We start from the raw sequence: 57,671 nt of genomic DNA, 5'->3' as shown, positions 1-57,671 counted from the left end.
CATGTCCGAGACCGTCGAGTACAGATCGTCGCGCAAGGCCGCCCGTGCCAGCGCCTGCCACCTGTCCTGCCTCGGCAGGCTGCTGATCCGTTCAAGCAGGGAATCAGCGTGGAAGCGGTTGAATACGGTGTAGTAAACGGACGCAATCTCCTCAACGGGGTCCTTACGGACCTGGGCGATCTTGGCTATGTCCAGCAGCACGAAACTTTCAAACAGTTCAGCCCAGCGCAGAGCCAGGCCTTCTGGCAGTTTCCACTCCCGCGCTTCCTTAAGCCACGCGGCCACCCGCTCGCGGTCGTCGCCCCGAACGTAGTCAAGGAGGCGGGCGCGCATCGGATCCATGACGGGCTTGAATTCGGCGACGACGTCAGCGATGGGCCGGTTGGCTCCGCTTTGGCCCACGAGCCAGCGCACGGCGCGGTCCAGGAGCCGCCGGATGTCCAGGTGGACGGTGCTCCAGTGCTCCGTGGGGAACGAGGCGGGGAGACTGTTGAGCTCATCCACCATGACATCGAGTTCGTAGATCTCACGGAGAGCAACGAACGCTTTCGCGACAGCCACCTCGGTGGCCGATGTCTCCTCAATGGTCCGGAACGCGAAGGTGATGCCGCCCATGTTGATCATGTCGTTGGCAACAATCGTGGCAATGATCTCCCGCCGCAGCGGATGGGTGTCGAGCTCGGCATCAAACCGTTCCCGCAACTGCTGCGGGAAGTAGGCGCGGAGGGTCTGCCGGAACCACGGGTCGTCGGCGAGGTCGCTGTCCCGGAGGGCAGAGGTCAGCTCGATCTTCGCATACGCCGCAAGCACGGACAGTTCCGGGGACGTCAGGCCCTGGCCTTGGCCGAGCCTTTCCCGCAGGGTCTCCGTAGTAGGCAAGGCTTCAAGATCGCGTTTGAGGTCAGCTGATTTTTCCAGCCAGTCCATCATCCGTTCGTAGCTGGGGCTCCACTCGGCAACGCGCATGCGGTCGTTGAGGAGCAGGATGTTTTGGTCCACATTGTCCTGCAGCACCAGCCGGCCCACCTCGTCGGTCATCGACGAGAGGAACCCGGAGCGTTCCTCTGCGGAGAGTTTGCCGGCAGCCACCATCCGGTCCACGAAGATTTTGATGTTGACCTCGTGGTCAGAGCAGTCCACGCCTGCCGAGTTGTCGATGGCGTCCGTATTGAGGATCACTCCCTGCAGTGCTGCCTCGATGCGCCCGCGCTGGGTCATCCCGAGGTTGCCGCCTTCACCGACCACCTTGACCCGTAGGTCACGGCCGTCCACGCGGATGGTGTCATTGGCCTTGTCCCCCACGGACGTGTTCGACTCGGCGCTTGCCTTGACGTATGTTCCGATCCCGCCGTTGTACAGCAGGTCGGCGGGGGCCAGCAGAATCGCCCGGAGAAGCTCCGGCGGGCTCAGCTGGGTTGTCGTTTCCGGCAGCCCCAGGGCCGCACGGATCTGCTCCGAAACGGGGACCGTCTTGGCCTGCCTGGCGAAAACGCCGCCGCCCTCGCTGATGAGGGATTTGTCGTAGTCATCCCACGAGGAGCGGGGCAGCTCGAACAGCCGCTGGCGCTCCGCAAAGGACGATTCCTCGTTTGGATTGGGGTCGAGGAAAATGTGGCGGTGGTCGAAGGCCGCGAGCAGGCGGATGTGGCGCGACAGCAGCATCCCGTTGCCGAACACGTCGCCGGACATGTCGCCAACGCCGACGACGGTGAACGGCTGGGTCTGGGTGTCCAGGTCAAGTTCGCTGAAGTGCCGTTTGACAGATTCCCAGGCACCGCGGGCGGTGATGCCCATGGCTTTGTGGTCGTAGCCCACGGAACCGCCCGAAGCGAAGGCATCACCGAGCCAGAAGCCGTACTCGGCGGCCAGGCCGTTGGCGATGTCGGAGAACGTGGCCGTGCCCTTGTCCGCGGCGACCACCAGGTAGGAATCGTCGTCGTCGTGCCGCACCACGTCCGACGGCGGCACCAGGTTTTCGCCGTCGGGCAGGGTTACCAGGTTATCCGTGATGTCCAGCAGGCCGCGGATGAACGTCTTGTAGCTTTCAATGCCTTCCGCCATCCAGGCAGCGCGGTCTGCCGCCGGATCCGGGAGCTGCTTGGCGAAGAAACCGCCCTTGGCGCCGGTGGGGACAATGACCGCATTCTTGACGGTCTGTGCCTTCACGAGGCCCAGGACCTCGGTGCGGAAGTCTTCGCGCCGGTCGGACCAGCGAAGCCCGCCGCGTGCCACCTTGCCGAAACGCAGGTGTACGCCCTCCACCCGCGGTGAATACACCCAGATCTCGAACTTCGGCCGCGGGAAGGGCAGCCCGTCGATGTTGGTCGGATCCAACTTGAAGCTCAGGTGCTGCTTGTACTGGTAGAAGTTGGTGCGCAGTGTGGATTCGATCAGGTTCATAAACGTACGAAGGACGCGGTCGGCGTCGAGGGTTGCGACCTGGTCGATCGATTCGTGCAGTCCCGCCCGGACGGCGTCCTGGGTGGCGGCACGCTGGTCCTCGTCAACTGAGGGATCGAACCGGGCCGCGAAGAGTGCGCTGAGCCCCTTGGTAACTTCAGGGTTGGCAAGCAACGTGTCGGCGATGAAACCGAACGAATTGGTGTTTCCCATCTGGCGCATGTAGCGCGCGTAGGCCCGCAGAACAGTAATCTGGCGCCAGTGCATTCCCTCACGGAGCACGAGCCGGTCGAAACTGTCGGATTCAATGGCACCGGACACCGCAGCCCCGAAGGACTCGGCGAGCAGCTGGCCGGTGGCTACCGGATCTACTCCGGCCGGGTACTTAAGCCCCAGGTCATAAAGGAAAAAATCACGCCGGTCAGCGGTCTCGATCTCGAAGGGCCGCTCGTCCAGTACCTCAAGCCCAATGTTGTGGAAGTAGGGCAGGATCTGGCTGAGGCTTTTCGGCTCCAGCATGTAGAGCTTGACGCGGGCATCTTCCTCCAGCGTGGCCCCTGCGCCTTCCGGGAGATATACATGAACACCGGGACGTTCCTGCTTTGCCCCGGCTGTACGCTCCGCTTCGGCTCCGTACTTCTCGAAGCGGGAGATATCCTCCAGGGCCTCCTCAACTTCATAGTCCACGCGGTAGCTCGCCGGGAACGCTTCTGACCAGATTGCTGCCAGTTCCTTGGCGTGATCGTCCTCACCGCTCCCCCGCAGGACCTCTGAGATCCCTTCGCTCCAGGACCGAGCGGCCCTGACCAGACGCTTTTCAAGGTCTTCGGCGTCAACGTGGCTGACGTCAGCGCCTTTGGGGAGACGGATACGGAAGAACAGCCGGGCCAGCGCGGACTCTGTCATCCGGGCCTCGTAGTCGATCGTGACGGCCTGGAACGTTTCCCGCAGCTCATCCTCAATGCGGAGCCTGACGTTGGTGGTGTACCGGTCGCGCGGGAGGTATACGACGGCGGACATGAACCGGCCGTAGATATCCGGGCGCAGGAACAAACGGGTCCGGCGGCGCTCCTGCAGCCGCTGGATTCCCAATGCGGTGGACGCAAGGTCCGGGATCTCAATCTGGAACAGTTCGTCGCGCGGATAGGTCTCCAGGATTCCCAGCAGGTCCTTCCCGGAGTGCGAGTCAGGCGGGAACCCGGCATTCCGCAGCACGGCGTCCACTTTCTCCCTGACGATCGGGATGTTCCGGACAGACCCGGCATAGGCGCTGGTGGCAAACAGTCCGATGAAGCGACGCTCCCCGTTGACGTTCCCGGCGGCGTCAAAGCTTTTCACGCCAATGTAGTCGAGGTACGCGGGACGGTGCACGGTGGACCGCGAGTTGGCCTTCGTGATCACAAGGGCGCGCTTCTCCCGGGCCTTCTTCCGGCCTGCGTCGGTCAGGTGCTGGACATGGTGGGAATCCACTGCTGCCCTCAGGAGCCCGAGCCCGCTGTTGTCCCGGAGTTCAAGGACATCTTCGCCATCGACGTTAATGAGGTCGTATTCGCGGTAACCCAGGAAGGTGAAGTTTCCATCATCGAGCCAGCGGAGCAGGTCCTGGGCCTGGCGCAGCTCTGCAATCTGGGCCGGGTGGGCCACCTTGTCCAGGCTTTCCGCGATCTGCCGGGCCTTGTTCCGCATTTTCGGCCAGTCCTCGACTGCGGCCCTCACGTCACCCAGGACCCGTTCCAGGCCGGCAAGCAGTGCCGCCCTGGCGTCATCGGTGGTGCGGTCGATCTCCACAGCGATCCACGACTCCATGTGGGAGGTGTTATCCCCCTGGGCGATGAGGTGCGACATGCTGGGCATTGCCGCGGTGTCGCCGCTGGAAATTCCGAACTGGGACGGAACGCGGTCCACTTTGACCAGCTGCCCCGATTCGCGGTGCCGGGTGACCACAAAAAGAGGGTGGTTTACCAGGTGGATGGCCGCGTTCTGCCGGACCAGCTCGGCGTTGACAGAGTCAACGAGGAAGGGCATGTCATCCGTGACGACATAAACTACGCTGCTGTCCGCCTCCGTGCCAATGGATATTTTAGCCTGGCCAGGCAGCCGCACGCCGGCGACCTCACGGTGCGTCTCGGCCCTGGCCGCCAGCACATCCTGCGAATAGCTGTGCGCGTCCTCCTCGGCTAGATGCTGATAGTAGTCCCCCAGGAAACCTTCGCGGTCTCCAATAGCAAGGGGTTGATCCTCCACACTGGATCCAGACGACATCGACAAACGCCTCCATCACAAGATTGATGCTGCACCTTTGCAGCTCTTATGGTGAGCCTAACCCTTTAGGCGACGCCTCGCTGTGGAAGAGAATACAGAGGATCTGCGTTTTTGCTGGACAGATGCACAGACCAATTCGGCGATCGCGGCCCTGAGCTTCGACTCCGGTGCAACTTCGAGGAGCAATGAGCCTCCCAGCAGCGCCGAATCGGCAGCGGGACCGTCGGCCGGCAGAAACGCGCTGATTTCTGCGGCCGGACCATACCGGTCCCATGCATCCCGCAACTGGCGTTCGGGCGCCCTGCCCACGGCGCCGGCGCGGACCTTGTTCATCACCACCACCGGAGAGACATTCGGCACCGCAAGCTCAAGTTCGGCCAGCCCGCGGACCAGCCGCGGGACTCCGACCGGATCCGCCGAACCCACGGCATAGACGGTGTCCGCCAATTCCAGCGTCCGCAGGGTCGCCGCGTTGCGTCGCGGGGCCATCGTGTCAAAGCTGATTTCTTCATCCGCCTCGAGGCAGAATCCGGTATCGACGACCACCACATCCGCGATTTCCCGGGCGCGCTCCAGCACCAGCGACAGGGCTGCCGCCCGGAGTTCCGTCCACCGGTCCGCGCGGGTAATGCCGGTGAGGACCCGGAATGTGCCGAGCCTGGTTGCTACCGCAGCCGCAATCCTGAGCAGGGCATCGGCGTCGAGCATGCCCTGGTCAGCAAGCCGGCAGGCTTGCGCCAGCCCGGCCGATTCATCCAGCAGGCCAAGGACTGCCGCGATGCTGGCCCCATAGCTGTCGGCATCAACCAGGAGGACGGATTTTCCCTCAGCAGCCAGTTCCCCCGCCATGTTCGCCGCGACCAGGGTCCGTCCGGGCGATCCCGCCGGACCCCAGACCGCTATGATGCGGCCCGTGCCGGAAGCCGCCGGGACATCTTCCGACGCCGCGGGCACGGGCCTGAGCGCGGCGGCGGGATCGGCCAGGCCGGCTGCGGGATGACCAGGCTGCCTGCCCACCAACTGGGCCACGGCCTCGGATATCCTTGCCGCCAAGGTCGCAGCCTCGACACCCAACACAGCCGACGGTACGCCGATCCCCCGGAGCCGGGATGCCTCGTCCGGATTATCGGTGAGGGCTATGATCGCCACGCCGACCGCACCCAGCCGGTCGACGAGTGAAGCCGTCAATTCCTCACACCCGTCAGCGACCACGGCAGCGCGGGCAAGCCCGCTCTGGCACGCTGCCAGCAACTCGGCCAGCTCGGCGCACCTCCGAACCACAGTCACAGGGCCGTGCAACCGCTCAAGGCCGCCCACAATATCTTCCTGGGCCTGGCCGACGGTGACTACCGGGATGCTCACGAAGCGGCCCCGCCAGGATTCCAGACCACTGATATCTTGGCCTGATTGGCCTGTGCTCCCAGCAACTCAGGCATTTGCCTGTCGGACACGAGGACCATCAGCACGGTGCTTCGTGATGAACCCAGCGCTGTGGACCCGGAGGTGATCTCCGCAACTTCCGCGCCGGGAAGAAGGAGCTTCGGCTCGCTGAATCCGTTTTTCGCATCCGGCAAGGCAACCCACACGTCCACCCGGGTCCCGGCTATCGCCTGGGACGGGAGCGCCTCCTGAACCGTCACTGCGACTGGCTTGCGGTCCAAGGCATCCACAGCGCCAAGACTTTGACGCGGGACCAGCTGGTCCTTGCCGATTCGCTGGACAGCCACTACCCCCTCAGGCAGGCCGCCTTCCACGGTGATATATTGCTGCTCCGTGTCACCCAGCCGGACTTTGGCGCGGACCACGTTGTCCTCCGTCAGCATTTCGCCCACTGCGATGGCGTCCCGCGCCGCGTAGACCTCGGTGGTCGTGTCAGCGCTGCCGACAAGCGAGATAACCCCGGCCACGGACGCAAGAACGAGCAGTATTCCAACGAGCAGCCGGGGATCTTTCCACGACGGCCGCTTCAGCCTTGCGGCCGCAGTTGCATCAACAGTTGTCACGCGCAGTCTCCCCCTCGCTCCGCACCGGGCCTCAGGCGGCCGGACACCCTCATTGTTACGTCATGGAAGCCTGAACGGGAAGTCAAAAAGACAAACAGCATCAAACTGTGGATAAACGCATCAAATGGTCCCTGAAGTGGCAAAATAGGAGCATGCCCCGATTCCTCACCCTCGCAGACGTCGCAGAGCAGCTGCAGATCAACTCGCCGGCGGCGTACGCACTGGTCCGCAGCGGAGAACTCAAGGCCATCCAGGTCGGCGGCCGCGGCCAGTGGCGCGTTGAAGAGAAAATGCTGGAGCAGTACATCGAAGAGCGCTACGCCGAGGCGAGCCGGATAATCCAGGAATCCAGGTCAAAGTCCGTCTGAGCGGGGCCCTGACCGCCGTACGGCCTCAAGCGGCTATAAGTCTCCGGTGAATACTGACCTGATGGCGGCAAGTGCGGAAAATGGAACCGTACAGACGTGGCCGACATGCGGGGCGCGGCGGGCTTCCCCGGGCCTGAGGGCAGCCAGGTCAAGGTAGTCGCGGCCGACCTTGTCGATGACACCGGCCATGCCGGAGTCCTGCGCACTCCCGCTTCTCAACAGAACCGTCAGCTCCGACCGGTCCCGGGCCAGTCCACGAAGGGCATTCGACAGCCCGATACTCCTCCGCACAGCAGATGGCTCGCTGACGGAAAACCGCCCCAGTCCCGCATAACTCTCAACGGCAAGGTGCGGAACCAATACCTGATGGCGTTTGTCGTTCAGGACAAAGGCGTCGACCCCCGCATACACGAGGGTCCCTTCAAAAACCGCACCGGACACGAGGCGTACTTTCACGTGCGTTCCCAAGGAACCCCGCAGCCGGTCGGCCAGGCTTAGTCCGGCCGCGTCCACTCTTGCACGTTCCGAAATCTCGGCTTCCATCGACAGCCTGCCGCCTTCGGCAAACTGTGCCTCCATGTCACTAAACAGGGCATCCCAACGCATTCGGCCAGCGTAGGACGCGCGTTCCTCACCGTCAATTCACAACCAACTTCCCTCCAACGTCTGGACAAAATTCGATCAGGTAGGGCAAACTGATTTTACTTGCATCAAACTGCATCAAACAACATCAAACGCGATGGAGATGGCAATGACAGCGCATGGGAAGCACAGCGTTAGGTCCGACGCCGCGATGGCCGCAGCCATCCTGTTGTTGGGCGGCCTCCTGTGGATCTCGGGCCTGCCATTCGCGGATCGCTGGATCCTCAGCGGCGCAGGCCGGAGGGCACTGGATTTCGACCAGCTTTTGGGCACGGCCGCAACTGCAGCGGGATTGGCAATCGCCGCGTGGTGGGTGCTTTCCATACTGTCGGCCTTTACAGCGGCAGTCCTGGAACGAACCGGACGGAAACGCGCGGCCGCCACGGCGGGTAAATTGTGTCCGGCATTTATGCGCCGGCTGGCGCTGGCGGTGCTTTCCGTCCAGCTTGTTTCCGCTCCGCTGGCCCATGCTGAAACGCCCTCCGGTCCGGTTTGGCTGCCTACGCAGGGTGCCGCGGCTCCGGCTGCCTGGGAGCCCACGGGCGGCAGCGCCGCCATGGCGTTTGTGGCCGCGGCTAGTTCGGCGCCGGAGGAACAGGGCTCCGCGTCGGAGCTTCAACCGGACTGGCGACCCACTGCCCCGGTGCCTGATCCTGGCCTCACTGTTGCCAGGCCCTTACGGGCAGGGCAAGCGCCACCATCATCGCGGACTGAGGTCACGGTGCTTGCCGGCGACACCCTCTGGGACATTGCGGCCCGGGAACTGGGGCCCGCAGCCTCGGATGTCGAGGTGGCACTGCACTGGCCCCGCTGGTACCAGGCCAACAAGGCCGAAATTGGCGAAAACCCGGACGTCCTGCTCCCGGGCCAAATCCTGAAACCACCCGCCGGGGCCTAGCCGACAGATCGACGGACAGCATTAACTACCAAGGGGGAAACCATGAGTGCCTTTACACCTATCCGCCCCGCAGCGCCCATTCCGAACCGGCCTGCAGCCGGACGGCAGGCTCTGGATGGGGTGGGGCCTACTGCCCGTCCACTCCGGGCCGTCGACGAGAAGACCGAGGTCATCGCCATCACCCGAGCCACAGTCCAGGCCGCGATGGAAGTCCTGGCAGGCATCCGGCCGGTCCATCAGCTTGCCCGGCGGCTGGATCCCCGCTGCCTGGCAACGCTGCAGCACCGCGCGTCGTTGATCCGGCGTGAACTTGCCCGCTCGTCGTCACCGTCGCTGGCACGTCTGCACAAGAACTCCGTAGTGCGGTCGGTCCGGCTGTGCGAGGTCGCTCCCGGTGTCTATGAGGCCAGTGCCGTCGTGGTTGATGACGTGCGCGCAAGGGCCGTGGCAGTCCGGTTGGAACGAAGCAAGGAGGTGTGGCGCGTTACGGAGCTCGTGGTCGGCTGATCCCCCGTCCAGCCGGTCACAGAAAGGGCCCGGAACCTAGGTTCCGGGCCCTTTCCTTGTGGTTCATGTACCTGGTATCAGCGGCGTTTCTTCTTGGCAGGCTTCTTGGGGCCGTCCTGCGCTGCCGCCTTGGCGGGGTTGCCCGAACGCGCGGAAGACCGGCTTTCCACACGCGTCTGGCTGGCGCCGTCTTCGCCCGGTGCCGTGTACTGAAGCTGCGCAGGCTTCTCGGGCGCCTCCAGGCCGGCCGCGTGGATCTGTGGTTCAACGTGCTCGGTGTGTCCGCCGGCGGCATCGGCCACCACAACATCCTGGGCCGGGGTCACCTCGACCTCAAGGTTGAACAGGAAGCCTACGCTTTCCTCCCGGATGGCTTCCATCATGCTCTGGAACATGGTGAAACCCTCGCGCTGGTATTCCACGAGCGGGTCACGCTGGGCCATGGCGCGCAGGCCGATGCCTTCCTTCAGGTAGTCCATCTCATAAAGGTGTTCCTGCCATTTGCGCCCGATAACTGACAGCACAACACGTCGTTCCAGTTCCCTCATACTGTCAGAGCCGATGGCCTCTTCACGTGCCTGGTAGACCAGCCTGGCGTCGGAAAGTAGCTCTTCCTTCAGGAATTCGACGGTGAGCCGGGATTTGCCGCCCGCCTCATCAATGATTTCATCGGCGGTAACGCTGACCGGGTACAGGGTTTTCAGGTTGGTCCACAGCTGGTTGTAGTCCCAGTCGTCGCCGTTACCTTCCGCGGTTGCGGCGTCGATGAGCGCCGTGATGGTGTCCTCGACAAAGAACTGCACTTTTTCGTGCAGGTCGTCACCCTCGAGGATTCGCCGCCGGTCGCCGTAAATGGCTTCGCGCTGGCGGTTCAGGACGTCGTCGTACTTGAGGACGTTCTTGCGCTGTTCAGCGTTGCGGCCCTCAACCTGCCCCTGGGCGGAAGCAATGGCGCGGGACACGAGCTTGGATTCCAGTGCAACGTCGTCCGGCACCGAACTGTTCATCAGGCGTTCGGCCGCCCCTGAGTTGAAGAGCCGCATCAGGTCATCGGTCAGGGAGAGGTAGAACCGCGATTCACCCGGATCGCCCTGGCGGCCGGAACGGCCCCTGAGCTGGTTGTCAATGCGGCGGGACTCGTGCCGTTCGGTTCCAAGGACATAAAGCCCGCCAAGGCTCAGTACTTCCTCGTGTTCGTCCTTGACCGACTGCTTGGCTGCCTCGAAGGCAGCGGGCCACGCGGCCTCGTACTCCTCGGAATTCTCCTCAGGATCCAGTCCCTGCCTGGCGAGCTCAGCGACGGCGGTGAATTCCGCGTTGCCGCCGAGCATAATGTCAGTTCCGCGGCCGGCCATGTTCGTCGCCACAGTGACGGCACCCTTCCGGCCGGCCTGGGCGACGATGGCTGCCTCACGGGCATGGTTCTTGGCGTTCAGGACTTCGTGCCTGATGCCCTCCTTGGCCAGCAGCCGGGAGAGGTATTCACTCTTCTCGACGCTGGTGGTGCCCACCAGGACCGGCTGGCCCTTTTCGTGGCGTTCGGCAATGTCTGTCACCACGGCGTCGAACTTGACGGCTTCGTTCTTGTACACGAGGTCGGACTGGTCGATGCGCTGCATGTCCCGGTTGGTGGGAATGGCGACAACGCCGAGTTTGTAGGTGCCCATGAACTCGGCGGCCTCCGTCTCGGCCGTGCCTGTCATGCCCGCGAGCTTGCCATACATACGGAAGTAGTTCTGGAGCGTCACCGTGGCCAGGGTCTGGTTTTCAGCCTTGATCTCGACGCCTTCCTTGGCCTCGATCGCCTGGTGCATGCCTTCGTTGTAGCGCCGGCCGGCAAGGATACGGCCGGTATGTTCGTCAACGATGAGGACTTCGCCGTCCAGGATGACGTAGTCCTTGTCGCGCTTGAACAGTTCCTTGGCCTTGATGGCATTGTTCAGGAAGCCGATGAGCGGCGTGTTGGCGGACTCGTAAAGGTTCTGGATGCCGAGGTAGTCCTCGACCTTCTCGATACCGCTTTCCAGGACACCGACGGTGCGCTTCTTCTCGTCGACCTCGTAGTCGTGCTCGGGCTGGAGGCGAAGAACAACCTTGGCGAATTCGCTGTACCAGCGGTTCGTATCGCCCTGCGCCGGCCCTGAAATGATCAGCGGGGTGCGTGCCTCGTCAATCAGGATGGAGTCAACCTCATCCACGATCGCGAAGTGGTGGCCACGCTGGACAAGCTCTGAACTGTCCCACGCCATGTTGTCGCGGAGGTAATCAAAGCCGAATTCGTTGTTGGTGCCGTACGTGATGTCGGCGGCGTACTGCTCCCGGCGGACCGACGGGTCCTGGTTGGACAGGATGCAGCCGCTGGTCAGGCCAAGGAAGCGGTAGACGCGGCCCATCAGGTCCGACTGGTATTCGGCCAGGTAGTCGTTCACGGTAATGACGTGGACGCCGTTTCCGGCGAGGGCGTTGAGGTAAGCCGGAGCAGTGGCCACCAGGGTCTTTCCTTCACCGGTCTTCATTTCGGCGATGTTGCCCAGGTGAAGGGCGGCGCCGCCCATCATCTGGACATCGAAGTGGCGCATGCCCAGGGTGCGTGATGAGGCCTCCCGCACGGCGGCGAAAGCTTCGGGCAGCAGGTCGTCCAGCTTCTCGCCGTCCTGGTGGCGTGCCCGGAGACGGTCGGTTTCTTCCCGGAGTTCGGCATCCGTGAACGTCTTGAACGAGTCTTCGAGGGCATTGATGGAGTCGGCATAGTTCCGCAGTTGCCGCAGGGTTTTTTTGTCACCCGTACGGAGAAGTTTTTCAATAAGTGATGCCACGTGAAGATGCTCCCAGTCTCTGCCGCCGAATTCTGGCGTTTTTAGTCTACGGGAGAGACACAGGCCACGATGCCGGTGTTCCCTGAGAGCGGATAGCACTTCCGCCCGCTCCGACCGCCGCTGCGAGGTCCCCGGCCAGTTCTCCCACCGGGCTCACCACAACGTCCCCCAGGCCCAGCCATTCAGCCATCAGTTCAAGCTCTGCTGCAAGTTCGACGGCGGTCCGCGGCGGAGCGCCCGGCTCGCCATAGGCGGACCGGACCAGCAGCTTTCCGGCGGCGCGGTCCGCTTTGAGGTCCACCCGCGCCACGATGGCCTCGCCCAGGAGGAACGGCAGGACGTAGTAGCCGAAGCGCCGCCTGTGCTCAGGCGTGTAAATCTCAATCCGGTAGTGGAACCCAAATAGTTCCTCAAGCCTGCGCCGCTCGAAGACCAATGAATCGAAGGGACTCAGCAGGGCCCGCCCCACCGCCCTGCGGGGCATCCTGGCGTCAGCGTGGCGGAAGACCACGCGGTCCCAGCCGGCCACGGTCACGGGCTCCAGCCTGCCGGTGGCCACGAGGTGGTCCACTGCGGCTGCTGCGGGCTTGATGGGCACACGGAAATAGTCGGCGAAACACCGCACGGTGCCGATACCGTGGGCCTGCGCCGCAGCATCGATCAGCCGGTGCATGGATTCGGCGGGGTCCCGCGGATGCCCTGCCGGGTCCAGCCGGTCCGGCAGGACCCGAGGGGTCAGCGTATACCTGCGCTCGAACTGCTCGGTGCGCGACGCTGCGGAAATGAGTCCAGCTTCGAACAGGTGCTCCAGTACTCTTTTGACCGCGTTCCAGTTCCATCCCCAGTTGTCGTCCCGGCGGTCTTCCACGTGCCCTATTTCCACCGTCAGTTCGGCGGCGGTCATGGCCCGTCCGCGGGCAAGGACGTCGAGGATCTTTCCGGCCACTGATTCGCGCAGCTCCGGATCCATGGCGGCGGCCCCGACCCATTTACGCTTTTGCCACTGCACCAGGTCATGGAAATGCTCCGGCCGGATGTAGCTGGCTTCATGGGCCCAGTACTCCATCATGCGCCGCGGGTGGGTGCCGGACATGCGCTTCAGAATGTTGCGGTCGTAGTTGCCCAGGCGCGAGAAGAACGGAAGGTAATGGCTCCGCGAGACCACATTGACGGAATCGATCTGGACCAGCTGCAGCCGGGCAAAGGTACGGCCCACCGTCCGTGAAGTCACGGGGCCGGAGGGCCGTCCTTTGTCCAGGCCTTGGGCTGCCAGTGCGATCCGCCGCGCCTGTTGAAGGCTCAGCGTCGCCGCCACATCAGTCCTTTCGATGGATGGTTTTCACCACCCTAGACCCTGGCAGCCTCATCGTCGGAGCGGTAGGCGAGGATCTTTTCTTCAACAACTGTTTCCCCGGGTTCGCACTCATGGTCCAGGGTGATGACGCCATAGGTCCAGCCACGGCGGCGGTACACGACAGACGGCGTGTTGGTTGCCTTGTCCACGAACAGGTAGAAATCGTGGCCCACCAACTCCATGTTGTCCACGGCGTCGTCAAGGGAGAGAGATGCTGCAGGGAAGACCTTGCGCCTGATCAGCACGGGTGAGTCCCCGGCCGGAATGTCGTTGTCAACGTCGTACGGTGATTTTTCCGGTGCCACGGCCACGGGTTCGCTACGGTGGCTTGCCTCGACGTAAATGGGCTCATGGGCACTTGCGGGCTCCAGTGACGCGGTGGCTTCGCGGACCGCCTTGGGCGTGTGGCGGCCGTGATGGACCTTCTTGCGGTCTTTCGCACGGCGAAGCCGTTCAAGCAGCTTGTTATAGGCAAGATCGAATGCAGCGAATTTGTCTGCGGCGCTGGCTTCAGCGCGGATCACGGGCCCTCGTCCCAGGACAGTCACTTCAACGGTGAGCTGGTCGCCGGCCTGGCGGGCGTTGGTTTCCTTCGAGACCTTCGCGTCCACCCGCTGGACCTTGTCGCCAAGTGATTCGATCTTCGAGATCTTCTCACCGGCATATTCGCGGAACCGGTCAGAGACCGTCAGATTTCGTCCGCTGATCATAAACTCCATGGTGCCCTCCAAATGACTTCGGTGACACGACGGCGGCACTTCCTAGGGCCGATCTGCTTGACAGTCGAGCCCCTTTCCGAGCCGCTATCGACAGGTACATCTGTTCTTGGTACCCACAACCGACGTTAGTTCATCGCCACACGTTATTCATCCTTTCTTGGTTTATTTTTTTCTAAGTCAGGCCCCTTTCCGCCAGCTTCCGCGGATACGGTTCCGCCGCCAGCTGAATCGGGCGGGCGTGTCACGGCGAGCACCACCGCACCGGCCACTACGGCCCCGCTTTCGTGCAGTGCACGGGCCGCTTCGGCGAGCGTCGCACCGGTGGTCAGGACGTCGTCGACGATGACGCACCGGCGGCCGGCCACGCCGTCGAGCTTCCGCAGCGGAACCCGCATCGACCCCCGGACCCGGCTGGCACGGGCACCGCGTCCGAGGCCCTTCTGACCGCCGGGGAGGCCGCCCGCTCCTTGCCGCCGATGCGACTTCCGCAGCACATCAAGCACCGGCGCGCCCGCCAGCAGGCTCCCCGCGGCGGAAGAGCCGAGCAGGAGGTGCACCGGGCTGAAGCCCCGCCGCACGAATGCGCCGGTGCTGCTGGGGACGGGTACCAGGCAGATGCCGGGGTTGTTGGGCACCGCAGCGTGGACCGCACGGGCCAGTGCCCGTGCCAGGACCCGCCTCAGCTGGTACTGGCCGTGGCTCTTGAACGACAGGACAGCCTGCGCAAGCTCGTCCCGGTAGACCCCTGCCGCGACAACGGGAAGTATCACGCCGCCGCCGACATCCATGAGGGCCGGCGCCTGCGCTTCAGCCCTGAACGGATGCTGCGTCAGTTGCCTGACCCGCCGTTCGCAGGATACGCAGAGGGCCAGGTCCTCCACGCCGCAGCAGACGCAGTCAACGGGCACCGCCAGCGCCAGCAGCTCAGCGGCGGCCGCTGCCACGTGGTCGGCCGCACGCAGGAGCCGCCGGTGATGCACTCCCCTGTGCTTTGCAGGCTGCAGCGGCGCCGGCCGGAGGTCGGGGTCGCCGGCCAATAGGTCAACGGGGCCGCCATGGTCCTGGGGAGGCGCTGCAGCAGTCACCCGCTCATCCTCCCGCCCCGCGTACGGCCGGCGAAGGCCCGGGGTCGGCTATGTGGAAAAGTCCGGCACCCGGGGCTAGCCCGGAAACGAGGGGTCGACCGGTCCCTTGAGCTGCGGCGACCAGCCGTTGCCCAGCCGCTGGAAAATGCCGTCGGAGGATTGGCCGTAGATCTCCTCGGCCCCGTTGCCTGCACTGAGCGCAACGAGACCGGGCCACGGTGCCAGCTGCTGCGGCTGCCCGGAGGTCAGGGACAGCAGCTCGGGTGTCACATTCGCTGCTGCCGAGCCCTTCATGACCGCTACAACGGTGTCGCTGACCCAGACACCCTGGTCCGGGTCGGTCCCGGTTGCGAGCGTGACCGGCGTCGTCAGTTCCTTGGGTGTGCCGTCGGCGCCGCGGATGATGCCGGCGACCTGGACCCGGGTCTTTCCGTTCTGCTCGGAGATCACCAGCACGCGTACACCCTCACGGGAGACCCTCAGGTCCTTCACCGTCCTGCCGGCAAGCCACGACGGCGCCAGGGTCACCGTGGGAACCGCCGCGCCTTCCGCCACGCCCACGGGCCGGTAGGCCACAATTTCCGTGCCACCGGCAGCTCCCGGACCGGCAGTCCAGACCCAGTCCTGGAGGCTGAAGGTCGGATGCGTGAGTGTGCTGCGCGTGGTGAGCGCCCGTGCGGGCTGCCCGGGAACCATGCTGTAGAGCGTGGTCCGGCTTTCATTAAGGAACGCCACGGTCTGTGACACCGGAGATTCAGCCGGGTAGCGCGGTCCAAGGGCGGACACTGGCTGCATGTCCGGCAGCGGGGAAATACGGTTGTTCTCGTAGCGCACCAGCTCGTTGCCGCTGATCGCGATCTGCCGTGCGGGGACGCCTTTGTCCTGGACAGGCGGCAGCACCGAACCGTTGTCCTCGACCCGGACCAGGTCCTGGTTGGCACGCAGCTCAACGTTCACCACGTCCGGCTGGCTGCGGAACGTCAGCGCCAGCTGGGTCTGCATCCGGAGCCTGTCCTCCGTGGAGGCTTCCGACAGCTCCTTCGCAGTGAGGTCCACCTGCGCAGCGCCGGACACCACGGGGACGGATTCCCTGGCGAGTTTGATGCCCGACGGGAAGGCACTGGCCACGGCGCCCCGGAGGTAGGGGGCCGGCCCGGCGAGAAGGGCGCTGGTCATTGCCTTGACGGTTTTGTTCTTGATGAACCAGCGGACGTCGGGAACGGCGTAGGTGAAACTCGGATCGTAGAAGTAGATCGGATACGCGCCGTAGATGACCTTGAAGGTTTCTTCCGGGATGGCTGTCCCGTCCGGAATGGCCGAGATCCGCCATTCACCGTCCACGTGGGTTAACGTGGCCGGGATATTCTCGGTGGTGCCTTCGGGCGCCTGCGTGGCGATCCCGTCGGCGTCGACCGTATAGGCAACATCCAGCTCGTAGTTGTAGACGTTTTCGACGGCGGTGCCCACCACGCGTGCCTCGCGGTAGACCAGGGCGCGCTGGTCAGGCTTCCAGGCCACAGAGGACGCCTGCGTCAGGTATTCGCGGGCTACAGCGTAGTCGTCCTCATAGCCGCTGCCGGCACGGTAGAAGTCCTCAATGATCGTCTCGGGGGCTGCGCCGGGCTGGGGCGCGGCCGGCAGGAAAACGGGTGCATTGAGGTTCCCGGCACTTTCGTCGGTGCTCTTGCCGACGGGCCCGGCCGTTGGGATCCGTGCACAGCCGGAGACCACCAGTACCAGCAGCACCAGCAGCACGGCTGCCCTTTGGCGCCAGCGTTGCTGCTGTCCTGTCATGAGGGCTCCTTGGGCGGCACGTGCACCGCGGTCTTCGATGATGGGGACACGTCGCTGCGGGTTGTTCCGGCCGTGGCGGGCCGGGCGGCAGGGCCCGGACCAAGGACCATGACGTTCCGGTCTTCCGGTACGCCCGGCAGCACGATGTCCTCCGGTTCAAGCTGGACCGGAGACCTGTCGATCTCGTCGCCCTGGCGGAGGGGGACGGTCAGCCGGAAGTTGGCTCCGCTCCCCTTGTTTCCCCACGCCTGCAGCCAGCCGTTGTGAAGTTTGGTGTCCTCCATGGCAATGGACAACCCCAGGCCGCTGCCGCCCGTGGTCCGCGCACGGGCGGGGTCGGCGCGCCAGAACCTGTCGAATACACGCGCGGCTTCCGCCGGCGTCATGCCGATGCCCTGGTCCCTGACAGCAACGCCGACGGCGGTCTGGTTGGCGGCCACCGTAATGGTCACCGGTTTTCCCTCCCCGTGTTCCACGGCATTGAGGATCAGGTTACGCAGGATCCTGTCGATCCGGCGGGAATCCATCTCCACCACAATCCCGCTGGCCGGTCCCCGCAGGATGATCTCTGACCCGTATTCGGCGGCCACGGGAGCCGCGCCTTCGATGACGTGGGCGATAACCTGCAGGATGTCCTCCGGCTCCGCATCGAGCATGGCAACTCCGGCATCAAAGCGGGAAATCTCCAGGAGGTCGGACAGCAGGGACTGGAACCGCTCCACCTGGTTGTATAGAAGTTCAGCGGAGCGCTTGTTGATGGGATCAAAGTCGTGGCGTGCGTCGAACAGCACTTCGGCGGCCATCCGGACGGTGGTCAGCGGCGTCCGCAGTTCGTGGGAAACGTCCGAGACGAACCGTTGCTGCATCTGGGACAGGGTGGCCAGCTGCGTGATCTGCTCCTGCAGGCTGGCTGCCATATGGTTGAAGGACGCGCCGAGGCGTGCCACCTCGTCCTCACCCTTAACCACCATGCGCTCCTGCAGCTGGCCCGCGGCCAGTTTTTCGGAGACGACGGCGGCATGGCTGACCGGGCTGACAACGTTGCGGGTGACGTACCAGGCAATGGCGCCGATCATCAGGACCAGGACGGCGCCGCCGGCCCAGAGCACACTTTGGATTTCGTCGAGGGTCTGCTGCGCGGTGTTCAGGTCGTAGATCAGGTAGAGCTCGTACACCGTTCCGTTGAAGGTCACCTTGTTGCCGACGGCGATGCCCGGCCGGTCTTCGGTTCCCACCGGAATGACCGTTGAGGCCCAGTACTGGTCCTTGCCGGATTCCTGGACAGCTTTGCGCAGGTCCGGCGGGATGACACTGACGGTCAGTTGGTCGGACGCCCGGGATTCCACCCAGCGGTTGCGGGGTTTCGTCTGCTGCGGCATGGCCTCAAAAACATACCGCCGCTGGATCACCGATCCCCGGCCCTCCACGGCGTTGAGGGTGTCGTAGACCAGGGTGATGACGCTGGACTGGTCCGTGACCTGGGCGCCGTCGAAGGTATCCTGCACCTGCTTGACGTTGTAGCGGGTCTCGGACTCGGCCTGGGTCAGGCGTTCCTGGAACAGGTTGTTGGCAATCTGGTTCGAGAGGTATGCGCCCACCACGGCGAACGACGTCACCGCAAGCAGCAGGGTTGTCAGTACCGTCCGGAACTGCAGCGACCGGCGCCACCGGCGGTGAAGCGATTGCGCGATGTAGCGCAGTGCGGGGAAAAACCTGCGGACTCCGGTGCTGACCAGGCGTGCAACACGCAGGCTGACAATAACTGCCCTGCGCTTCCAGATGCGGGCCCGGAAGGGCAGCTGCTCGAGGCTCGCTGCCAGGGCGTCCGTATGCTCCGGGGCAACGTGATGTTCCTCCGGACGTGCAGCGTGTTCCGCTGCGGTTCCGTCCGGAGCACGCCCGCCGTCTGCTCCTGAGGGGTCAGGAACCTGCTTTGTAGCCGACACCACGAACCGTCAATACTACTTCCGGGGCTTCCGGGTCCCGCTCGATCTTGGACCGGAGGCGCTGCACATGGACGTTCACGAGCCTCGTGTCCGCCGCGTGGCGGTAGCCCCAGACCTGCTCAAGCAGCAGTTCGCGGGTAAATACCTGCCACGGTTTCCGCGCAAGGGCAACGAGGAGGTCGAACTCCAGCGGGGTCAGGGAGATGCGTTCGTTTCCGCGGCTCACAGTGTGGCCGGCCACGTCAATGGTGACATCGGCGATCCGGAGCGTTTCCGGCGCCTTCTGGTCGCCCGGCCTCAGCCGCGCCCGGACCCGCGCCACCAGCTCGGCCGGCTTAAACGGTTTGGGGACGTAATCGTCGGCGCCGGACTCAAGCCCGCGGACGACGTCGGACGTGTCCGACTTGGCGGTGAGCATCACGATGGGAACGTCCGATTCGGAACGGATCTGCCGGCAGACTTCAATGCCATCCACGCCGGGAAGCATCAGGTCGAGCAGCACGAGGTCCGGCTTCGATGAACGGAACACATCCAGCGCCTGGCCGCCGTCTGCGCAGAAGACCGGCTCGAAGCCGTCATTGCGCAGCACAATTCCGATCATTTCGGCCAGCGCTTCGTCATCGTCAACTACCAGAATGCGTGCCTTCATAGTTATATATTCCCTTATTGCCCACCCTTTGTCCTGTTGATCGCCGCCACGGCATGGCGCAACGCTATGACGCCCGACGCCTGAACTATAGGCTGGGAGCGTGCCGGCCTTGCCCGGCGCCCTCGCCGCTGAACTGCGGCAACGGCGCCCGACTGCAAGCGTCCGGTTCCATCCGGGGGAAGGAACAGGTTGTCACAACAGGATCCGAACATGCAGCGGCCGCTACAGCCCGGCGGGCCGCCATGGCAGCCCCAGCCTGGTTCCGGCCAGCCCCAGTGGGGCGGCCAGCCTGTGTGGGGTCCGCCTGCCGGCCCGGCGCATCAGCCGCAGTGGGGACAGCCGCCCTACAACCCCTACGGCGGTCCGCCGCCCTACCGGCAGCCGCAGTACGTTGCCCCGCCCAAGCCCGGCATCATTCCGTTGCGGCCGCTGATGTTCGGCGAAATCATCGACGGCTCCTTCCAGACCATCAGGCGCAACGCCCGGGCAATGTTGGGAGCGGCGCTGCTGGCGCAGTCCCTGGCAGTGGTCCTCACAGCCGTCCTCACCGCAGGTTCCGTCGCCTCGGCGGCTTCCCTGGAAACCTGGATCAAAAGCCTCAACGAGCAGGACATGGTCTCCATGGGCTTCACCGTCCTTGCAGCAGTCCTTCTGGTGGCGGTCCTGACCGTGTTCCTCGCGGCAGTCCTGCAGGGCGCCATGGTGGTGCCGGTGGCCCGTTCGGTCCTGAACCGCACCACAGGCTTCCGGCAGATGTGGGCGCTGGCCCGGTCCCGTGCAGGTGCCCTGATCAGGCTGGCCTGCCTGATGGTCCTGGGCTGGCTCGTGGGCGCGGCCCTGTTTGTGGGCCTGATGGTCCTCGTGATCGCTGCGCTGGGCGGAGTCGGCGCCCTGATCCTGATCCCGCTCGGCTTTGGCGGCATCGCCCTGTCGGTCTGGATCTACATCAAGATCCTCGTGGCGCCCGCCGCGGTGGTGATCGAGGAGCTGGGCGCCGTGGACGGACTCCGCAGGTCGTGGCAGCTGACCCGGGGCAACTGGTGGCGGATCCTGGGAATCACCCTGGTGGTTTCAATCATGGTCGCCTTCATCGCGCAGGTGGTGACCATCCCCGTGAGCCTGCTTCCGGCGTACTATACGTCCGTGGTTTCACCCCACGGCGGCCCCGACGAGGCAATCGCGGCAGGAGTGGCCATCGCCCTCGCAACCGCGGTCATCAGCGCCCTTGTCGGCGCCGTCGGTTATGCCTTCCAGACAGCAGTGATGGCACTGCTCTACCTGGACCTGCGGATGCGGAAGGACGGTCTGGACATCGCGCTCCTGCGCCTGATGGAATCCGGAACCGACCCCGACGGGGTTCCCGGCCGGGGCATCCCGGTATACGGCGCGGCTGCACAGGGCGGCCCGGACCTCAGCGCCGGCCCCGCTTACCGTGCCTGGCCCGATGTCCGCTGAACCTCCTGTCCTGCCCGACGCCGACGAAGCCCGCCGCTGGGCCGCCGAAGAACTGGCCAAGCCCGAGTACCGAAGCGCCGAACCTGGCTGGGTGGATGAACTCTGGCGCGGCTTCCTGGACTGGCTGGCCTCACTGGAGGGCCCGTCCGGTGTGGAAGGAAATGTGGCGGCGCCGCTGACCGGGGTGGTCATCGCCGTGCTGATCGCCGCCGCGATCATCGTGGCGCGCCCCCGCTTGAACGCCCGGATTAAGAATGCGGCAGAGGTGTTCGACGACGACACGTCCGTGAGTGCCTCGGACTACCGGGGAAGCGCCGCAGCCGCGGCGGACCGGCGAGACTGGGGTACCGCCGTCGTGCACTGCTTCCGCGCGCTGGTCCGCGCGGCCGAGGACCGGAGCATCCTGGACGTCCGGCCGGGCAGGACTGCGGATGAAGTGGCACGCGAACTTGCCGGCGTTTTTGTTCCCGAGGCCCGGCGGCTGGACCAGGCCGCCAGGACGTTCGACCGGATCCGCTACGGGCACGGCACGGCCGCTCGCGCCGACTACGACGCCATGACGGCTCTCGATGCTTCGCTGCAGTCCCTTAAACCCGGCAGCGCCCCGGCCTACCCAGCGGTTGCCCCATGACTGCGGACCCCGGTGCCGGCACCGCAGCCGCGTCCGGTGCTGCGCCCGGTGATGCGCCCAACGCGCCACTGCCCGCCAGGCCGTTGGGCTGGCTCCGCCGCCACCGCGGCCCGGCAGTGGCGGCAGCGGTGTTCGCCGTCGCCCTGGCGATCACCATCTTTACCCAACTGGCCCCTCAAGGTGATTCGGTTCCGCTGTCCGTCCGCAATGCAGGGCCCGAGGGCGGCAGGGCGGCGAGCGAGATCCTGGGCCGGCACGGGGTGAAGGTGGCCAGCGCCGATTCGTTTGGTGCCGCACTTGCTGCCCTCCAGGCCAGCCCCGATTCAACGCTGCTGCTGTACGACCGGAACGGCTTCCTCGACGCGTCCCAGCTGGAACGGTTGGCCGTCGAGGCGACACGTGTAGTGCTGGTCACGCCGCGGCTCAACACCCTGAGGGCACTGGATGCAGGCATCAGCCAGGCAGGCGTGGTGCCGCAGACGTCCCCAACCCTGGAGCCCGGCTGTTGGAACAACGATGCCGAAACAGCCGGAACAGTTTCCGGGGAGTCCGGATTCCTGTACGGCGACGAGGGCGGGGGCACTGTATGCTACCGGCCGCCGGGTTCAGAAGCCGGCCTGCTTGCGTCCACCGAAGACGGCACACTGACAGTCCTGGGAAGCACCGCATTGATCAGCAACGCCGGACTCGGCGAGCACGGACATTCAGCCCTTGCGCTCCGGACATTGGGCGGTTCCGGGGACCTGGTCTGGTACCTGCCCGGCCTCGGCGACGTGAATGGTGCCGGGTCCCCGCAAACGCTCAGCGAACTCGCTCCCGGCTGGGTGCCGTTCCTCGGACCGTGGCTGGTGTTCGTCGCCGTCCTGGCCATGGTCTGGCGCGGCCGCCGCTTTGGCCCGCTGGTCTTTGAACCGCTGCCCGTGGTGGTCAAGGCCGCGGAAACGGCCGAGGGCCGGGCGCGGCTCTACCACGATTCGCACGCGGTGGACCGTGCCAGGGAGAACCTCCGGGCAGGCACCCTGGTCAGGCTGGCGAAGGAACTCAGGCTGGGACCTGACGCATCGGCCGACGACGTTGCCCGGGCCGTGGCGCGCCTTGTGAACCGGCCGGAGGACAGCCTCCGGGAACTGATCAATGAACGGCCCCCGAACGAAGCCAGGCTGGTGCGATGGTCCCAGGAGCTGGACGAACTAGAGAATGAGGTAAGGACCCGATGAACGAACAGCTCCGCGGCCCGCAGATCCTGGAACCCATGCAGCACGATCCCGCACGGCAGGCTCTCCTCGATGTCCGGAACGAAGTGGCCAAGGCCGTGGTTGGCCAGGACGCCACCGTCACCGGGATGCTGATAGCCCTGCTCGCCCAGGGACATGTGCTGCTCGAGGGTGTGCCGGGCGTGGCCAAGACGCTGCTGGTGCGTGCCCTCTCCGCGTCGCTGAGCCTGGACACCAAACGGGTGCAGTTCACGCCTGACCTGATGCCCGGCGATGTCACCGGATCGCTGGTGTATGACTCGCACACCTCCGGGTTCAGCTTCCGCGAAGGGCCGGTCTTTACCAATATCCTGCTCGCGGACGAAATCAACCGCACACCCCCCAAAACGCAGGCGTCGCTGCTGGAAGCCATGGAAGAGCGGCAGGTCTCGGTGGACGGAGTGTCACGGCCACTGCCTGAGCCCTTCCTCGTGGCGGCCACACAGAATCCGGTGGAATACGAGGGAACATACCCGCTCCCCGAAGCCCAGCTGGACCGCTTCCTGCTCAAGCTCACCATGCCCCTTCCGAACCGGACGGAGGAGATGGAGGTCATACGCCGGCACGCAACAGGGTTCAGCCCCCGGGACCTGGCCGGCGCCGGTGTCCGGGCAGTCGCCGGCGCGCAGGACCTTGAGCGCGCGCGCCAGGCCGTCGCCAACGTTGCCGTCGAACCCGAAATCATCGGCTACATTGTGGACCTCGTCCGTGCCACCAGGTCTGCGCCTTCATTCCAACTCGGCGTATCCCCCCGCGGCGCCACAGCCCTCCTCAACACCTCGCGGGCCTGGGCCTGGCTCTCCGGCCGGAGCTTCATCACCCCGGACGACGTCAAGGCACTGGCGTTGCCCTGCCTGCGGCACCGGGTGGCACTGCATCCTGAAGCCCAGATGGACGGCGTCCGGGCGGATGACGTCCTGACCAGCATCCTGGCCTCAGTGCCCGTCCCCCGCTGACCGGGATGGCACTGTCCGGGCGTTTTGTGGTCCTGGCCCTGCTGGGGCTGGTGCCGGTGCTGCTGCTGCCCGGGTGGTGGACAGTACTGGGCGTCATTGCCGTGCTGGCCGCGCTTCTAGGCCTTGAACTCGGCCTGGCGGCATCCCTGCGCACCATCGATGTCCAGCGCGCGGATCCCGGCCATGTGGCCCTCAACGGCACAGCCCACTCGGTCCTGACGGTCAGCAACCAGGGCGGGCGCCGGCTTCGCGGGCTGATCCGGGATGCCTGGCAGCCCTCGGCCGGGGCGCAGAACGCTGTCCGGCCGTTGGACATCCCGGCCGGCGAGCGCCGCCGCGCGGACGTGACACTCCGCCCTGTCCGGCGGGGCGACCTGAAGGCCCCGCACGTCACGCTCCGTTCCTATGGGCCGTTGCGGCTTGCGGCCCGCCAGCGTACGGTGCCGTGCCCGGGCACCCTGCGCGTCCTGCCCCCGTTCCACTCCCGCCGGCACCTGCCGTCCAAACTGCGGAAACTGCGGGAACTCGACGGCAAAGCGGCCGTACAGATCCGGGGCGCAGGCACCGAGTTCGATTCGCTCCGGGACTATGTACGCGGTGACGACGTCCGCTCGATTGACTGGCGGGCAACCGCCCGGCGTTCCGCCGTCGTGGTCCGGACCTGGCGGCCGGAACGCGACCGGCGCGTGGTCATTGTGCTGGATACTTCTCGTACCTCGGCGGCGCGGATCGATGACGAGCCACGCCTGGACACCGGGATGGAGGCCGCCCTGCTGCTGGCCGTCCTGGCCGAACGCGGCGGTGACCGGGTTGATTTCCTGGCCTTCGACCGGCGCCCCCGGGCGCGGGCGGGATCGGCGGCGTCGGGGAACCTCCTGGGCCAGCTGGTGCAGGCGATGGCCCCCCTCGAAGCCGAACTGATCGAGATGGACTGGCAGGGCATCCCGGGCCAGGTCAGGGCGGTCTCGGCGCACCGGTCGCTGGTGGTCCTGCTGACGTCCCTCGACGGCGGCGCCCCGGAGGAAGGGCTTATCCCCGTAGCCACCCGGCTGGCCAGCCAGCACGTTGTGGTGGTGGCAGCCGTGCGTGATCCGCTGCTGGGACAAATGCTCGCGGAACGTGACACCGCCGCGGGAGTATTCCGGGCCGCTGCCGCCGAACGGGCCCTGCTGGAGCGCGAAGCCGTCAGCGTCCAGCTCCGCCAGCACGGCGTGGAAGTGGTGGACGCGGAACCGCTGCAGCTGCCGCCGCGGCTGGCGGACATGTACATCCGGCTGAAGGCTGCAGGTAGATTATGAGATCACGGACAGCGCCGGCGCCCGTCCAGCCATCAGGAGGTCAGGATGAATGTTCCCATCTACCGGCAGGCCCTGGGTGCGGATTTCGAACGGCTGCAGCCTGAACTCCAGGACTACTTTTCCCTGCTGCCCGCGTCTGGGCAGTACGGCATCGGAGAAGGTGTGTTCGACGTCGTCGGCTGCAGGCAGCGCTGGCTGCAGCCACTGCTGAAACTGACTTCCCGGGAGGAAGCGTTCTTCCCCGAATACGGCGAGCGCATTCCGTTCCGGATCGAAAACCATGCCCACGAGGATCCCTTCGGGCGCTCCAGCCTGACGGCCCGGCGCGAGATCCGGTTCCCCGGAAGGACCCGGATCTTCCAGGACACCACCAGCGTGGCCGATACAACGGACGGCCCCCGGCTGGTGGACTACGTGGGCAGGTTCCGCAGGCTGGTGACCGACCTGAACCTCAGCGTCACGCCGGAGGGCAGGCTCAGGGGTGTCTCCGAAGCCTCCCGGCTGTTCCTCGGCGGGCTCCGGATCCCGCTTCCCCAGGCACTCGACGCCAAGGCGTACGCCGAACAGTGGTGGGACCCGGCCGGCGGGGAACACGGCAAACACCGGATCCAGGTGAAAGTCATCCAGCCGCAGATCGGCCTGGTCCTGGTGTACGCGGGCAGCTTCGACTACCGGCTGCGCCCCTACTCAGGCGGCAGCTCCGCCCGGAGCTTCCTGCCGCGCTACGCTCACCCTGAGCGCTGGGAAGCCCGGACCTGACAGGCTGGCCGCCCGGCAGGCGCCGGCCTGGCTCCTAGCCCAGCGCCAGCTGGTTCAGCCCGTCGGCCACCTGGGTGAGGCGGGTGAGCACGGCGGTGGCAGACGCCGGTGATTGTCCGGCGAGGCCGGTGGATGGTGTGACCCGCAAGGTGCGCAAGGACGACGCCGGCAGGCCCAGCTGGTGCCACGGCCTTGAGACGGATTCGACGACGTCGGCAACTCTGGGCAGGGTGCCCGGCCTGGTGTCCAGGGCGCCGGCCCAAAGTCGTTTGCCGCCCTCAACGGCGCCGGCGAGCTGTTCCCACTGGCGCGTCGTCAGGGCTTTGAGCGGCACGGCAATGCCGTCCGCACCGGCGGCGAGGATCCGGTCGAACGGGGCCTCAATCTCCGGTACGGCAACAATGATTTCCGCGGCACCGGCTTCCCGAAGGGCAGAAACCACCAGGCCCCACGACTCCGTGGCCTCCTGCCCGGCCACTGCACGCAGGGTGCGGTACCCGCTGGACGTCGGAATGGTGCCGGCCAGCACGGCAGCGATGTCGGGCTCGTCGAGCTGGACCACCAGCCGGGCCCCGGGCACGGCCGCGGAAACCCGTGACAGGTAGCTTCCCACCCCGGCGGCAAGGGAGGCTGCCACATCGCGGCGGGCACCGTAGTCAAGGAGTGCGCGTTCGCCGTTATGCAGGTGGATGCCTGCTGCGAGCGTCATCGGCCCCACCAGCTGTACCTTCAGTTCACCGGCCGGGGTGTCTTCAGCCCCGGCAACGTCCGCAAGGATATTGATGTCGGTGGACAGCGCTGACGCGGCCCGCCGGAAGTCCTTGCCGGGCCGGTCCACCAGCCGCCAGCCGAAGGGCTGGACATCCACGGCCATCTCCACCAGGAGCGAGGCCGTCCGCCCCAGCGCATCGGAGCCCACCCCGCGGTCCGGGAGTTCGGCGAGGAACGGCAGGTGCGGGCTGCCGAGTTCCCCGCGGATGATGCGCGCGGCCTCGGCAGGGTCCTCCCCCGGCCAGGCACCCATCCCGGTAGCCGTGACCTCCAGCGGTCCGGCGTCCGCGGGTGTCGGATCCGGTTCGTTCGGACTTGGTTCCTGCCGGCTGGTTACCCTCACGCTACGACGGAAGCCTGGGGCCCGGACGGAATGCCGGCCTGACGGGAGGCCTGAGGTGCCGGGTCGGCTCCCTGGTTAACGGCGGCCGCCTGGTGGTCCTCGGCGATGGCTTCGTGGTGGCGGATGACTTCGCCGATGATGAAGTTCAGGAACTTCTCTGCGAAGGCCGGATCGAGGTGGGCGTCCTCGGCCAGGCGCCGCAGCCGGGAAATCTGGGCCGTTTCCCGGCCGGGATCGCCTGCGGGCAGGCGGTGGGCGGCCTTCAGGAAGCCAACTTTCTGGGTGGCCTTGAACCGCTCCGCGAGCAGGTAGACCAGGGTGGCATCGATGTTGTCGATGCTGGAGCGGATGGACAGCAGTTCCGCCATCACCGAGTTGTCCACCTGTCCGGCCAGCGAGCTGGCGGCGGCGTCGTAGGTTTCGGAATCAGGAACGTCGTGGTTGTGCTGCGTCATGGTCCAAGTCTATGGGCAGGCGCGGAAAACCCTTGCGGTGTTAAGCACCCGCGGCAACCATCCCGCCGTCGGCCTTCCGTGCGGCGGACGGTGCCCCGCGGACGGACACCCCAGCATTCCCCCAGGCCGGGTGTCCGTCCGCGTCGGCGGACTGTCAGATTCCCAGCAGTGCCCGGTGTTCTTCCCGGCGCCGGGCCTGTTCGTCCGGATCAGGGACCGGGAGGGAGGCGATGAGCCGTTTGGTGTAATCGTGCTGTGGCGCCCCCATGATCTGGCTGCCGATCCCCTGTTCCACAAGTTTGCCCTTGTACAGGACACCCACCCAATGGGACAGGATGTCCACCACGGCAAGATCGTGGCTGATGAAGAGCGCCGCGAAGCCGAATTCCGCCTGGATTTCCTTGAACAGTTCCAGGACCTTGGCCTGCACCGAGACGTCCAGGGCCGACGTCGGTTCGTCCGCGATCAGCAGCTTCGGGTTCAGGATCAGCGCCCGCGCGAGGGAGGCCCGCTGGCGCTGGCCGCCGGACAGCTCATGCGGGTACCTTGCCGCGTACGACGCCGGCAACTGGACGGATTCGAGCAGCTCAGCCACGCGTTTGCGCGCCTGCGCCGGGCTCGGGCTGGTGTGGATGATCATCGGTTCCGCCACGCAGTCGCCGATGGTCAACTGGGGGTTGAAGGACGCGGCAGGGTCCTGGAAAACGAAGCCGATATCCTTCCGCAGCGGCTTGAACGTCCGCTCCTTCAGATTCAGCATTTCGTAGCCCAGCACCTTCAGGCTGCCGCCCGTGGTCCGGTTCAGCCCCGCAATGGCCCGGCCGATGGTGGTTTTTCCGGAACCCGACTCCCCCACAAGCCCGAAAACCTCGCCTTCGGACACGGTAAAGCTGACGCCGTCAACGGCTTTGAAGGCGGGGGTCCCCAGCCGGCCCGGGTACTCGATGGTCAGGTCCTTCGCCTCCACCAGTATCTTGGCCTTTTGGTGGGCGCGTTCCGTCATGCCTTCCGACGCGGAGTTGCGTCCCAGGTGGGGCACCGCCGCCAGCAACTTCCTGGTGTAATCCTGCTTGGGCTCGGCAAACAGCACGCGGGCCGGGGCCTCCTCCACAACGTCACCCTGGTACATCACCACGACGCGGTCGGCCAGGTCAGCCACCACACCCATGTTGTGCGTGATCAGCACAATGGAGGTCCCGTACTTGTCCCTCAGGTCCCGCAGCAACTGCAGGATCTCAGCCTGGACGGTAACGTCCAGGGCAGTGGTGGGTTCGTCGGCCACAATCAGCCCCGGGTTCAGTGCCAGGGCGGCGGCGATCACAACGCGTTGCTTCTGGCCGCCGGAGAACTGGTGGGGGTAGTAGTTCACCCTGTGTTCAGGATCCGGGATCCCCACTTTGCGCAGCGCCTCGATGGCACGGGCCTTCGCCTCTTTGCCGGAGACGCGCTTCCCGCCGTGCCCGCCGGCATGGGCACGGATGCCCTCGGCAATCTGCCAGCCCACGGTGAACACGGGGTTCAGTGCCGTCGACGGCTCCTGGAACACCATGGCGACATCGCGGCCCCGGATCTGCCGCAGTTTGGCTGCGCTGACGCTGATGACATTGTTGCCGTTGATCAGCACGGCGCCGCCGCTGGTGGCAGTTTCGGGGAGCAGTCCAAGAATGGTTTTCGCGGTCACCGTCTTGCCGGAGCCGGATTCACCGACGATGGCCAGCACTTCGCCGGCCTTTACTTGCAGGCTGACGTCCTTGACCGCGTGGACGTCGCCCCCGTCCGTGGCGAAGGTTACTTTGAGATGGTCTATTTCCAGGACGGGGCGGCCAGCCGGGCTGTGCCTGTCCCCTACGGAACCAAGATTGATGGTCAAAATCCTCTCACTTCCACTTCGATGGCGGCCTGCGCACCTGGGGCCGGATCCGGGCTGCCCTTGCCGCCGGCGGCTTTGCGTCCGCGAAGGCGCGGATCGTTCAAGTCATTGATGCTTTCTCCCACGAGCGTGAGGCCAACCACGGTCAAGACAATGGCCAGGCCGGGGAAGACGCCGGTCCACCAAATGCCGGAGGAGGCATCGGACATCGCCTTGTTCAGGTCAAAACCCCATTCAGCGGCGGAGCTCGGCTCAATACCAAAGCCGAGGAAGCCCAGTCCTGCCAGTGTGAGGATAGCCTCGGAGGCGTTGAGGGTGAAGATCAGAGGCAACGTGCGGGTTGCGTTGGAAAAGATGTGCCGGCTGATAATCCTGGCGCTGGAGGCACCAACAACCTGGGCTGATTCAACAAACGGTTCAGCCTTGAGCCGGATGGTTTCAGCACGGATCACCCGAAAGTACTGGGGTACAAACACTGCCGTGATGGCGAACCCGCAAGCGAGGATTCCTCCCCAGAATCCCGACTGCCCCTTGTTGATCGCAATCGACATGACAATAGCCACGAGGAGTGTCGGGAAAGCGTAGATTGCGTCCGCAATCACCACCAGCACACGGTCCAGCCAGCCACCGAAGTAGCCGCTCACCAGTCCGAGGAACACCCCCAGGAAGATGGACATCACCACGGCAGCAACGATGACTGCCAGGGCTGTCTGCGATCCCCAGACCACCCGTGACAGGACGTCATAGCCGCCAACGGTTGTCCCAAGCAGATGCTTGCCCCCAGGTTCGGCCTGGGCCGGGAACGAACCCGCGTCATCGGAAATCTGGGAGTAGCCGTAGGGTGCCAGCAGCGGTGCGAAGACCGCGGCCAGCACAAATACTCCACAAAGCACCACGCCGATGAGCAGCATGGTCCGTTGCAGGCCCACGCTTTGGCGGATGTGGGACGAGACCGGAAGGCGGTCCAGCAAGGATTTCTTTCTCGGTTCTATCGCAGTAGCGCTCATCAGTACCTCACCCGCGGATCAATCAGGGCCGCAGCGATATCCACCGCGAAGTTTGTGATCGCCACAATGACGGCCAGCAGCATCACGATGCCCTGGACGGCCACAAAGTCACGCGCAGTGAGGTATTGGGCCAGCTGATAGCCCAGGCCCTTCCATTCGAAGGTCGTTTCAGTCAGCACCGCACCGCCGAGAAGCAGCGCAATCTGCAATCCCATGACCGTGATGATGGGGATCAGTGCCGGCTTGTAGGCGTGCTTTGTTACCAGGCGGTACTCGCTGACGCCACGGGACCGGCCGGCTTCAACATAGTCCTTGCCCAGGGTACCGATCACGTTCGTGCGGACGAGGCGGAGGAACACCCCGGCGGTCAGCAGGCCGAGCGCGACAGCCGGAAGGACGGCGTGGTGGACGATATCGGAAAAGGCCGCCAGATCGCCGCTGCGCAGGGCGTCCAGCCAGTAGATGCCGGTGGGCGCCGCCAACCTCGACATCGCCAATTCGGTTGTGGTGGAAGCGCGGCCGGCTACCGGGAACCAGCCCAGGCCCACGGAAAAAGTCAGCTTCAGCAGCAGGCCCGCAAAGAAGACGGGGGTGGCGTAGCACAGGATGGCGAACATCCGCAGGAAAGCGTCCGAGACTTTGTCCCGTTTGTGGGCGGCGAACATTCCGAGCGGTATTCCTACGAGCAACGCCACCACGACGGCATTGATGCTTAGTTCCAGTGTGGCGGCGCCAAATTTAACGAGCATTTCGGCGACGGACCTGCCGTCGGAGATAGTGCGGCCGAAGTTGCCCGTGGCGATGTTGCCGAGGTACTCAATGTACTGAATGAAGAGGTTCCGGTCGTAGCCGGCCTGGTGAACCAGCGCGTCGATCTGTTCCTGCGGCAGGCGTCCGCCCTGGGCCGCGGTGATGGGATCGCCGGTGATCCGCATCAGGAAGAAAACCAGGGTGACGAGGATGAAAATCGTCGGGAAGATGAGCAGGAAGCGAATCAGGATGTACTTCCCGAGGCCACCTCCCGCGGATTTGGATTTGGGGGGCGCCACCGTTGGCGGCGGCGCATCAATCATTGTGGCCATGCTGTCCCTGCTTGGTTTAGATCTAGGAATTGTGGAGCCAACACGTAGGAGGCAGGGCCATCCGGCCCCACCTCCTCACGCGGGTTGGTTCGGTTTTACTTGGAAACCGTGCCGAGCCGGAACTTGAACGACGCGTCCAAAGTGGATTCCACGCCCTTGACGCTGGTCCCCGAAACAGCCACCTGGGCGCCTTGCAGCAAGGGCAGGGTGGAGATGTCCTTGGCCAGCAGGTTCTGGACGTCCTGGATGGCTTTCTCACGCTCTGCCTTGTCAGCGGTGACCAGCTGCTTGGCAATCAAGGATTCGACTTCTGCGTTTTTGTAGTGGTTGTTCATGAAGCCACCGCCCACGAAGAAGGGGGTGAGGTAGTTGTCCGCATCGCTGAAGTCAGGGAACCAACCGAGCTGGAAGACCGGGTAGCTGTCCTTCTTCGACGCCGAGTTGTAAGTCACCCATTCGGTGGACTGGAGGTCCACCTTGAAAAGGCCGCTCTTCTCCAGCTGGTCCTTGACCATGGCGTATTCGTCACCGGAGGACTTGCCATAGTGGTCGGGGTTGTACTGCAGCTTAATGGTCACCGGGCTGGTGATTCCGGCATCGGCCATGACCTTCTTGGCCTTGTCGAGGCTGGGCTTGCCGGCGCCGTCCCCATAGGCCTGCTTGAATGATTCGTTGGCTCCGGCGAAACCGGACGGGACGTTGGACCACATGGGCAGGTATGTGCCCTTGTAGACCTGGTCCGAAATGGCCTGGCGGTCGATCAGATCGGCAGCGGCCTGGCGGACGGCAAGCGCCTTCTTGGGGTCCACTTCCGAGGTCTTGGCGCCGTATGGCATGGTGTCGAAGTTGAAGACGATGTACCGCATCTCGCCGCCTGGTCCGACGTGGACCTTGACGTTAGAATCCTTCTTCAGGTCATCGATGTCCGTCGCGCTGAAGCTTCGGTTGGCAACATCGATCTGGCCGCCCTTGATCTCCAGCTTCATGTTGGTCTGGTCGGTGTAGTACTTGATTGTGGCCCCGGCGTTGACCGGTTTGCCCAGGACGCCCTTATAGTCCGGCCAGGCCTTCAGGCTCACCAGAGTGTTCTTGTTGAACGAGTCGACCGTGTACTGGCCGTAGAAGGCGTTCGCTTTGACAATTTCCTCGTCAGTGAGGAGCTTGTCTGCCGGGAAGACTTCATCGTCGACGATCGGTGCGGCCGGGCTGGTCAGGATCTGCGCGAATGTTTGGTCGTTGGCCTGCTTGAGCGTGAACACCACGGTGCTGGCATCAGGCGTGGCAATGGACTCGATGTTGGTCAACAGCGAAGCAGGGCCGTTGGGATCCTTGATCTTGGTCTGGCGGTCAAACGAGAATTTGACGTCCTTGGAATCCAGCACGTGTCCGTTGGCCCATTTGAGGTCGCTCTTCAGCTTGACGGTGAATTCTGTGGGCTTGGTGAACGAAGCCGATTCGGCCAGGTCCGGCACGGGCTCGGCGCCACCGGGCTTGGAGTTCAGCAAGAACGAGTAAATCTGGTTCATCACCATGAACGAACCGTTGTCGTACGAACCCGCCGGGTCCAGGGACGTGACCTTGTCCGTGGTGCCGTACGCAATGACGCTGCTTGCGTTCCCCGACGCTGTGCTGCCGCCGCCGCCACCTGACGGGCCCGTGCAGGCAGTCAGTGCGAAGGCGGAGATGCCTGCCAGCGCGATGGCGCCGTGCAGGGTTTTGGTGCTCTTAGTCATCTGTGAACTTTCTGTTCGATGAGTACGCGCCTGCCGCCCGCTAAGGGGTGTATTGGCTCGAGCGGGCAGCGCGCTGTCCTGATGCCTCGATTCAATCAGACCAAAATACGGTGAATCGTTTCATCCTGTGAGTTGAGACACAAAATTTACCTGATTGGGTTGCTGCTCTCACTTTTGTCCCGCGGCCGAAGGACAGGGCCACACAAAAACAGCGCGAGCGTACAGTTGCGGCCCCAACCGACGGGGGGCGGTTTCTAGGGGTCGTCGCAACACCTGTTGGTTAGGTGGTTAGTAGTAAAGCACGTATTCGCTCGGCTGGGGTTTCCCAGCCGAGCGTTTTGCGTGGGCGGCCGTTGAGTTCTTGGGCGACGAGTTCGAGCTCTTCGGGACCGTAGATGGACAGGTCGGTGCTTTTGGGGAAGTACTGGCGCAGCAGCCCGTTGGTGTTTTCGTTGGAGCCGCGCTGCCAGGGGCTGGCGGGGTCGCAGAAGTAGACGTTCATGTCCGTGGCGATGCTGAAGGAGCGGTGGGCTGCCATTTCTGATCCCTGGTCCCAGGTCAGGGACCCGCGCAGGTGCGCCGGCAGCGTGGCCATGGCCGCGACGAGTCCGTCCCTGACGGCTTCGGCGCCGTGGTCTCCCGGGAGGTGGACGAGCATCACGTACCGGGTGGTCCGTTCGACCAGGGTGGCGATCGCGGACTGGTTCAGCGTCCCGGTGATCAGGTCGCCTTCCCAATGCCCGGGGAGGGCACGGTCTTCTATTTCGGGTGGGCGTTCGGAGATCATGACCATGGGATCGGCGAACCGGTGACGGCGTTCTGCAGGGTTGCTGTGAGGTTTGCGGCGGGCGCGGCCGGTCCGCAGGGCAGCCTGGATTTCGCGTTTGAGTCCGCCCCTGGCCTGGACGTAGAGGGCCTGATAAATGGTCTCGGGGCTCACGCGCATCTCCTGGTCATCGGGGTGTTCCGTGACCAGCCTGTGCGATATCTGCTCCGGTGACCACTTCCGGACCAGCCCGTCCTGCACGTACTTCCGAAGATCCGATTCGCCAGCCAACTTCGCTGTTTTGGGACGTGCGCGGCGGGTCGCGGCTTTCCGGTCCGCTCCGTGGGGCAGGTAACCCAGCCGGGGATCGGCGTTGCGGCGCAGTTCCCGGCTGATCGTCGAAGGTGAACGGTCCAGAGCCAACGCTATGGACCTCAACGAGGAACCGGCCCCCGTCAGGTCCCGGATTCTTTCACGTTCATGCAGGGACAGGAACCGCCCGACGGCTGTGCCGGCGCCGATAGCCCCGGGCTCAGGGGCTGAGGCCGAGGGTGAGTGGAATGTGGTCACTCCCTGTTTGTAGTCGATCACGCGCCCGTCCGGGTAGACCCGCACGCGGCCTGACCTGCGGACTCCGCGGTCCCAGTCCTGTGCCGTGCGGATGTTCACGCCCACGGCGCTGGCCGCTTCCCGGCGGCTGGTCCCGGCTTGGCGGAGCTCGAGGAACTCCTCCCGCCCCGCGTGGGGACCGTTCCCGCCCCGCCCCCGGGCCTTCAGACCAGCCTTCCTGACCCACGCGGCGCAGGTGGCAGGGTTCAGCCCAAGCTCCCTCGCAGAAGCCATTGTGTTGCCCAGACGGTCAAACACCACGAAGAAGGCATCCTTCGCGTCCTGCCCGTACCAGCCGGATCCCGATGAGTCCTCGATAGAACGAACCATGGTCGTTGCAACTCCCAAAAAGTCTGGGTGTTGCAACGACCACTAGAACTCAAGAGAGCCCCAACTGTACGTTCGCGCCTCCCCAAGGGCCTCAACTGTACGTTCGCGCTGTCTGCAGGGTACCTGGGACGGGCTGGTTAGAGCTCCGCGCGCTGCAGGGAACGGGCAGCGTCTATGGTGGCCTGGCCAAGCACACGGCTGCCCTGGTACAGGACCACGGTCTGGCCCGGGGCGACGCCGCGGAGCGGGTCGGTCAGCGTCACCACCAACTGGCCGGCAGCACCATCCGCCGACGGGCTTTCCATCCGTGCCGTCGCGGGGACGGGGTCACCGTGCGCGCGGACCTGGGCGTAGCAGTCGAAGTCCTCGCCCGTGGCGATCTCGGCGATGGGAAGGCCGGCCCACGACACCTTGATGCCGCGGATTTCGTCAATGGCCAGCAGGGCCTCGGGGCCCACCACCACTTTGTTTTCCTTCGGCCGGATTTCCAGCACAAAGCGGGGCTTTCCATCCGCCGCGGGGGTGCCCAGCTTCAGGCCCCTGCGCTGTCCCACTGTGAACGCGTTGGCGCCGGGGTGCTCCCCGACCTTGGTGCCGGTCTCGTCGACAATGTCGCCTGTGGTCATATCGATCTTTTCGGCCAGCCAGCCTGCGGTGTCGCCGTCCGGGATGAAGCAGATGTCATGGCTGTCCGGCTTGTTGGCCACGGACAGCCCGCGACGTTCGGCTTCCGCACGGACTTCGGCTTTCGAAGGGGTATCGGCCAGCGGGAACATGGAGTGCTTGAGCTGTTCGTGCGTGAGGACACCCAGCACGTAGCTCTGGTCCTTCGCCCAGTCCGCGGCACGGTGAAGTTCGGGGTTGCCCTCGGCGTCCGTGATCACCTTGGCGTAGTGCCCGGTGCAGACGGCGTCAAAGCCCAGCGCGATGGCCTTCTCCAGCAATGCCGCGAACTTGATGCGCTCGTTGCAGCGCATGCACGGATTAGGTGTGCGGCCGGCAGCGTACTCGTCAATGAAGTCCTGGACCACGTCCTCCTTGAAGCGCTCGGAGAAGTCCCACACGTAGTACGGGATTCCGAGGACGTCGCACGCACGCCAGGCGTCGCGGGAGTCTTCGATGGTGCAGCAGCCGCGGCTGCCTGTCCGCAGCGTGCCGGGCATCCGGGACAGCGCCAGGTGGACGCCGACGACGTCGTGTCCCGCCTCGACGGCACGTGCTGCGGCAACGGCGGAATCGACTCCGCCGCTCATGGCTGCTAGAACTCGCATGCTGGCTTTCCGTTAGTGAAAGAGTGGATTGGGGGCTGTGGGCCCTATCTATTCTAAAGCCTGCCGCGTTCGGCCATAGTTGAGCTACGGATCCCAGGAGGCGCAGGCATTATGGCGGCAGGACAGATTGCAGGAAGCATCGTGATCGTAGGGGCAGGCCTTGCCGGTGCCACTGCTGCGCGGACGCTCCGGTCAGAGGGCTACACCGGCCCCGTCATCCTGATTGGCAGCGAGCGCCACAACCCCTACATTCGCCCGCCCCTCTCGAAGGACTACCTGCTGGGCAGGGAAGGCGAAGACAAAGCCGCGGTGGTGCCGCCGGGCTGGTACGCAGAGAACGACGTCGACCTCCGCCTTGGCGTGTCAGTCACCGGCATACGGCCGGACGCAGGCACGGCGCTGCTGAACGACGGATCGTCACTGCCGTACCAGTCGCTTCTCCTCGCCACCGGCGCGGTCCCCCGGACCATTCCGCTGCCGGGGAGCGAGTTGTCAGGGGTCACCACGTTCCGCACCCTCGATGACAGCCGCCGGCTGCGGAAGTCCCTGGAGCACGGCGGAAAGAACGTGGTGATGATCGGCTCCGGCTGGATAGGCATGGAACTGGCAGCGGCCGCGGCGACTTACCGCAACAACGTCACGTTGCTCGGCCTGGAAGACGTTCCGCTGGCCGCCGCGATCGGCCCGGAACTGGGCCACTTCTTCCGCTCGCTGCACGAAGCCCACGGCGTGGACTTCAGGCTACCGGCGTCGGCCCACGAACTCACCGGCACCGACGGTGCCGTCTCGGCAGTGGTCACCGACAGCGGGGAAGTCCTCCCGGCCGATGTTGTGGTGATTGCGGTGGGAGTTGAACCCGCCGTCGGCCTCGCACACACCGCGGGACTGAACGTGGACAATGGCATCCTCACTGACGCGTCCCTGCGGACCAGCGTTCCGGGGATCTTCGCCGCAGGAGACGTCGCCAACGCTCTGCACCCGTTCACCGGCAAGCACTACCGCAGCGAGCATTGGTCCAACGCCCTTAATGGGGGCAAGGTCGCAGCCAAGGCGATGCTTGGCCAGGACGCTACCCTCAGCACCATCCCCTATTTCTACACCGACCAGTTCGACGTCAGCATGGAGTACTCGGGGTTCCCCGATTTGGCGGCCGGGACGGAACCGGTGATCCGCGGTTCGCTGGAGCGCAAGGAGTTCATTGCCTTCTGGCAGCGCGACTCCCGGGTGGTGGCCGGCATGAGCGTCAATTGGCCGCACCAGGCCCGGCCCGGGGCGCAGAAAGTTATCAAGGCCTTGATTTCTGGCCGGACTCCGGTCAGCCCGGACCGCCTCGCCGACGGGTCAGCCGGGCTTGATCAGCTCCTGCCGGAGGCCTGACGCGCCACCGTTCCGGCGGTCTGGATGGAGGATTCGTGCCCGGCCATCCCGGCAGCGCGTGCCCTGGAGTACGCACCAGGGAGGGCAGCGAGGAGGGCGTCGACGTCGGCTTCGGTTGACGTGTGCCCGAGGCTGAAGCGCTGGGCACCGCGCGCGGTTTCCTCGTCCAGGCCCATGGCAAGGAGCACGTGCGAAGGCCGGGGCACGCCGGCAGTGCACGCAGAACCGGTGGATGACTCAACCCCGGCGAGGTCCAGCAGGAACAGCAGGGAGTCGCCTTCGCAGCCGGGGAAGGTGAAGTGCGCGCTGCCGGGGAGGCGTCCTGCGCCGGGGGCTCCACGGAGTACGGCCTCCGGGATGGCCTGCCGCACGCCGTCGACCAGCCGGTCCCGGAGGGCTGAGATCCTGGCTGACTCGGCGGGAAGGCTTGCCGTGACTGCCCCGGCCGCCGCGGCAAAGCCGGCGATGGAAGCCGTATCCAGGGTTCCGGACCGGACGTCCCGTTCCTGGCCGCCGCCGTGCTGAACGGGGGTCAGCTTCACCGCGCGGCCCAGCAACAGCGCCCCGACTCCCACCGGACCGCCGATCTTGTGTCCGGATACGCTCATCGCGTCCAGTCCGGAGGCCTTGAAGTTAATGGGCAGCGAGCCGAAGGCCTGGACCGCGTCTGAATGCACCGGCACGCCGGCGGCGTGGGCCAGCTGAACAATTTCGGGGATGGGCTGGATGCTGCCCACCTCGTTGTTGGCCCACATCACACTCACCAGGGCGATGGTTGCCGGGGACCGCGCAAGTTCGGCCTCCAGGACCGTGAGGTCAACGACGCCTTCGCTGTCTACCGGAAGCCAGGTGACCTCGGCACCTTCGTGCCGCTCCAGCCATTCCACGGTGTCCAGCACTGCATGGTGCTCGACGGCGGAGCAGAGGATGCGGCGCCGGGCAGGGTTCCCGGCGGCCCGGGACCAGAACAGGCCCTTCACGGCCAGGTTGTCAGCTTCCGTGCCGCCGGACGTAAAAATGACTTCGGAGGGGTGCGCCCCGGCTGCGGCCGCAATCGTTTCGCGTGCGTCCTCCACCGAGCGGCGGGCCCGGCGGCCGGAACCGTGCAGGGACGACGGGTTGCCGGTGCGAACCAGCTCGCGGGTCAGGGCAGCCAGCGCCTCGGCTGAGAGGGGCGTGGTTGCTGCATGATCCAGGTAAACAGGCACCCAACAATTCTAGCCGCCGGCGATGGTATAGGTTCGAGCGGTGAAAGCCTCCCTCTACCTGGTGCTGGCCACCCTTTTCTGGTCCGGAAATTTTGTGGTGGGACAGGCAGCCGTGGCGTCGATGACTCCCGTCGAGCTGACGTTCTGGCGCTGGGCCATCGCGGCGCTGCCGCTGCTGGCCCTGGCCCAACTGGTGGACCGGCCGGATTGGCGGGCCGTCCTGCGCTCCTGGCCCACGCTGCTGCTCCTCAGTTTCCTGGGCATGGGTGGCTACACCCTGCTCCTGTACACCGCCCTCCAGCACACATCCGCACTGAACGCCTCGCTCATCACGGCGGCCAACCCTGCGCTGATCGTTGTCCTCGCCATAGCGATGCTGGGTGACCGGCCAGGCGCCCTCGGCTGGGCAGGAATCGCGCTGGGGCTTTCCGGGGTCCTGATGGTCCTCACCGGCGGGGACTTCCAGCGGTTGCTGAGGTTTTCCTTCAACCTCGGCGAACTCCTGATGCTGGCTGCCATTGCCGTCTGGAGCCTCTACACCATCATCGCCCGCCGCCTGGCAGTCCCTGCCATCACGGCCACGGCGGTTCAGGTTGTTATGGCCACGGTGGTCCTCATTCCGGTGGCGGTGGCCACGGGAGCGCACCTGCCTCAGACAGCGGCGGGCAGTTGGTCGCTGGCCTACATCGTGGTGTTTCCGTCCCTGGGTGCGTACCTGCTGTGGAACCTGGCGCTCAAAACAACCGCACCGGGGACCGCGGGCAATTACCTGAACCTCATGGTGGTCTTTACAGCCGTCATAACCTTCCTGCTGGGGACGCCGATCAGTGTGCCCCAGATCCTGGGCGGGCTGCTGGTGGTGGGTGGTGTCCTGCTCACCAGCGTGCGCGGGGCCGGGAAATCCTCTGGCATCACAGCACCGGAAAAGAGCGTGCTCAGGCCGAGGGCGGAACGATGATCAGGCGCTCAGCCACGTCCTGCCGCGCCGCAGCGAGGGTGGCCGGATCCGGGCACGAGACGGTGATGTAGATGGACGATGCGGGAACGCTGAACAGGCGGGCCATCACAGCCGTCGACCTGGCTCCCGCCGGGGAAGCCTGTTCCAGTACCAGCACCTCCACACGCGGGCCAGGCTTGTCAGCGCTTCCGCCCCAACGCAGGGTTTCCGTCTTGAGGTATTTGGGGAGGATGGTGGGGTCGAGGTAGGTAAAGAGTCCCACTGTGGAGGCGTGGTCGTCAGCAAGGGCCAGCGGCGTCTGGTTGGTCCGGGCTTTGGTGGCCACGAGGCAGCCGTCGGTCTTCACGTACTGGTTCTCGCCAGCCACGTTTTCCTTGACCGGCTTCCAGCCCGGCGCTTCCTTCAGCCCGTCGGAAATACCCACCGGAACTCCCGGCGCAAGGGCGCCCCCGGCGGTGAACGGCAGGTCCTTGGCCGCCACCGCCTCTGCGTCATGGCCGGGCGTGATGGTGGGTGTAGCCAGCCCTGGTGCGGACTGTTCCACAATGGGGGCCGAAGGGTCCGGCACGTCGATGCTGCAGCCTGCCAGCAGGCCGGCACCAATCAGTATTCCAGTGAGCAGCGTCCCGGACGTTGCCCCACTCCCCCGTAATTTCATTCCACCCCAATGCCTTGCCGGCTGCCCGGCGCCACTGGCCAGGGTTCCGCCCGGCCCATCAAAGAGTCTAGACGCCCCATGCCCGACGGCGGGTCCCGGACTTGGTCCTACGCCAGGATGCGCACGGCGCCGGGTACAACATCCACCGTGAGCGGCAGCGGCCCGATCCTCTCGCCGTCGGCATACGCCACGACGTTGCGCGCGGACAGCCGCACCTTCCGTACGCGGCGGATCTCAACTGCCGGATGCCCGGTATGCCGTCCGGAGAACACCTTGGGGAAAACGGCCAGGAAGCGGATCCTGGGCAACGGCCTGACAATAAAGAGGTCAAGCAGTCCGTCATCCGGCAGGGCGTCCGGCGTAATCCGCATCCCGCCTCCAATTGACTGCCCGTTTGCTACCGAAATGAGCATTGCCCCCTGATGCCAGGTGTCGCCGTCGTCCGTTTCCGTATAGTCCGTCACCGTGTACTCAATGGACCGAAACACCACCAGTTCCCTGAGCATCGCCAGGTTGTAGCGGGCCTTGCCGCGCGGCCAGCGCCACGCGTTCGCACGGTCGTTGACGGCGGCGTCGAACCCGGCCGACAGCACCCCGGCGAACCAGCGGCAGCCACCGTCCGCCGTGATCCGGCCCAGGTCAACGGGACGCCCTCCTGAAGCGATGCCGCCGGTGATCCGCCTGCAGGCGGCCGCCACGTCGTTCAGCGGCAGTCCCAGGGTCCGGGCAAAGTCGTTTCCGGTCCCGTTGGGCACGATTCCCAGCGGGACTGTGGACGCCGTCCCTGCGGAGCCCGCCAGCGCGTTCACGCCGAGGTGCACCATGCCGTCTCCACCCACCACAACAAGGGCATCCACGCCATCAGCAAGCGCGCGCTCCACGGCTGACGCCAGCTCGGCGAAGCCCGCCTCCCGCAACTCCACAATGTCCCCTCCCGCAGCCCGGAAGTAGTCCACCGTCTGCGCGCCGGCGTATGTCCGGGATCCAAAGGACGCACGGGGATTGATGGCGACGGCGATCCTCATGGGCTGAATTATGCCAGCCGCGGGAACCCCGGCCGCCGGCACGCACGTTGTCAGAATGGGCCGTTAAGCTTGGCCTACCTGGCTATGGGCCCTCCCTGCCGCCGTGGACGGGCCACACTAACGAAAAGGACAAGTGCTTGACCGAGAGCAGCAACTCCCATTACCAGGTGCTCCGTGTCGCCGTGACGGCCACCGAGAAGGAGATCAAAGTTGCTTACCGCCGCGCCGCCCGCCAGGCGCACCCTGACCATGGCGGGGACGCGGCCGCATTCCGGCGCGTAACGGCAGCCTACGAGACGCTCATCGATCCCAAGCGCAGAAGCGCCTACGACCGCTCCTACGCTGCCGGCACAGGGGGCAGTGCCGGCAACGGCGATGCCGGTCCGCACTTTGACGCGCCCGCTGCCGGTAGCCACGCGTCCGCCACGGTGCACCGCCCCAACACTCCACGCAACACCGCCGGCGACCCTCCGGTCTACGATCCGCCCTATGACCTGGCTGCATTCGAGGCGGCCGGCGTGGTGCCGTTGATCCCGCTTTCCCAGGCCAGCCAACAGGTCCACGGCATGCCCCGGAAACGCGGCATTTTCGGGGCCGAGGCGCGCATCCAGCGCGAAATGCGGACGGTGCAGCTGGTCAGCAGGCAGATCCTGCCGGCCATTCCGGCCGCGCGGCTGATTAACGGGCTGCAGTCACCGGCGGACAACAGCCACATCGACCACGTGCTGCTGTCCGGCTACCGCCTGGCCATCATCGGGTCCATGCTCCTGCCCAAGGGCGCCTACGCCTGGGACGGAAGCACGCTCAACCACGGCGGACGTTCGATCCCGCCGCCGCAACTGGCGCACGTGGTCCGCGCCATGCAGGACATCTTCCCCGAACTGAATGTCACCGGCTGGACAGTGGTGCACAGCCCGGACGGGAACCTGCACGAGCCCGTCATCGACCGGCACCGACGGTCCGCCGGTGCCCACGAAACTGTCCAGGTGGTCAACGCGGCCGGGCTGGTCCGTGGCCTCAAGCAGTTCCTCTCCTCGGGCCCGGCACCGAACACGGTCAACGTATCCGTGCTGGCCCGGCTCCTGCGGGGCATGCACTGACGGCCTTGGCCACGGTCGGTATTGACTAGGATGGGATGGTGTTCCGCATCCTCTTCCACTCCCCCGAAATTCCGGGCAACACCGGCAACGCCATCCGGCTGGCAGCCATTACCGGCGCCGAGCTGCACCTGGTGGAACCTTTGGGCTTCGATTTTTCCGATGCCAAGCTCCGGCGGGCGGGCTTGGACTATCACGACCTCGCCGTGGTGACGGTGCATAAAAGCATCGACGACGCCTGGAACGCCCTCAAGCCGGAGCGTGTGTACGCGTTCACCTCTGACGGCACGGCCAGCTACACGGACATCGCCTACCAGCCCGGCGACGTCCTGATGTTCGGCCAGGAATCCGTGGGGCTGCCGGAGGAACTCAAACGGGATCCGCACGTCACGTCCACGGTCCGGCTGCCCATGCTCCCGGCCCTGCGGTCCCTGAACCTGGCGAATGCGGCCTCCATCGCCGTGTATGAGGCGTGGCGCCAGCAGGGATTCGCGGGCGCCAAAACCTGACCCTTCCTGCTTGCCGGTTTCCTGGCGTCCGGGCACCGACAGGGAGCAATTTTCCATGGCGCCAATCCGCACGCGCACCTGCACCGAATCACTCCTGAGAACATCCACGGCGGACAAGGAGCGGCAGGTGAGAGCACTAGAGACAGCAAGGCCCACTGACCGCTCCGGTTCATCCCCTGCCTGCGGCAATCCCGGCAGGGCTGCTCCTGAAGCAACCCGCGGACACCTATGCTTGGTAGTGATGGAAACTCCCAACGCGCCAAACTACGAGGCCCCGGCCGCAGTGACAGCTTCACCAGCCGACCTCAGCCAACGCCTCGCCGCCCTCCTGGGCCGCATTGCCCAGGGCGACCAGGCTGCGTTCGCGGAGTTCTACCAGCTGACATCCCGTCGGGTATTCGGCATGGCCCGCCGGGTCCTGATCGATCCCGAGCTCAGTGAGGACACCACCCAGGAGGTCTTCCTCCAGGTCTGGCAGAACGCGTCGAAGTTCAACCCGGACGCCGGCAGTCCGCTGTCGTGGCTGATGACCATCTCGCACCGCCGTGCCGTGGACAAGGTAAGGTCTTCGCAGTCGTCCACCGACCGGGAAGCCCGGTACGGGGCGAGCAGCCAGGACATCGACCACGACTCTGTTTCCGATGAAGTTGGCAGCAGGCTTGAGGCCGAGGCGGTGGTCCGGTGCCTGGAAACACTGACCGATACACAGCAGGAATCCGTGCGGCTTGCCTACTACGGCGGCCTCACCTACAGGGAGGTTGCGGAGCGGCTGAACGCAGCAGTTCCCACCATCAAGTCCCGCATCCGCGACGGACTGATCCGCTTGAAGACATGTCTGGGGGTGAGTTGAGATGACAGAGATGAACAACCAGGGAAACAGCCGCCGGGGAACCTTTGGCGACACAGTATCGGCGGACCTTGCTTCGGGCCGTGCCGTGGACCTTGCGGAGCTGTACGCACTCGATGCTGTGACTGAAGCGGAGCGCTCGGCCATCGACCACTACATCTCCTCCGCCCCGGACGCCGAGCGCGCGACGTTCAAGGAGCGTGTGCGCCAGGCCAGGGAAACGCTGGCCGAGACGTTCACCGCCGAGGAGGAGCCGCCGTCAGACCTCTTCGCCCGCATCGTTGCCCAGCTCCCGGCCCAGGGTTCCGGAAATGCCCAAGCGCCAGACGCCGCTCCGGCGGCGCCCCTCCATCAGCCCGCGCCCGTGACCGGCGGCGATGAGCTGACCGCGGCCCGGCAGCGCCGGGAAGAACGACGCCGGCCCGCAGGGGCGCGCAGGTGGCTCGCCGGAGTCGCCGCGGCGGCCGTGATCGCACTCGGCGGCGTGGGCGTCGGCGCCTATGTCGCGGACCAGAACGATCCGTTGAACCAGGTGATCCGGGCCGACGACGTCCGTGAAGCGTCAGTGCCGGTGTCCGCCGGTGGAACCGCGACGGTCCTGATTTCGTCCTCCAGGGACGCCGTGGTGGTCAAGATGAACGGTGTGCCCGCACCGCCGGCCGGCAAGGTCTACCAGATGTGGCTGATCCCGAAGGACGGTTCGGCTCCCGTTTCCCAGGGCCTCATGGACGAGGCGGCCCTGTCCAAGCCTGCCGTGGTGAAGGGGATCGCGTCCGCGGCAGCCCTCGGCATCACGGTGGAGCCGGTGGGTGGCTCGGCCTCCCCGACGTTCCCCACAGTCGCCGCCGCGCCGCTCAGCACCTAAGGCGTCCTGCCGGCTTCGGCGAGCTGAAGACAACGAAACCCGCGGTGCCCTCCCAGGAGGGCACCGCGGGTTTTTTCGTGCCTGCGTTTGCCGGAGCAGCAGGTTAGTGCCGCGGAGGTGCTAAAAGCCTGCGATTGTTCCCGGTCCGTTGACTGCGACAACGTGGAACGCCTCGGCACTGCGGTCCGCGGGCAGTCCTGCCCGCCGTGCGTTGAGATGCATCCCGTTGCGCACGGCCGCCTCCATCGCCTCAACATCCGGATGCTGGCTGACATGGACGTTGATGGCCTTCAGTTTGCTGTCCACGTGGTCCGTGACGTCCACGAAGTGGTTCTCGCGCTCTTCCGGGCCGGCGTAGAGCCAGAGCCACGGGAGCTTATAAGCTTCCAGTCCGGCCTCGGCCAGCTCCGGATACGCGAACGGATTCTCGACGGCAGGATAGACGGCGCGGGTGACGGCCTCGCCGACGGCCAGGTGGTCCGGGTGGCTCTTCTGGATCCGCTTCCAGTTGCGCTCGGGATGCATGGCGAGCACCACATCGGGCCGCAGTTGCCTGATGAGCCTGACCACACCCTTCATCACTTCGTGCGACGGTTCCAGGTAGCCGTCCCGCTGGTGCAGATAGTGGATATCCGAAACACCGACCAGTTCCGCTGCCCGGAGCTGTTCCGCCGCGCGAAGGGCGATGATTTCGGACCGCTGGGCGGGATCGAAGCCGCCGGCATCGCCGTCGGTCATGATGCAGTAGCTGACCTGCACCGCCGCTGCCGTCCAGGCAGCGATGCTGCCGGCCGCACCGAAGTCGATGTCGTCAGGATGCGCCGCGAAACAGAGGACCCGCCCAACCCGGTGCGTTGCCGGGTTGAACGGGCTCTGTGCTGAAACAGCAGGAGTGGTCAAGGGTCAGCCTTTTCGCTTCTTGATTTCTTCCGTGGCCTGCGGCAGGACATCGAACAGGTCGCCGATGATGCCGAAGTCGGCGATCTCGAAGACCGGCGACTCGGCGTCCTTGTTGACGGCCACAATGACCTTGGCCGTCTGCATGCCGGCCTTCTGCTGGATGGCGCCGGAAATTCCCGCTGAAATATACAGCTGCGGGGAAACCGTCTTGCCGGTCTGCCCCACCTGGGCGTCGTGGCTGATCCAGCCGGCGTCCGTGGCTGCACGGGAGGCTCCGACCGCCGCGCCGAGGGCGTCAGCCAGCTGCTCAACCGGACCGAAGTCGCCGTCAACGCCTCGTCCGCCGGCCACCACGATGCGCGCATCGGTGAGGTCGGGGCGGCCGCTGGCCACCTTCTGCTCGCGGGCGGTGACGCGAGCGGCGGTGGAGGTGCCGTCAGCGGGGACCTCTACCGTGGCAATCTCCGGAGCGCTGGGGCCGGCCGCGGCCTCGGGGGTGACGTTGTTGGCCTTGACTGTCAGCACCGAGACGGGCGTGGTGGTCTTTGCGGCGGTGGTGTACGAACCGGCGAGGACGGACTTGTGCGCTGTCCCGTCCTGGTCCACGGCCACCACATCGGTAACGACGCCGGCGGATAGCCGGATGCCCACGCGCGCGGCAATTTCCTTGCCCTCCGGCGAGTTGTCCAGGAGCACCGTGGTGGCGCCGGCAGCCTGTACCGCAGCCGCAACGTAGGCGGCCTTCGCTGCGACGAGGTAGTCGTCCAGGTCACTGGCGGACGGGCGGTAGATGCCGCTGACGCCGTACTCGGCGAAGGCCGCCGAAACGCCGTCGCTGAGGTCGCCGTTCACTGCCACGGCTGTTTCGCCGAGGGAACGGCCCAGGGTCAGCAGTTCGAGGCTGCTTTTCTTCAGGGCCGCGCCAGGATTGTCAATGAAAATAAGTACGTTTGCCATGTCTGTGATCCCTCTTAGAGCAGCTTCTGGGCGGCCAGGAAGTCCACCAGCTTGATGCCGGCGTCGCCCTCGTCGGTGATGATGGTGCCGGCGGTGCGTGGCGGGCGTTCTTCTGCCGACGTCACCGTGGTCCAGGATCCCGCGTGGCCCACCTGCCCCGGATCAACGCCGATGTCCGAGAGTGACAACGTGGTGATGCTCTTGCGCTTGGCCGCGATGATGCCCTTGAAGTTGGGGTAGCGGGGCTCGTTGATCTGGTCGGTCACGGATACTACGGCCGGAAGCGACGCTTCCACGGTCTCGGAGTACGTGTCGGCGTCGCGGCGCGCGGTGAGCCGTCCGCCGTCGACTTCCAGTGTCGACGCAAACGTGATCTGCGGCAGTCCCAGGCGTTCAGCCAGCTGCGCCGGCACCAGGGACGTCTCGCCGTCGGTGGAGGCCATGCCGGTGAGCACGAGGTCCACGGGGGCGCCTGCGCCGAGGTGGCGGATGGCGGCGGCCAGGGCCAGCGAGGTGGCGGCGGCATCCGAGCCGGACAGGGCGTCGTCAGTGAGGTGGACACCCTCGGTGGCGCCCATCTGCAGCGACTTCTTGACGGCATTCACCGCACCGGAGGGGCCCATGCTGAGCGCGATGACCTGGTTTCCGGCCTTGCTGCCGCCACGGGCTTCAGCGAGCTGCAGGGCCGCTTCCAGCGCGTATTCGTCCAGCTCGGACAGGATGCTTTCGCCGCGGTCCGTGGTGTAGCCCTCCCCGTTGAGGTGACGGTCGAACTGCGCGTCCGGCACATGCTTGACCAGGACGATGATTTTCAATGTCTCTTCCACTGTATTTACAGCAGCCTTCCATGCTTGTGGATAGCCAGCCGGGTGAGGTCATGGCCGCGGAACGCCCGGGGTACGGGTAGCTCCTAGCTAACCATATAGAAGTACCCCGGTGACGTCGCGTTAACGCCTGTGTCAGACGGCTTGCACGTGGTGTGGGAATGACGACGGCGGGGCCCCCTTTCGGGGGACACCCGCCGTCGTCCGAACTTCCTTTGGCAGAACCGGTGCCGGGCCTACTGCTCCGCTGCGGCACCGAGCGTGACGTCCAGGGTCTGTTCCTGGCCGTTCCGCGTGACGGTGATCTTTACCTTGGCCCCGCCGGCCTGTTCGCGGACAGCCGCCGTCAGCTGGTTCGGTTCGCTGATGGTCAGGTCGTTGAAGCGGGTGATCACGTCGCCCACCTTGATGCCGGCGTTTGCGGCAGCCGACCCTGATTCGACCGTGGCGACGTCAGCACCGACGGAGAAGCTGGAGGAAGAGCTGGTGGACGACTTGTCCTTGACGCTGACGCCCAGCTGGCCGTGGGAAACTTTGCCGGTATCGATAATCTCCTGGGCGACACGCTTGGCGTGGTTGATCGGGATGCTGAAGCCCACGCCGATGTTGCCGCTTGACGAGCTGGACGAGGAATCGGACCCGGCCGAGGCGATGGCAACGTTGACGCCGATGATCTCACCCTTGCTGTTGACCAGCGCGCCTCCGGAGTTGCCCGGGTTAATGGCCGCGTCGGTCTGGATCACGTTGATGGAGATGGAACCCTGGTCCGTCGTCTGCTGGCTCTGGCCGCCGCCCGGAGGCGCGAACTGGAAGCCCTGATCGCCGCCCTGGGAAGTGTCGCCTTCCTTGGGCGCTGCCGAGGATGCCACGCTGATGGTCCGGTTCAGGGTGGAGACGATACCGTCCGTCACGGTTCCGGTGAGGCCCAGCGGTGAGCCGATGGCGATGGCCGTGTCCCCCACGTTGAGCTTGCCGGAGTCTCCGAGGGTGGCTGCGGTGAGGCCGGAGGCGTCGTCCACCTTGATGACGGCAAGGTCGGAGAGCGGGTCGGTGCCCACGAGCTTGGCCGTGAGGACGCGGCCGTCGCTGGTGCGGACTTCAAGCGCCGCGCTTGCCGTCGCCCCGTCCAGGGTCACCACGTGCGTGTTGGTGAGGATGTGGCCTTCATCGTCGAGGATGATGCCGGAGCCGGTACCGCCTGAGCTGCCGCTGGTGGCGCTGATGGTGACCACGCTCGGGGATGCCTTCAGTGCTGCCGCGGTGATGGCATTGACGTCGTCCTTGTTGTTGACGATGACCGTTTCCGGCTGGCTGCTGCTGACGGCGCCGGAATTTCCGCCGTCGAAGAGGTTGCCCGAACCCACGGTGGCCACTCCGCCGCCTACCAGGCCGGCGGCCAGGATGCTGGCCACGAGGGTGCCGACCCCGAAGCTGGGCTTGCGGCGGGGCGCATCGGCCGGGTTGTGAGCCAGAGCCACTCCCCCTGGAGCAGCCGCGTGCGCTCCGTGTTGCCCGTACTGCGGCTGGCCGTACTGCTGCTGACCCTGGCTGTACGGGCTGCCGGCGTGTTGGCCGCCGGAGTTCTGGCCGGGCTGGTGGTTCTGCTGGCCGTAAAAGGGCTCACGCGGCGGGTAGACCGGGCGGGTGGCTCCCGGGAGCTGTTCGATGGGGTTCGCTCCGGCGCCGGAGTCCACGTACTGGGCTTCGGTTGCCTGCTGGTCCCCCTGCGCCGCAGCCGCGGGATCGTGCAGCGGCGCTGGAGTGCGAGCGGCCGGCGGTGCCGGCTGCGGCGCTTCCGGCTGCCGCGGATCCCGGGGTTCCGGTGCTGCACCTGGCGTTGGGTTCTCAGTCATTGGACTTCCTTTCATCCTCGTCTGCCATTAACTATGAACCTCTTGGCTGGAACAAATGCGGACGTTGGCTGGGAGCTTCCTGAATGCCTGCGCCTGGCCCTTCCCAAGCCCCAAAGTCCGTTTCGCTGGTGGCATATTCGGCTTTGTGGACGCACTTATAGGTGCACCATAGAATCAAGAGGAATTGCCACAGCGACCTGCGGCTTTACACCACGCGTGGGGGCGCTGCTGCATTCTGAGACGACTGATTCGTCCCGAATCGGTGTCAGGCGTGCTGAAGGGTTGCACATGCGGTCAAAGTTCAAACGTATCCTCGCCGTGATTGGCCTGACGGGCTTGTTGGCGGTTCCCGCCGGCGCGGCCTGGGCCGAAGATCCGGTGACCATTCCCTCCGGAACGAACATTGTGGACGACGCCAATGTCCTGGGGGGCCGCAAGGCGGAAGTACAGGAGGCCATCTCAAAGCTCCTGAAAGACCACAAGTACAACCTCTACGTGGTCACCGTGAACTCATTCGAAAACCCCACTAAGCCGGAAGACTGGGGCAAGGCCGTCGCGGAACAGAAATCCATGGGCAAAGCCGACGTGCTGCTGGCCATTTCGACGGCAGGCCAGTTCTACTTCGCGACGGACTCCGCCAGCACCATCAGGTCCAAGCAGTCGAACATCAGCCAGAATGCCGTCACCGCCAACCTCGCTGGCGGTAAGAAGGACTATGCGCAGGCAGCCATTGACACTGCAGCAGCTGTGGGCGACGCTGCCGGGGGCGGGAGTGGCTCTGTTCCTTCCGACAGCGGCGCAGGAACCGCAATCCTTGTTGGAACCGGCGTGGTAGCTGCCGGAGGTGCCGGCGCCTACCTCTACTTCCGCAACAGGCGGAAGAAGGCAGGCCAGGCCTCCAGCGCCAGCTATGGCCCGCAGGGTGCCGAACTGGATCCGTTGGCCTCGCTCAGCGTCGAGGAACTCCGCCGCAAGAGCGGGTCGCTGCTCATTGAAGCCGACGATGCGATCAAGTCCAGCGAGCAGGAGCTGATGTTCGCCCAGGCCCAGTACGGCGATTCAGCCGTCGGCAACTTCACCAAGGCGCTGCAGGAAGCCAAGGGGCACATGTCCGAGTCCTTCAAGCTCCAGCAGCAGCTGGACGACCACATCCCCGATACCGAGGAGCAGCAGCGCAGCTGGCTGGGTGAGATCATCCGCCGCTCCGATGCAGCCCTCGCTTCCCTGCAGGAACAGAAGGCCGACTTCGATTCACTGCGCGAGCTGGAAAAGAACGCGCCGCAGGCACTCGCAACAGTCAAGGCGGGGGCGCAGGAAGCCGACGCGAAGATCGCCAACGCTGAACAGTCGCTGGCCACCCTCCGCGGCAAATACGCCGACAGCGCCCTGGTTCAAGTGACTGACAACATCACGCAGGCCAAGGAGCGGCTGGCCTTCGTCCAGAACGCCACGGCCACTGCAGAGCAGAAGCTGGCTGAGGGTGAAGGCAGCCTCGCCGCCGTGGCTGTCCGCGCCTCCGAAGAGAGCCTGCACCAGACCAACGTGCTCCTCGACGCAATTTCCAAGGTCTCCACCAGCCTGGATGAGGCCCGCAACGGCCTGGAGGCCGCCGTCGTCGATACCTCCCAGGACCTTGCGCAGGCACGGGCCATGATCCAGTCCGGGGCCCACCCCGAACTCGCCGGGCCGGTGGCGGGGGTTGAGTCTGCCCTCGGCCAGGTGAAGGCTGAGATCCAGGGCGGGAAGATTGACCCCATTGCCACCCTGCAGCGCGTGGAGACGGCCCACCAGTCCCTGGACCAGGCGCTCACCGGGATCCGGGACCAGCAGGAACAGGCCCGCCGGGCCCAGGCGTCGCTGCAACAGACCATCATGTCGGCCCAGGCCCAGATCAGCGCCACGTCGGACTACATCACAGCCCGCCGCGGCGGAGTAGGCACGGAAGCCCGCACCCGCCTGGCTGAGTCGCAGCGGAACCTGGACTATGCGCTCTCCATCTCCCGAAATGATCCGGTCACTGCGCTCACCTACGCCCAGCAGGCGCACGCTCTCGCAGCCCAGGCGGCCCAGCTTGCCCAGACCGACGTCGACCACTTCGGCGGCTATGCCAACCAGGGCTACGGCGGCGGTGGCATGTTCGGCGGAGGCGGCGGTGGCGGCCTGGGCGGTGCCATCCTCGGCGGCATCCTCATCAACTCCATCCTCAATGGCGGCAGCGGCGGTGGCTGGGGCGGCGGGCACAGCGACGGCGGCGGCTGGGGCGGCGGCGACGGAGGCGGCGGCGACTTCGGTGGAGGAGACTTCGGCGGCGGAGACTCCGGAAGTTTCTGACCCCGGCAAGACTAGGCACCTAAGACTAGGCACCGGGCGGAACGAGCCGCCCGGCGTATAGATAGCGGTACAACAACTGTTCACTGATTTCAGTGGCCACCACTGAGCAGGACGAAAGGTAACACCATGGTTAAGCAGTCCATTTTCGGCCGCATCGCGCAGCTTGCAAAGGCAAACATCAACTCCTTGCTGGACAACGCTGAGGATCCGCAGAAGATGCTGGACCAGATGGTCCGGGACTACACCAACAACATCGCCGAGGCTGAATCCGCCGTGGCGCAGACCATCGGCAACCTGCGCATGCTCGAGGACGACTACAACGAAGACGTAAAGAACGCCCGCGACTGGGGCAACAAAGCCCTCGCGGCGTCGCGCAAGGCCGACGAGTACCGGGGCAGCGGGCACGCCGCAGACGCCGAAAAGTTCGACAACCTGGCCAAGGTGGCACTGCAGCGCCAGATGTCAGCCGAGAACGAAGCCAAGGGCGCGGAGCCCAGCATCTCCTCACAGCGGGAAGTGGTGGACAAGCTCAAGACCGGCCTTGGCCAGATGAAGGGCAAGCTCAACGAGCTCACCAGCAAGCGCAATGAACTCGTGGCCCGCTCCAAGACAGCCGCAGCCCAGTCACAGGTCCACGACGCCATCAAGAGCATCGACTTCATGGACCCCACCTCCGAGGTGGGCCGGTTCGAGGAAAAGATCCGCCGGGAAGAGGCGAAGGTCAGGGGCCAGCAGGAACTTGCCGAGTCCAGCCTCGACGCACAGTTCAACCAGCTTGAGGACCTCGGCGAACAGGTCGAGATCGAAGCGCGCCTTGCGGCGCTGAAGTCCGGCGGCGCCGCCAAGCCCGCGATCGGCGCCTCGGCTGCGGGAGCCGGTGCTGGGTCCACGGTGGACGAAGCCGACTTCGACAAGCTGTAAACACCACGTGCCCGGACTCGCCGGGCAGGCTCAAGGCCGGGGTTCAGGATGAACCCCGGCCTTCGCCGTCCCTGAAAAGCCGACCGAACCCGCCCACGCGGCTCCGGGCGGATGTGTGTAGCGTGGAAGGCATGTCTTCGCCCGCCGCTTCGTCCATTGTCTGGCTCCGTGATGATCTACGCCTGGACGACAATCCAGCGCTGACCCGTGCCGCAGAACTCGGCCTGCCACTGACGGTCGTGTACATCCTCGACGAGGAATCGGACGGCATCCGGCCCCTCGGAGGCGCAGTCCGCTGGTGGCTCCACCACTCCCTGGCATCCCTTGCCGCCGACCTTGAAGAGGCCGGATCCACCTTGGTCCTCCGGCGGGGGCCAGCAGCCAGGATCATCCGCGACCTGGTCCACGAAACCGGCGCGGCCCATCTCCTCTGGAACCGCCGTTACGGCGGTCCGGAGCGGGCTGTGGATGCCGGCATCAAGGAATGGGCCGCCGGGGAGGGCCTCGAGGCCGCCAGCTTCCAGGCAAGCCTGCTCTTCGAGCCCTGGACCATCACCACCGGCAGCGGCGGCCCCTACAAGGTCTTCACGCCCTTCTGGCACGCCTGCCTCGCCTCCGGCGAACCCCGGCTGCCGTTCGATGCGCCGGCCGGGCTGCCCTCCCCTGCTCCAGCAGGCCGGAAAAAGCATGCCGACAGTGAACCTCTGGAGTCCTGGTCCCGGCTGCCGGAATCGCCCGACTGGAGCGGAGGCCTGGCAGAAATCTGGGAACCAGGCGAAGCCGGCGCGCACGGCCGCCTGGAGGACTTCCTTGACGGGCCGGTGGCCGACTACGGCACCGGCCGGGACGTGCCCGGCGTCGAGGGAACCAGCAGGCTGTCCCCCCACCTCCGCTTCGGCGAGATCAGTCCGTTCCGGGTGTGGCATGCGCTCCGGCAGCGGTTTCCACGCCAGGCACCGGCCGACGTCGGAATATTCCGGTCCGAGATCGGCTGGCGGGAATTCTGCTGGCAACTGCTCTACGTCAATCCGCAGCTGGCAACACGCAACTACCGCCCGGAATTCGATGACTTCGGCTGGGAGGAACCCTCCCAGGCCGAGCTCGGCGCCTGGCAGCAAGGGAGGACAGGCTACCCCCTGGTCGACGCCGGGATGCGCCAGCTCTGGAGTAGCGGCTGGATGCACAACCGGGTCCGGATGGCGGCCGCGTCGTTCCTGGTCAAGAACATGCTGGCAGACTGGCGGCTGGGCGAGGAATGGTTCTGGGACACGCTGGTGGACGCCGATGCCGCCAGTAATCCGGCGAACTGGCAGTGGGTGGCCGGGTCCGGGGCGGATGCGTCCCCGTATTTCCGGATCTTCAATCCGGTCACGCAGAGCAAGAAGTTCGACGCCGGCGGACGCTACCTGCGGCAGTACATCCCCGAGATTGCCGGCCTGAGCGACAAGGCCATCCACGAACCGTGGAAGAGCGGCGGGGCGGCAGGAGCCTATCCGCCTCCCCTGGTGTCCCTGCCGGAGTCCCGGGAGCGGGCGCTGGCGACGTACCAGAGGCTCAAGGACGGCCAGTAGCCTGCTCCCGGCGGCTGGCGGGGCTGGGCTTCCCTGGCGGGCCTTAGCGGCTGACCTTGCCCATCAGGGAGGCAATGGGGCGCAGGAAGATGGGCCGGGCGAGGAACCATGCCGCCACCATCACGGCCACAGACACGAGGAAGATCCAGAAGCCGAGCCAGCCGTCGCCGTCGGACACGGCGTACATGTGGTTCAGGTTCCGCAGGGCTCCGGTGGTCAGCACCAGGAACACGTGCACCACGATGAACGCCACGAAGTAGATCATGACCGGGAAATGGATGGCCCGCGCCAGTTCGATCGGGTACGCCTTGTTCAGTGCGGCAGCCTTCTTGGGCCAGGCGGACGACGTCCGGATGCCCGAGATGAAGGCAAGCGGCGCGGCGATGAAGACGGTGAGGAAGTAGGTGAGCAGCTGCAGGGCGTTGTAGTTGATCCAGCCGTTTTCGGTGGGCCAGTTCAAGGATGCGTACTGCAGGGCTGCGGACAGCGCGTTCGGAAAGACATCCCAGCTGGTGGGGACGATCCTCGTCCACTGGCCTGTCGCGAACAGGAGGACGGCAAACACCAGTCCGTTGAGGATCCACAAGGCGTCCAGCGTCAGGTGGAACCAGAGTTCCAGCGTGATCTTGGTGGGCGGTGTCTTGGTTTTGATCAGGCCCTTGTTGTTGCGGGTCCAGTGACCGCTCGGCCGGGTGGTGGTCCGCACCTGCCAGCCGGTCCGGATGATCAGCAGCAGGAAGAACCCGTTGAGGAAATGCTGCCACGCCAGCCAGGCAGGGAATCCGACGGGAGCGCCGTCAGGGAGCTCTGAATGGCCCGGGTAGTCCGCCAGGAACGACGAGACCGCCGGAAGCTCCCTCAGCCACCTGGCGAACAGCACCACCAGCACCAGCGCCACCAGGGCAGCAGGAACACCCCAATAGAGTCTGTTCCGCTTGCCCGTCGCAGTACCGGACTTTTTGGTGGGTGTGGACATCGAACAACATTCCTCTCGAGAATGACTGGCCCCAGGCGCAAATTTCTGAGGCTCTGCGAAAGAGAATACTAGGAACTACCAGCAATCAAAGAAAAAGAAGACCCCGGGCGGCATATCTGCCGGCCGGGGCCTTCACTTGGTTGCGGGGACAGGATTTGAACCTGTGACCTCTGGGTTATGAGCCCAGCGAGCTACCGAACTGCTCCACCCCGCGTCGCTTGATCAACACTACCCTAGTTTCGCCGGCGCAAAATCCACACCCGATATCCGGCCCTTTTTGCCCCGCCATCCGACGCCTGGCCACGCCAAAACTGGGTCGGCGCTTAAACCAGAAAGTCCGGAACTGTTTCCAGTTCCGGACTTTCCGTCAGTTGCGGGGACAGGATTTGAACCTGTGACCTCTGGGTTATGAGCCCAGCGAGCTACCGAACTGCTCCACCCCGCGTCGCAAGAACAACTCTACCGCCGGGTGAACAGGAGGCCAAATCGAGATGGCGTGATCTGCGTCTCGGCCGCCCTCCCGTGCCCTGCGGACGCCGCCGGTATGACGCGCCGGGCCAACGCCCTGGGCCTTTTAACGCAACCGGCCCGGCCACGCTCCCTGCGGAGTGCGGCCGGGCCGGCGGATCCAGTCAGTTGCCCGTCAGTTGCTTGCCGAGGGTGACGGCGTCGGGCTCCCGGACGGAGTGGCCGTGGGCGACGGCACCGGCTCGGGCGCTGTCACCGGAATCTTGGCCTCCGCATCCACGGCCTTCTGGAGGGCTGCAGCCATCTTCTTCTGCTGCTCGCCATAAGCTGCGAAGTCGCCGGCCGCGAGGGCTGCCTGGCCGGCCTGGATGGCGGCCCTTGCCTCATCCAGGGCGGCCTTGAGCTCGGCCTTCGCGTCAGCACCCGCCGGCGGCGTGGTGCCTGGGGTCGGAGGCGTCTGGCCGTTGTTGTCGGAGTCGCCGGCGGCAGCACCGGAGTCCCCGCCGAACAGCTGCTTGAGCGCTGCGTCCAGGGTCGGCGCGAAACCGACCTTGTCACCGAAGGCCACCAGCACACGCTGCAGCGTGGGATAGGACGTTTCACCCGTGGACTTCAGGTAGACCGGCTGGACGTACAGGATTCCGCCGCCCACCGGGAGCGTCAGGAGGTTGCCGTTCAGCACATCCGAGGCGCCCTGGCGCAGCAGGTTCAGGGCCTGCGAGACGGTGGGGTCCGAGTTGAACTTGTTCTGCGCCTGGCCCGGGCCGGGGACCTGCGTCTCCGGCGGGATCTGGAGCAGCCGCAGCTGGCCGTAACTGTCAGCCTTGACCCCGGCCTGGTTGCCGGCGTCAGAATCCGCGGCCAGGAAGCCGTAGAGAACGTTACGGGCATTTCCATTGACGATCTGCGGGATAAAGGAGGACGTCAGCTGGAACGCCGGCTTGTCCTGGTCCGGCATCTGCAGGGACATGTAGAACGGCGGCTGCTTAACGTCCGTGTCCACGGTCGGGTCGGCCGGCACGCTCCAGGCATCGTTGGTCTTGTAGAAGCTGGACGGATCCGTCACGTGGTACTTGCCGAGCAGCTGACGCTGGACCTTGAACAGGTCCTCGGGATAGCGGACATGGCTCATAACGTCGCCGGACATCTCCGAGAACGGTTTCAACGACGTCGGGAAAACCTTCTGCCAGGACTTCAGCAGCGGGTCCTGGTCATCCCAGGCGTAAAGCGTCACTGATCCGTCATAGGCATCCACGGTGGCCTTGACGGAGTTCCGGATGTAGTTGACGGTGCTGTTGGGCAGTGCGACGGCGCGACCGGACGTGGTCTGGGTGTCAGCGGTGGCGTCCGAGAGCTGCTCCTGCTGCGAGTACGGGTAGTACTGGCTGGTGGTGTAGCCGTCCACGATCCACTTGACGCGGCCATCCACCACCGCCGGATAGGCGTTCCCGTCCACGGTCAGGTAGGGGGCGACCTTTTCCACCCGCTCGCGGGGGCTGCGGTCGTAAAGGATCTGCGATTCCTCGTTCACGCCGTCCGAAAGCAGCAGGTCCGAGGACTGGAACTTGATGGAGTACAGCACCTTATTGAAGAAGCTGCCCACGTTGGGGCCGCCGTTGCCCTGGAACGTGTACTGGGTTTCCCCGTCCCCCTCGCGCCCGGACGGCCTGTCCTGTTCACGGTTCGGGGAGCCGTCGGGTGCTCCGACAATGGAGTACTCGGGCGAGCTTTCGCCGAAGTAGATGCGCGGCTCGTAAGTGGAGTCGTTGCCGAGGACACCGGTGGACGGAATGCCCGACTGAAGGAATTCGGGCTTGCCGTCAACGGTGAACTTGTTGCCCTTCGCTGCAACGACGCCGTAGCCGTGGGTGTACACAACGTGCTGGTTCAGCCAGCTCTGCTGGTTCTCGGCCACATTCTGCGGGTTCAGTTCGCGGACCGCGATGACGGTGTCCTGGACCTTGCCGTCCACTTCGTAGCGGTCGACGTTCAGGGCCTCGGGGAACTGGTAGTACGGGCGGTACTGTTCCAGCTGCGAGAAGGCGTCCGAGATCAGGTTCGGATCGAGGAGCCTGATGTTGGCCGTGGTCTGCGCGTCCGGGGCGAGCGCCCCGGTGGTGGCGGTGTTGGTGGCGTCGTACCGGTCCACCTGGATCTTATCCAGGCCGTAGGCGGCTCGCGTGTTGTCGATGTTGCGCTGGATGAACTCCTTCTCCAGCGTCTCTTCCGAGGGCCGGACCTGGAACTGCTGGATCACCCAGGGGTACACGCCGCCGGCCAGGATGGAGGTGATG

Annotated in this window: 46 protein-coding genes and 2 tRNA genes (2 of these 48 cut by a window edge); 18 read left to right on the top strand and 30 right to left on the bottom strand. The window is 65.4% G+C overall.

Annotation, left to right across the window (positions count from 1 at the left end; genetic code table 11):
* The 3 genes in view from EYS21_RS02400 to EYS21_RS02390 are tightly spaced (at most 57 nt apart) and all read right to left on the bottom strand, a layout consistent with a single transcriptional unit that may run on beyond the window.
* Window positions 1–4,662 carry the 5' portion of an NAD-glutamate dehydrogenase gene (locus tag EYS21_RS02400; RefSeq protein ID WP_131131514.1) on the bottom strand. 192 nt of this gene lie to the left of the window's left edge, so only the first 4,662 of its 4,854 coding nucleotides appear in the window; the start codon lies at window positions 4,660–4,662; its stop codon lies beyond the left edge, outside the window.
* Window positions 4,663–4,719: 57 nt separating this feature from the next.
* Entirely contained in the window at window positions 4,720–6,024 is a 1,305-nt protein-coding gene (locus EYS21_RS02395) for a P-loop NTPase (protein ID WP_131131512.1), read from the bottom strand.
* The gene (locus EYS21_RS02390; protein WP_165478242.1) at window positions 6,021–6,665 is read right to left on the bottom strand and encodes a hypothetical protein; all 645 of its coding nucleotides are present in this window, start codon (window positions 6,663–6,665) and stop codon (window positions 6,021–6,023) included. The genes EYS21_RS02395 and EYS21_RS02390 overlap by 4 nt, the downstream gene beginning before the upstream one ends.
* 152 nt (window positions 6,666–6,817) lie before the next feature.
* On the opposite strand from EYS21_RS02390, the gene EYS21_RS02385 reads away from it, so the two are divergent.
* Window positions 6,818–7,033 (top strand): helix-turn-helix domain-containing protein, encoded by a 216-nt coding sequence (locus EYS21_RS02385; RefSeq protein WP_131131510.1) that lies wholly within the window; start codon window positions 6,818–6,820, stop codon window positions 7,031–7,033.
* A 33-nt stretch (window positions 7,034–7,066) separates the two neighbouring features.
* Here EYS21_RS02385 and EYS21_RS02380 read toward each other — a convergent pair whose 3' ends face one another.
* Window positions 7,067–7,612, bottom strand: coding sequence for a hypothetical protein (locus EYS21_RS02380; protein WP_347559519.1), 546 nt, complete (start codon window positions 7,610–7,612; stop codon window positions 7,067–7,069).
* A gap of 172 nt (window positions 7,613–7,784) precedes the next feature.
* Between EYS21_RS02380 and EYS21_RS02375 the strand changes: the two genes are divergently transcribed.
* Both EYS21_RS02375 and EYS21_RS02370 read left to right on the top strand, forming a co-directional pair.
* Window positions 7,785–8,573, top strand: coding sequence for a LysM domain-containing protein (locus EYS21_RS02375; RefSeq protein ID WP_131131508.1), 789 nt, complete (start codon window positions 7,785–7,787; stop codon window positions 8,571–8,573).
* Window positions 8,574–8,615: 42 nt separating this feature from the next.
* A complete protein-coding gene (locus tag EYS21_RS02370) occupies window positions 8,616–9,080 on the top strand; it encodes an Rv3235 family protein (protein WP_242633240.1) in 465 nt (154 codons plus the stop codon).
* 77 nt (window positions 9,081–9,157) lie between these two features.
* Here EYS21_RS02370 and secA read toward each other — a convergent pair whose 3' ends face one another.
* The 7 genes from secA to mtrA all read right to left on the bottom strand — a co-directional run bounded on the left by secA (window position 9,158) and on the right by mtrA (window position 19,443).
* Window positions 9,158–11,896: a preprotein translocase subunit SecA gene (gene secA / locus EYS21_RS02365; RefSeq protein WP_131131507.1), complete on the bottom strand. Its 2,739-nt coding sequence runs from the start codon at window positions 11,894–11,896 to the stop codon at window positions 9,158–9,160.
* 46 nt (window positions 11,897–11,942) lie between these two features.
* Complete coding sequence (locus EYS21_RS02360) at window positions 11,943–13,211, bottom strand: crosslink repair DNA glycosylase YcaQ family protein (protein WP_131131506.1); 1,269 nt, start codon at window positions 13,209–13,211, stop codon at window positions 11,943–11,945.
* Between the two features lie 32 nt (window positions 13,212–13,243).
* Window positions 13,244–13,969: a ribosome-associated translation inhibitor RaiA gene (gene raiA / locus EYS21_RS02355; RefSeq protein WP_131131505.1), complete on the bottom strand. Its 726-nt coding sequence runs from the start codon at window positions 13,967–13,969 to the stop codon at window positions 13,244–13,246.
* 143 nt (window positions 13,970–14,112) lie between these two features.
* Entirely contained in the window at window positions 14,113–15,054 is a 942-nt protein-coding gene (locus EYS21_RS02350) for a phosphoribosyltransferase family protein (RefSeq protein WP_242633239.1), read from the bottom strand.
* 75 nt (window positions 15,055–15,129) lie between these two features.
* A complete protein-coding gene (locus EYS21_RS02345; protein WP_131131504.1) occupies window positions 15,130–16,848 on the bottom strand; it encodes an LpqB family beta-propeller domain-containing protein in 1,719 nt (572 codons plus the stop codon).
* The gene (gene mtrB / locus EYS21_RS02340) at window positions 16,845–18,797 is read right to left on the bottom strand and encodes an MtrAB system histidine kinase MtrB (RefSeq protein WP_131131503.1); all 1,953 of its coding nucleotides are present in this window, start codon (window positions 18,795–18,797) and stop codon (window positions 16,845–16,847) included. Before mtrB ends, EYS21_RS02345 begins: the two co-directional genes overlap by 4 nt.
* Entirely contained in the window at window positions 18,769–19,443 is a 675-nt protein-coding gene (mtrA, locus tag EYS21_RS02335; protein WP_066292768.1) for an MtrAB system response regulator MtrA, read from the bottom strand. Before mtrA ends, mtrB begins: the two co-directional genes overlap by 29 nt.
* Window positions 19,444–19,653: 210 nt before the next feature.
* On the opposite strand from mtrA, the gene EYS21_RS02330 reads away from it, so the two are divergent.
* The 6 genes from EYS21_RS02330 to EYS21_RS02305 are packed head-to-tail and all read left to right on the top strand — an operon-like array spanning window position 19,654 to window position 25,795.
* Window positions 19,654–20,898: a hypothetical protein gene (locus EYS21_RS02330; protein WP_131131502.1), complete on the top strand. Its 1,245-nt coding sequence runs from the start codon at window positions 19,654–19,656 to the stop codon at window positions 20,896–20,898.
* On the top strand, window positions 20,888–21,529 hold the full coding sequence (locus tag EYS21_RS02325) for a DUF4129 domain-containing protein (RefSeq protein WP_131131501.1): 642 nt from the start codon (window positions 20,888–20,890) through the stop codon (window positions 21,527–21,529). The genes EYS21_RS02330 and EYS21_RS02325 overlap by 11 nt, the downstream gene beginning before the upstream one ends.
* Window positions 21,526–22,746, top strand: coding sequence for a DUF4350 domain-containing protein (locus tag EYS21_RS02320; protein ID WP_131131500.1), 1,221 nt, complete (start codon window positions 21,526–21,528; stop codon window positions 22,744–22,746). Before EYS21_RS02325 ends, EYS21_RS02320 begins: the two co-directional genes overlap by 4 nt.
* On the top strand, window positions 22,743–23,738 hold the full coding sequence (locus tag EYS21_RS02315) for a MoxR family ATPase (protein WP_131131499.1): 996 nt from the start codon (window positions 22,743–22,745) through the stop codon (window positions 23,736–23,738). Before EYS21_RS02320 ends, EYS21_RS02315 begins: the two co-directional genes overlap by 4 nt.
* A 5-nt stretch (window positions 23,739–23,743) precedes the next feature.
* Window positions 23,744–25,036 (top strand): DUF58 domain-containing protein, encoded by a 1,293-nt coding sequence (locus tag EYS21_RS02310; protein ID WP_131131498.1) that lies wholly within the window; start codon window positions 23,744–23,746, stop codon window positions 25,034–25,036.
* A gap of 45 nt (window positions 25,037–25,081) precedes the next feature.
* Window positions 25,082–25,795 carry a DUF4166 domain-containing protein gene (locus tag EYS21_RS02305; RefSeq protein WP_131131497.1) on the top strand — a complete coding sequence of 238 codons (714 nt, stop codon included), beginning with the start codon at window positions 25,082–25,084 and terminating at the stop codon, window positions 25,793–25,795.
* Window positions 25,796–25,829: 34 nt separating this feature from the next.
* On the opposite strand, the gene EYS21_RS02300 is transcribed toward EYS21_RS02305, so the two are convergent.
* The 8 genes from EYS21_RS02300 to mnmA form a co-directional block, all read right to left on the bottom strand.
* Window positions 25,830–26,819 carry a hypothetical protein gene (locus EYS21_RS02300; RefSeq protein WP_131131888.1) on the bottom strand — a complete coding sequence of 330 codons (990 nt, stop codon included), beginning with the start codon at window positions 26,817–26,819 and terminating at the stop codon, window positions 25,830–25,832.
* Window positions 26,820–26,905: 86 nt separating this feature from the next.
* Window positions 26,906–27,364 carry a chorismate mutase gene (locus tag EYS21_RS02295; protein ID WP_242633238.1) on the bottom strand — a complete coding sequence of 153 codons (459 nt, stop codon included), beginning with the start codon at window positions 27,362–27,364 and terminating at the stop codon, window positions 26,906–26,908.
* A 154-nt stretch (window positions 27,365–27,518) separates the two neighbouring features.
* On the bottom strand, window positions 27,519–29,234 hold the full coding sequence (locus EYS21_RS02290) for an ABC transporter ATP-binding protein (protein ID WP_131131496.1): 1,716 nt from the start codon (window positions 29,232–29,234) through the stop codon (window positions 27,519–27,521).
* The gene (locus EYS21_RS02285; RefSeq protein ID WP_131131495.1) at window positions 29,231–30,241 is read right to left on the bottom strand and encodes an ABC transporter permease; all 1,011 of its coding nucleotides are present in this window, start codon (window positions 30,239–30,241) and stop codon (window positions 29,231–29,233) included. The genes EYS21_RS02290 and EYS21_RS02285 overlap by 4 nt, the downstream gene beginning before the upstream one ends.
* The gene (locus tag EYS21_RS02280; RefSeq protein WP_131131494.1) at window positions 30,241–31,323 is read right to left on the bottom strand and encodes an ABC transporter permease; all 1,083 of its coding nucleotides are present in this window, start codon (window positions 31,321–31,323) and stop codon (window positions 30,241–30,243) included. The genes EYS21_RS02285 and EYS21_RS02280 overlap by 1 nt, the downstream gene beginning before the upstream one ends.
* Before the next feature lie 95 nt (window positions 31,324–31,418).
* Window positions 31,419–33,056, bottom strand: coding sequence for an ABC transporter substrate-binding protein (locus EYS21_RS02275; protein WP_131131493.1), 1,638 nt, complete (start codon window positions 33,054–33,056; stop codon window positions 31,419–31,421).
* Between the two features lie 280 nt (window positions 33,057–33,336).
* Window positions 33,337–34,344: an IS30 family transposase gene (locus tag EYS21_RS02270; protein ID WP_165478252.1), complete on the bottom strand. Its 1,008-nt coding sequence runs from the start codon at window positions 34,342–34,344 to the stop codon at window positions 33,337–33,339.
* Between the two features lie 554 nt (window positions 34,345–34,898).
* The gene (gene mnmA, locus EYS21_RS02265; protein ID WP_131131492.1) at window positions 34,899–36,032 is read right to left on the bottom strand and encodes a tRNA 2-thiouridine(34) synthase MnmA; all 1,134 of its coding nucleotides are present in this window, start codon (window positions 36,030–36,032) and stop codon (window positions 34,899–34,901) included.
* 111 nt (window positions 36,033–36,143) lie between these two features.
* On the opposite strand from mnmA, the gene EYS21_RS02260 reads away from it, so the two are divergent.
* Complete coding sequence (locus EYS21_RS02260; RefSeq protein ID WP_131131491.1) at window positions 36,144–37,409, top strand: FAD-dependent oxidoreductase; 1,266 nt, start codon at window positions 36,144–36,146, stop codon at window positions 37,407–37,409.
* On the opposite strand, the gene EYS21_RS02255 is transcribed toward EYS21_RS02260, so the two are convergent.
* Window positions 37,388–38,617: a cysteine desulfurase family protein gene (locus tag EYS21_RS02255; protein WP_131131490.1), complete on the bottom strand. Its 1,230-nt coding sequence runs from the start codon at window positions 38,615–38,617 to the stop codon at window positions 37,388–37,390. The two genes, EYS21_RS02260 and EYS21_RS02255, sit on opposite strands and share 22 nt — an antisense overlap.
* Before the next feature lie 40 nt (window positions 38,618–38,657).
* Here EYS21_RS02255 and EYS21_RS02250 point away from each other — a divergent pair, with 40 nt between their 5' ends.
* Window positions 38,658–39,575 carry a DMT family transporter gene (locus EYS21_RS02250; RefSeq protein ID WP_131131489.1) on the top strand — a complete coding sequence of 306 codons (918 nt, stop codon included), beginning with the start codon at window positions 38,658–38,660 and terminating at the stop codon, window positions 39,573–39,575.
* Here EYS21_RS02250 and EYS21_RS02245 read toward each other — a convergent pair.
* Together EYS21_RS02245 and EYS21_RS02240 are read right to left on the bottom strand one after the other, a co-directional pair.
* A complete protein-coding gene (locus EYS21_RS02245; protein WP_131131488.1) occupies window positions 39,553–40,233 on the bottom strand; it encodes a hypothetical protein in 681 nt (226 codons plus the stop codon). The genes EYS21_RS02250 and EYS21_RS02245 overlap by 23 nt on opposite strands.
* Before the next feature lie 107 nt (window positions 40,234–40,340).
* A complete protein-coding gene (locus tag EYS21_RS02240) occupies window positions 40,341–41,258 on the bottom strand; it encodes a YegS/Rv2252/BmrU family lipid kinase (protein ID WP_131131487.1) in 918 nt (305 codons plus the stop codon).
* A gap of 137 nt (window positions 41,259–41,395) precedes the next feature.
* On the opposite strand from EYS21_RS02240, the gene EYS21_RS02235 reads away from it, so the two are divergent.
* The 4 genes from EYS21_RS02235 (at window position 41,396) to EYS21_RS02220 (ending at window position 44,576) form a co-directional block, all read left to right on the top strand.
* The gene (locus EYS21_RS02235; RefSeq protein ID WP_131131486.1) at window positions 41,396–42,358 is read left to right on the top strand and encodes a DnaJ domain-containing protein; all 963 of its coding nucleotides are present in this window, start codon (window positions 41,396–41,398) and stop codon (window positions 42,356–42,358) included.
* Window positions 42,359–42,396: 38 nt separating this feature from the next.
* On the top strand, window positions 42,397–42,864 hold the full coding sequence (locus EYS21_RS02230; RefSeq protein ID WP_131131886.1) for a tRNA (cytidine(34)-2'-O)-methyltransferase: 468 nt from the start codon (window positions 42,397–42,399) through the stop codon (window positions 42,862–42,864).
* A 241-nt stretch (window positions 42,865–43,105) separates the two neighbouring features.
* The gene (locus EYS21_RS02225; protein WP_131131485.1) at window positions 43,106–43,714 is read left to right on the top strand and encodes a sigma-70 family RNA polymerase sigma factor; all 609 of its coding nucleotides are present in this window, start codon (window positions 43,106–43,108) and stop codon (window positions 43,712–43,714) included.
* 1 nt (window position 43,715) lies between these two features.
* Complete coding sequence (locus EYS21_RS02220; RefSeq protein WP_131131484.1) at window positions 43,716–44,576, top strand: anti-sigma factor; 861 nt, start codon at window positions 43,716–43,718, stop codon at window positions 44,574–44,576.
* Between the two features lie 120 nt (window positions 44,577–44,696).
* Here EYS21_RS02220 and EYS21_RS02215 read toward each other — a convergent pair whose 3' ends face one another.
* The 4 genes from EYS21_RS02215 to EYS21_RS02200 all read right to left on the bottom strand — a co-directional run bounded on the left by EYS21_RS02215 (window position 44,697) and on the right by EYS21_RS02200 (window position 49,110).
* The gene (locus tag EYS21_RS02215; RefSeq protein ID WP_131131483.1) at window positions 44,697–45,476 is read right to left on the bottom strand and encodes a PIG-L deacetylase family protein; all 780 of its coding nucleotides are present in this window, start codon (window positions 45,474–45,476) and stop codon (window positions 44,697–44,699) included.
* Between the two features lie 3 nt (window positions 45,477–45,479).
* Window positions 45,480–46,433, bottom strand: a complete 954-nt coding sequence (locus EYS21_RS02210) for an electron transfer flavoprotein subunit alpha/FixB family protein (RefSeq protein WP_131131482.1) — start codon at window positions 46,431–46,433, stop codon at window positions 45,480–45,482.
* 14 nt (window positions 46,434–46,447) lie between these two features.
* Window positions 46,448–47,248: an electron transfer flavoprotein subunit beta/FixA family protein gene (locus EYS21_RS02205; RefSeq protein WP_131131481.1), complete on the bottom strand. Its 801-nt coding sequence runs from the start codon at window positions 47,246–47,248 to the stop codon at window positions 46,448–46,450.
* A 245-nt stretch (window positions 47,249–47,493) separates the two neighbouring features.
* A complete protein-coding gene (locus tag EYS21_RS02200) occupies window positions 47,494–49,110 on the bottom strand; it encodes a trypsin-like peptidase domain-containing protein (protein WP_131131480.1) in 1,617 nt (538 codons plus the stop codon).
* Window positions 49,111–49,398: 288 nt separating this feature from the next.
* Between EYS21_RS02200 and EYS21_RS02195 the strand changes: the two genes are divergently transcribed.
* From EYS21_RS02195 to EYS21_RS02185, 3 genes are all read left to right on the top strand, one after another.
* On the top strand, window positions 49,399–51,441 hold the full coding sequence (locus tag EYS21_RS02195) for a TPM domain-containing protein (RefSeq protein ID WP_131131479.1): 2,043 nt from the start codon (window positions 49,399–49,401) through the stop codon (window positions 51,439–51,441).
* A 126-nt stretch (window positions 51,442–51,567) separates the two neighbouring features.
* Entirely contained in the window at window positions 51,568–52,362 is a 795-nt protein-coding gene (locus EYS21_RS02190; RefSeq protein ID WP_131131478.1) for a PspA/IM30 family protein, read from the top strand.
* A 131-nt stretch (window positions 52,363–52,493) separates the two neighbouring features.
* Complete coding sequence (locus tag EYS21_RS02185) at window positions 52,494–53,933, top strand: deoxyribodipyrimidine photo-lyase (RefSeq protein ID WP_131131477.1); 1,440 nt, start codon at window positions 52,494–52,496, stop codon at window positions 53,931–53,933.
* A 43-nt stretch (window positions 53,934–53,976) separates the two neighbouring features.
* On the opposite strand, the gene EYS21_RS02180 is transcribed toward EYS21_RS02185, so the two are convergent.
* From EYS21_RS02180 to EYS21_RS02165, 4 genes are all read right to left on the bottom strand, one after another.
* Window positions 53,977–54,909, bottom strand: a complete 933-nt coding sequence (locus tag EYS21_RS02180) for a cytochrome b/b6 domain-containing protein (protein WP_131131476.1) — start codon at window positions 54,907–54,909, stop codon at window positions 53,977–53,979.
* 137 nt (window positions 54,910–55,046) lie between these two features.
* A tRNA-Met gene (locus EYS21_RS02175) sits at window positions 55,047–55,123 on the bottom strand.
* Window positions 55,124–55,280: 157 nt separating this feature from the next.
* Window positions 55,281–55,354, bottom strand: a tRNA-Met gene (locus tag EYS21_RS02170).
* 198 nt (window positions 55,355–55,552) lie between these two features.
* On the bottom strand, window positions 55,553–57,671 hold the 3' portion of the coding sequence (locus EYS21_RS02165) for a UPF0182 family protein (protein WP_207307656.1). It continues 878 nt past the right edge of the window; the window shows 2,119 of its 2,997 coding nt (coding positions 879–2,997); its start codon lies off the right edge, out of view; the stop codon is at window positions 55,553–55,555.

This window comes from Arthrobacter sp. S39 (assembly GCF_004320525.1).
Taxonomy (GTDB): Bacteria; Actinomycetota; Actinomycetes; order Actinomycetales; family Micrococcaceae; genus Arthrobacter.
This window is presented reverse-complemented; position numbering and strand designations above follow the sequence as displayed.

Excerpts from the sequence above, each read along its gene's own strand:
- EYS21_RS02385 (WP_131131510.1), top strand. The coding sequence starts at position 6,818 with ATGCCCCGATTCCTCACCCTCGCAGACGTCGCAGAGCAGCTGCAGATC.
- EYS21_RS02380 (WP_347559519.1), bottom strand. The coding sequence starts at position 7,612 with ATGGAGGCACAGTTTGCCGAAGGCGGCAGGCTGTCGATGGAAGCCGAG.
- EYS21_RS02375 (WP_131131508.1), top strand. The coding sequence starts at position 7,785 with ATGACAGCGCATGGGAAGCACAGCGTTAGGTCCGACGCCGCGATGGCC.
- EYS21_RS02370 (WP_242633240.1), top strand. The coding sequence starts at position 8,616 with ATGAGTGCCTTTACACCTATCCGCCCCGCAGCGCCCATTCCGAACCGG.
- raiA (WP_131131505.1), bottom strand. The coding sequence starts at position 13,969 with ATGGAGTTTATGATCAGCGGACGAAATCTGACGGTCTCTGACCGGTTC.
- EYS21_RS02345 (WP_131131504.1), bottom strand. The coding sequence starts at position 16,848 with ATGACAGGACAGCAGCAACGCTGGCGCCAAAGGGCAGCCGTGCTGCTG.
- mtrA (WP_066292768.1), bottom strand. The coding sequence starts at position 19,443 with ATGAAGGCACGCATTCTGGTAGTTGACGATGACGAAGCGCTGGCCGAA.
- EYS21_RS02330 (WP_131131502.1), top strand. The coding sequence starts at position 19,654 with ATGCAGCGGCCGCTACAGCCCGGCGGGCCGCCATGGCAGCCCCAGCCT.
- EYS21_RS02325 (WP_131131501.1), top strand. The coding sequence starts at position 20,888 with ATGTCCGCTGAACCTCCTGTCCTGCCCGACGCCGACGAAGCCCGCCGC.
- EYS21_RS02320 (WP_131131500.1), top strand. The coding sequence starts at position 21,526 with ATGACTGCGGACCCCGGTGCCGGCACCGCAGCCGCGTCCGGTGCTGCG.
- EYS21_RS02315 (WP_131131499.1), top strand. The coding sequence starts at position 22,743 with ATGAACGAACAGCTCCGCGGCCCGCAGATCCTGGAACCCATGCAGCAC.
- EYS21_RS02310 (WP_131131498.1), top strand. The coding sequence starts at position 23,744 with ATGGCACTGTCCGGGCGTTTTGTGGTCCTGGCCCTGCTGGGGCTGGTG.
- EYS21_RS02305 (WP_131131497.1), top strand. The coding sequence starts at position 25,082 with ATGAATGTTCCCATCTACCGGCAGGCCCTGGGTGCGGATTTCGAACGG.
- EYS21_RS02300 (WP_131131888.1), bottom strand. The coding sequence starts at position 26,819 with ATGGGTGCCTGGCCGGGGGAGGACCCTGCCGAGGCCGCGCGCATCATC.
- EYS21_RS02295 (WP_242633238.1), bottom strand. The coding sequence starts at position 27,364 with ATGACGCAGCACAACCACGACGTTCCTGATTCCGAAACCTACGACGCC.
- EYS21_RS02285 (WP_131131495.1), bottom strand. The coding sequence starts at position 30,241 with ATGAGCGCTACTGCGATAGAACCGAGAAAGAAATCCTTGCTGGACCGC.
- EYS21_RS02280 (WP_131131494.1), bottom strand. The coding sequence starts at position 31,323 with ATGGCCACAATGATTGATGCGCCGCCGCCAACGGTGGCGCCCCCCAAA.
- EYS21_RS02275 (WP_131131493.1), bottom strand. The coding sequence starts at position 33,056 with ATGACTAAGAGCACCAAAACCCTGCACGGCGCCATCGCGCTGGCAGGC.
- mnmA (WP_131131492.1), bottom strand. The coding sequence starts at position 36,032 with ATGCGAGTTCTAGCAGCCATGAGCGGCGGAGTCGATTCCGCCGTTGCC.
- EYS21_RS02260 (WP_131131491.1), top strand. The coding sequence starts at position 36,144 with ATGGCGGCAGGACAGATTGCAGGAAGCATCGTGATCGTAGGGGCAGGC.
- EYS21_RS02245 (WP_131131488.1), bottom strand. The coding sequence starts at position 40,233 with ATGAAATTACGGGGGAGTGGGGCAACGTCCGGGACGCTGCTCACTGGA.
- EYS21_RS02240 (WP_131131487.1), bottom strand. The coding sequence starts at position 41,258 with ATGAGGATCGCCGTCGCCATCAATCCCCGTGCGTCCTTTGGATCCCGG.
- EYS21_RS02225 (WP_131131485.1), top strand. The coding sequence starts at position 43,106 with ATGGAAACTCCCAACGCGCCAAACTACGAGGCCCCGGCCGCAGTGACA.
- EYS21_RS02220 (WP_131131484.1), top strand. The coding sequence starts at position 43,716 with ATGACAGAGATGAACAACCAGGGAAACAGCCGCCGGGGAACCTTTGGC.
- EYS21_RS02210 (WP_131131482.1), bottom strand. The coding sequence starts at position 46,433 with ATGGCAAACGTACTTATTTTCATTGACAATCCTGGCGCGGCCCTGAAG.
- EYS21_RS02200 (WP_131131480.1), bottom strand. The coding sequence starts at position 49,110 with ATGACTGAGAACCCAACGCCAGGTGCAGCACCGGAACCCCGGGATCCG.
- EYS21_RS02195 (WP_131131479.1), top strand. The coding sequence starts at position 49,399 with ATGCGGTCAAAGTTCAAACGTATCCTCGCCGTGATTGGCCTGACGGGC.
- EYS21_RS02190 (WP_131131478.1), top strand. The coding sequence starts at position 51,568 with ATGGTTAAGCAGTCCATTTTCGGCCGCATCGCGCAGCTTGCAAAGGCA.
- EYS21_RS02185 (WP_131131477.1), top strand. The coding sequence starts at position 52,494 with ATGTCTTCGCCCGCCGCTTCGTCCATTGTCTGGCTCCGTGATGATCTA.
- EYS21_RS02180 (WP_131131476.1), bottom strand. The coding sequence starts at position 54,909 with ATGTCCACACCCACCAAAAAGTCCGGTACTGCGACGGGCAAGCGGAAC.